The organism is Allosphingosinicella sp., assembly GCF_059502505.1.
This window is the reverse complement of the sequence record NZ_JCACEU010000014.1, coordinates 55,135-107,229: the sequence shown is the minus strand read 5'-3', so window position 1 is coordinate 107,229 and position 52,095 is coordinate 55,135. Positions and strand designations below refer to the sequence as shown.

General features: G+C 66.4%; 67 protein-coding genes (2 of these 67 cut by a window edge). 33 read left to right on the top strand and 34 right to left on the bottom strand.

The features are described 5' to 3' along the window. On the bottom strand, positions 1–433 hold the 5' portion of the coding sequence (locus AC5JBD_RS02695) for an NUDIX domain-containing protein (RefSeq protein WP_495720220.1). Its footprint begins 29 nt before the window's first position; the window shows 433 of its 462 coding nt (coding positions 1–433); it begins with the start codon at positions 431–433; its stop codon lies off the left edge, out of view. A gap of 59 nt (positions 434–492) precedes the next feature. Between AC5JBD_RS02695 and tldD the strand changes: the two genes are divergently transcribed. From tldD to AC5JBD_RS02680, 3 genes are read left to right on the top strand one after another with little or no spacing between them, the layout of a single operon-like run. Continuing rightward, positions 493–1,923 (top strand): metalloprotease TldD, encoded by a 1,431-nt coding sequence (gene tldD, locus AC5JBD_RS02690; RefSeq protein WP_495720219.1) that lies wholly within the window; start codon positions 493–495, stop codon positions 1,921–1,923. Further along, complete coding sequence (locus AC5JBD_RS02685) at positions 1,923–2,462, top strand: DUF924 family protein (RefSeq protein ID WP_495720218.1); 540 nt, start codon at positions 1,923–1,925, stop codon at positions 2,460–2,462. Before tldD ends, AC5JBD_RS02685 begins: the two co-directional genes overlap by 1 nt. Continuing rightward, entirely contained in the window at positions 2,462–2,668 is a 207-nt protein-coding gene (locus AC5JBD_RS02680; protein WP_495720217.1) for a putative signal transducing protein, read from the top strand. Before AC5JBD_RS02685 ends, AC5JBD_RS02680 begins: the two co-directional genes overlap by 1 nt. On the opposite strand, the gene AC5JBD_RS02675 is transcribed toward AC5JBD_RS02680, so the two are convergent. Both AC5JBD_RS02675 and recQ read right to left on the bottom strand, forming a co-directional pair. Further along, positions 2,659–3,066 (bottom strand): protein tyrosine phosphatase family protein, encoded by a 408-nt coding sequence (locus AC5JBD_RS02675; protein WP_495720216.1) that lies wholly within the window; start codon positions 3,064–3,066, stop codon positions 2,659–2,661. The genes AC5JBD_RS02680 and AC5JBD_RS02675 overlap by 10 nt on opposite strands. Then, the gene (gene recQ / locus AC5JBD_RS02670) at positions 3,063–4,826 is read right to left on the bottom strand and encodes a DNA helicase RecQ (protein WP_495720215.1); all 1,764 of its coding nucleotides are present in this window, start codon (positions 4,824–4,826) and stop codon (positions 3,063–3,065) included. The genes AC5JBD_RS02675 and recQ overlap by 4 nt, the downstream gene beginning before the upstream one ends. Positions 4,827–4,972: 146 nt before the next feature. Between recQ and AC5JBD_RS02665 the strand changes: the two genes are divergently transcribed. Then, positions 4,973–5,899, top strand: a complete 927-nt coding sequence (locus AC5JBD_RS02665) for a hypothetical protein (protein WP_495720214.1) — start codon at positions 4,973–4,975, stop codon at positions 5,897–5,899. A gap of 4 nt (positions 5,900–5,903) precedes the next feature. Here the strand turns inward: AC5JBD_RS02665 and AC5JBD_RS02660 are convergent, their stop codons facing one another. Further along, positions 5,904–7,721 carry an ABCB family ABC transporter ATP-binding protein/permease gene (locus AC5JBD_RS02660; RefSeq protein WP_495720213.1) on the bottom strand — a complete coding sequence of 606 codons (1,818 nt, stop codon included), beginning with the start codon at positions 7,719–7,721 and terminating at the stop codon, positions 5,904–5,906. 106 nt (positions 7,722–7,827) lie between these two features. Here AC5JBD_RS02660 and AC5JBD_RS02655 point away from each other — a divergent pair, with 106 nt between their 5' ends. The 6 genes from AC5JBD_RS02655 to AC5JBD_RS02630 all read left to right on the top strand — a co-directional run bounded on the left by AC5JBD_RS02655 (position 7,828) and on the right by AC5JBD_RS02630 (position 10,996). Further along, on the top strand, positions 7,828–8,136 hold the full coding sequence (locus AC5JBD_RS02655) for a hypothetical protein (protein ID WP_495720212.1): 309 nt from the start codon (positions 7,828–7,830) through the stop codon (positions 8,134–8,136). Between the two features lie 186 nt (positions 8,137–8,322). Continuing rightward, complete coding sequence (locus AC5JBD_RS02650) at positions 8,323–8,544, top strand: hypothetical protein (protein ID WP_495720211.1); 222 nt, start codon at positions 8,323–8,325, stop codon at positions 8,542–8,544. A 5-nt stretch (positions 8,545–8,549) separates the two neighbouring features. Beyond that, complete coding sequence (locus tag AC5JBD_RS02645) at positions 8,550–9,407, top strand: SDR family oxidoreductase (RefSeq protein WP_495720210.1); 858 nt, start codon at positions 8,550–8,552, stop codon at positions 9,405–9,407. A 57-nt stretch (positions 9,408–9,464) separates the two neighbouring features. Then, positions 9,465–9,902: a hypothetical protein gene (locus AC5JBD_RS02640; protein ID WP_495720209.1), complete on the top strand. Its 438-nt coding sequence runs from the start codon at positions 9,465–9,467 to the stop codon at positions 9,900–9,902. Continuing rightward, complete coding sequence (locus AC5JBD_RS02635; protein WP_495720208.1) at positions 9,889–10,248, top strand: Mpo1-like protein; 360 nt, start codon at positions 9,889–9,891, stop codon at positions 10,246–10,248. Before AC5JBD_RS02640 ends, AC5JBD_RS02635 begins: the two co-directional genes overlap by 14 nt. Then, the gene (locus AC5JBD_RS02630; RefSeq protein ID WP_495720207.1) at positions 10,238–10,996 is read left to right on the top strand and encodes a Crp/Fnr family transcriptional regulator; all 759 of its coding nucleotides are present in this window, start codon (positions 10,238–10,240) and stop codon (positions 10,994–10,996) included. Before AC5JBD_RS02635 ends, AC5JBD_RS02630 begins: the two co-directional genes overlap by 11 nt. Here AC5JBD_RS02630 and AC5JBD_RS02625 read toward each other — a convergent pair. From AC5JBD_RS02625 to AC5JBD_RS02615, 3 genes are read right to left on the bottom strand one after another with little or no spacing between them, the layout of a single operon-like run. Beyond that, positions 10,993–11,430: a DUF488 domain-containing protein gene (locus tag AC5JBD_RS02625; RefSeq protein WP_495720206.1), complete on the bottom strand. Its 438-nt coding sequence runs from the start codon at positions 11,428–11,430 to the stop codon at positions 10,993–10,995. The two genes, AC5JBD_RS02630 and AC5JBD_RS02625, sit on opposite strands and share 4 nt — an antisense overlap. Continuing rightward, on the bottom strand, positions 11,399–11,647 hold the full coding sequence (locus AC5JBD_RS02620; RefSeq protein ID WP_495720205.1) for a hypothetical protein: 249 nt from the start codon (positions 11,645–11,647) through the stop codon (positions 11,399–11,401). The genes AC5JBD_RS02625 and AC5JBD_RS02620 overlap by 32 nt, the downstream gene beginning before the upstream one ends. A 51-nt stretch (positions 11,648–11,698) precedes the next feature. Further along, positions 11,699–11,986 (bottom strand): TFIIB-type zinc ribbon-containing protein, encoded by a 288-nt coding sequence (locus AC5JBD_RS02615; protein WP_495720204.1) that lies wholly within the window; start codon positions 11,984–11,986, stop codon positions 11,699–11,701. Positions 11,987–12,477: 491 nt separating this feature from the next. Here AC5JBD_RS02615 and AC5JBD_RS02610 point away from each other — a divergent pair, with 491 nt between their 5' ends. Next, positions 12,478–12,663: a PspC domain-containing protein gene (locus AC5JBD_RS02610; protein ID WP_495720203.1), complete on the top strand. Its 186-nt coding sequence runs from the start codon at positions 12,478–12,480 to the stop codon at positions 12,661–12,663. A 92-nt stretch (positions 12,664–12,755) separates the two neighbouring features. Here the strand turns inward: AC5JBD_RS02610 and AC5JBD_RS02605 are convergent, their stop codons facing one another. Further along, on the bottom strand, positions 12,756–13,220 hold the full coding sequence (locus AC5JBD_RS02605; RefSeq protein WP_495720202.1) for a cytidine deaminase: 465 nt from the start codon (positions 13,218–13,220) through the stop codon (positions 12,756–12,758). 160 nt (positions 13,221–13,380) lie between these two features. Continuing rightward, positions 13,381–14,019 (bottom strand): YbhB/YbcL family Raf kinase inhibitor-like protein, encoded by a 639-nt coding sequence (locus AC5JBD_RS02600; protein ID WP_495720201.1) that lies wholly within the window; start codon positions 14,017–14,019, stop codon positions 13,381–13,383. A gap of 117 nt (positions 14,020–14,136) precedes the next feature. On the opposite strand from AC5JBD_RS02600, the gene AC5JBD_RS02595 reads away from it, so the two are divergent. Continuing rightward, entirely contained in the window at positions 14,137–14,847 is a 711-nt protein-coding gene (locus AC5JBD_RS02595; RefSeq protein WP_495720200.1) for an SIMPL domain-containing protein, read from the top strand. Between the two features lie 6 nt (positions 14,848–14,853). On the opposite strand, the gene AC5JBD_RS02590 is transcribed toward AC5JBD_RS02595, so the two are convergent. The 4 genes from AC5JBD_RS02590 to AC5JBD_RS02575 form a co-directional block, all read right to left on the bottom strand. Further along, entirely contained in the window at positions 14,854–15,150 is a 297-nt protein-coding gene (locus AC5JBD_RS02590; RefSeq protein ID WP_495720199.1) for a hypothetical protein, read from the bottom strand. A gap of 148 nt (positions 15,151–15,298) precedes the next feature. Next, positions 15,299–15,664 (bottom strand): 50S ribosomal protein L20, encoded by a 366-nt coding sequence (gene rplT, locus AC5JBD_RS02585; protein WP_495720198.1) that lies wholly within the window; start codon positions 15,662–15,664, stop codon positions 15,299–15,301. A gap of 12 nt (positions 15,665–15,676) precedes the next feature. Further along, positions 15,677–15,880: a 50S ribosomal protein L35 gene (gene rpmI / locus AC5JBD_RS02580; protein ID WP_295372802.1), complete on the bottom strand. Its 204-nt coding sequence runs from the start codon at positions 15,878–15,880 to the stop codon at positions 15,677–15,679. A 127-nt stretch (positions 15,881–16,007) separates the two neighbouring features. Continuing rightward, the gene (locus AC5JBD_RS02575; RefSeq protein ID WP_495720197.1) at positions 16,008–16,943 is read right to left on the bottom strand and encodes a ribose-phosphate pyrophosphokinase; all 936 of its coding nucleotides are present in this window, start codon (positions 16,941–16,943) and stop codon (positions 16,008–16,010) included. 102 nt (positions 16,944–17,045) lie between these two features. On the opposite strand from AC5JBD_RS02575, the gene gltX reads away from it, so the two are divergent. From gltX to ribH, 7 genes are all read left to right on the top strand, one after another. Then, positions 17,046–18,380: a glutamate--tRNA ligase gene (gene gltX / locus AC5JBD_RS02570; RefSeq protein ID WP_495720196.1), complete on the top strand. Its 1,335-nt coding sequence runs from the start codon at positions 17,046–17,048 to the stop codon at positions 18,378–18,380. Positions 18,381–18,465: 85 nt separating this feature from the next. Next, on the top strand, positions 18,466–19,176 hold the full coding sequence (locus AC5JBD_RS02565) for an energy transducer TonB (protein ID WP_495720195.1): 711 nt from the start codon (positions 18,466–18,468) through the stop codon (positions 19,174–19,176). Positions 19,177–19,233: 57 nt separating this feature from the next. Beyond that, a complete protein-coding gene (locus AC5JBD_RS02560; protein WP_495720194.1) occupies positions 19,234–19,554 on the top strand; it encodes a hypothetical protein in 321 nt (106 codons plus the stop codon). A gap of 14 nt (positions 19,555–19,568) precedes the next feature. Beyond that, positions 19,569–20,540 carry a bifunctional diaminohydroxyphosphoribosylaminopyrimidine deaminase/5-amino-6-(5-phosphoribosylamino)uracil reductase RibD gene (gene ribD, locus AC5JBD_RS02555; protein ID WP_495721171.1) on the top strand — a complete coding sequence of 324 codons (972 nt, stop codon included), beginning with the start codon at positions 19,569–19,571 and terminating at the stop codon, positions 20,538–20,540. A gap of 88 nt (positions 20,541–20,628) precedes the next feature. Next, positions 20,629–21,231 carry a riboflavin synthase gene (locus AC5JBD_RS02550; RefSeq protein WP_495720193.1) on the top strand — a complete coding sequence of 201 codons (603 nt, stop codon included), beginning with the start codon at positions 20,629–20,631 and terminating at the stop codon, positions 21,229–21,231. Beyond that, the gene (ribB, locus tag AC5JBD_RS02545; RefSeq protein WP_495720192.1) at positions 21,231–22,361 is read left to right on the top strand and encodes a 3,4-dihydroxy-2-butanone-4-phosphate synthase; all 1,131 of its coding nucleotides are present in this window, start codon (positions 21,231–21,233) and stop codon (positions 22,359–22,361) included. The genes AC5JBD_RS02550 and ribB overlap by 1 nt, the downstream gene beginning before the upstream one ends. Continuing rightward, positions 22,361–22,783: a 6,7-dimethyl-8-ribityllumazine synthase gene (ribH, locus tag AC5JBD_RS02540; protein WP_495720191.1), complete on the top strand. Its 423-nt coding sequence runs from the start codon at positions 22,361–22,363 to the stop codon at positions 22,781–22,783. The genes ribB and ribH overlap by 1 nt, the downstream gene beginning before the upstream one ends. Here the strand turns inward: ribH and ygfZ are convergent. Further along, positions 22,761–23,534 (bottom strand): CAF17-like 4Fe-4S cluster assembly/insertion protein YgfZ, encoded by a 774-nt coding sequence (ygfZ, locus tag AC5JBD_RS02535; protein ID WP_495720190.1) that lies wholly within the window; start codon positions 23,532–23,534, stop codon positions 22,761–22,763. The genes ribH and ygfZ overlap by 23 nt on opposite strands. A 46-nt stretch (positions 23,535–23,580) precedes the next feature. On the opposite strand from ygfZ, the gene pyrC reads away from it, so the two are divergent. Next, positions 23,581–24,615 carry a dihydroorotase gene (pyrC, locus tag AC5JBD_RS02530; protein WP_495720189.1) on the top strand — a complete coding sequence of 345 codons (1,035 nt, stop codon included), beginning with the start codon at positions 23,581–23,583 and terminating at the stop codon, positions 24,613–24,615. 4 nt (positions 24,616–24,619) lie between these two features. On the opposite strand, the gene AC5JBD_RS02525 is transcribed toward pyrC, so the two are convergent. The 5 genes from AC5JBD_RS02525 to AC5JBD_RS02505 form a co-directional block, all read right to left on the bottom strand. After that, positions 24,620–25,348, bottom strand: coding sequence for a DUF1134 domain-containing protein (locus AC5JBD_RS02525; RefSeq protein ID WP_495720188.1), 729 nt, complete (start codon positions 25,346–25,348; stop codon positions 24,620–24,622). A 132-nt stretch (positions 25,349–25,480) separates the two neighbouring features. Continuing rightward, positions 25,481–25,654 carry a hypothetical protein gene (locus AC5JBD_RS02520; protein ID WP_495720187.1) on the bottom strand — a complete coding sequence of 58 codons (174 nt, stop codon included), beginning with the start codon at positions 25,652–25,654 and terminating at the stop codon, positions 25,481–25,483. 347 nt (positions 25,655–26,001) lie between these two features. Next, a complete protein-coding gene (locus AC5JBD_RS02515) occupies positions 26,002–26,208 on the bottom strand; it encodes a KTSC domain-containing protein (protein ID WP_495720186.1) in 207 nt (68 codons plus the stop codon). A gap of 61 nt (positions 26,209–26,269) precedes the next feature. Beyond that, a complete protein-coding gene (locus tag AC5JBD_RS02510) occupies positions 26,270–26,800 on the bottom strand; it encodes a glycine zipper 2TM domain-containing protein (protein ID WP_495720185.1) in 531 nt (176 codons plus the stop codon). Positions 26,801–26,883: 83 nt separating this feature from the next. After that, complete coding sequence (locus tag AC5JBD_RS02505; RefSeq protein WP_495720184.1) at positions 26,884–27,084, bottom strand: hypothetical protein; 201 nt, start codon at positions 27,082–27,084, stop codon at positions 26,884–26,886. A 128-nt stretch (positions 27,085–27,212) separates the two neighbouring features. Between AC5JBD_RS02505 and AC5JBD_RS02500 the strand changes: the two genes are divergently transcribed. The 4 genes from AC5JBD_RS02500 (at position 27,213) to AC5JBD_RS02485 (ending at position 29,846) form a co-directional block, all read left to right on the top strand. Further along, on the top strand, positions 27,213–28,307 hold the full coding sequence (locus AC5JBD_RS02500) for an extracellular catalytic domain type 1 short-chain-length polyhydroxyalkanoate depolymerase (RefSeq protein ID WP_495720183.1): 1,095 nt from the start codon (positions 27,213–27,215) through the stop codon (positions 28,305–28,307). Between the two features lie 126 nt (positions 28,308–28,433). Then, entirely contained in the window at positions 28,434–28,877 is a 444-nt protein-coding gene (locus AC5JBD_RS02495) for a DUF2059 domain-containing protein (protein WP_495720182.1), read from the top strand. A gap of 53 nt (positions 28,878–28,930) precedes the next feature. After that, positions 28,931–29,446: a vitamin K epoxide reductase family protein gene (locus AC5JBD_RS02490; protein WP_495720181.1), complete on the top strand. Its 516-nt coding sequence runs from the start codon at positions 28,931–28,933 to the stop codon at positions 29,444–29,446. A gap of 49 nt (positions 29,447–29,495) precedes the next feature. Then, entirely contained in the window at positions 29,496–29,846 is a 351-nt protein-coding gene (locus tag AC5JBD_RS02485; protein WP_495720180.1) for an HNH endonuclease, read from the top strand. On the opposite strand, the gene AC5JBD_RS02480 is transcribed toward AC5JBD_RS02485, so the two are convergent. Further along, positions 29,788–30,252, bottom strand: coding sequence for a hypothetical protein (locus tag AC5JBD_RS02480; protein WP_495720179.1), 465 nt, complete (start codon positions 30,250–30,252; stop codon positions 29,788–29,790). The genes AC5JBD_RS02485 and AC5JBD_RS02480 overlap by 59 nt on opposite strands. 98 nt (positions 30,253–30,350) lie before the next feature. Then, a complete protein-coding gene (locus tag AC5JBD_RS02475) occupies positions 30,351–30,980 on the bottom strand; it encodes a class I SAM-dependent methyltransferase (protein ID WP_495720178.1) in 630 nt (209 codons plus the stop codon). A gap of 306 nt (positions 30,981–31,286) precedes the next feature. Between AC5JBD_RS02475 and AC5JBD_RS02470 the strand changes: the two genes are divergently transcribed. Further along, on the top strand, positions 31,287–31,838 hold the full coding sequence (locus AC5JBD_RS02470) for a hypothetical protein (RefSeq protein ID WP_495720177.1): 552 nt from the start codon (positions 31,287–31,289) through the stop codon (positions 31,836–31,838). Between the two features lie 54 nt (positions 31,839–31,892). Here the strand turns inward: AC5JBD_RS02470 and AC5JBD_RS02465 are convergent, their stop codons facing one another. From AC5JBD_RS02465 to AC5JBD_RS02440, 6 genes are all read right to left on the bottom strand, one after another. Further along, complete coding sequence (locus tag AC5JBD_RS02465; protein WP_495720176.1) at positions 31,893–32,153, bottom strand: YjhX family toxin; 261 nt, start codon at positions 32,151–32,153, stop codon at positions 31,893–31,895. A gap of 678 nt (positions 32,154–32,831) precedes the next feature. Continuing rightward, positions 32,832–34,151, bottom strand: coding sequence for a hypothetical protein (locus AC5JBD_RS02460; RefSeq protein ID WP_495720175.1), 1,320 nt, complete (start codon positions 34,149–34,151; stop codon positions 32,832–32,834). Next, the gene (locus AC5JBD_RS02455) at positions 34,148–35,200 is read right to left on the bottom strand and encodes a ribonucleotide-diphosphate reductase subunit beta (protein WP_495720174.1); all 1,053 of its coding nucleotides are present in this window, start codon (positions 35,198–35,200) and stop codon (positions 34,148–34,150) included. Before AC5JBD_RS02455 ends, AC5JBD_RS02460 begins: the two co-directional genes overlap by 4 nt. 10 nt (positions 35,201–35,210) lie before the next feature. Continuing rightward, the gene (locus AC5JBD_RS02450) at positions 35,211–35,492 is read right to left on the bottom strand and encodes a hypothetical protein (RefSeq protein WP_495720173.1); all 282 of its coding nucleotides are present in this window, start codon (positions 35,490–35,492) and stop codon (positions 35,211–35,213) included. Further along, positions 35,489–35,791 (bottom strand): hypothetical protein, encoded by a 303-nt coding sequence (locus AC5JBD_RS02445; RefSeq protein ID WP_495720172.1) that lies wholly within the window; start codon positions 35,789–35,791, stop codon positions 35,489–35,491. The genes AC5JBD_RS02450 and AC5JBD_RS02445 overlap by 4 nt, the downstream gene beginning before the upstream one ends. Further along, complete coding sequence (locus tag AC5JBD_RS02440) at positions 35,788–37,608, bottom strand: ribonucleoside-diphosphate reductase subunit alpha (protein ID WP_495721170.1); 1,821 nt, start codon at positions 37,606–37,608, stop codon at positions 35,788–35,790. Before AC5JBD_RS02440 ends, AC5JBD_RS02445 begins: the two co-directional genes overlap by 4 nt. A gap of 422 nt (positions 37,609–38,030) precedes the next feature. Here AC5JBD_RS02440 and AC5JBD_RS02435 point away from each other — a divergent pair, with 422 nt between their 5' ends. From AC5JBD_RS02435 to AC5JBD_RS02420, 4 genes are read left to right on the top strand one after another with little or no spacing between them, the layout of a single operon-like run. Continuing rightward, positions 38,031–38,732: a hypothetical protein gene (locus AC5JBD_RS02435; protein ID WP_495720171.1), complete on the top strand. Its 702-nt coding sequence runs from the start codon at positions 38,031–38,033 to the stop codon at positions 38,730–38,732. Between the two features lie 31 nt (positions 38,733–38,763). Then, complete coding sequence (locus AC5JBD_RS02430) at positions 38,764–39,420, top strand: glutathione S-transferase family protein (protein WP_495720170.1); 657 nt, start codon at positions 38,764–38,766, stop codon at positions 39,418–39,420. A gap of 2 nt (positions 39,421–39,422) precedes the next feature. Then, positions 39,423–39,896 carry an SRPBCC domain-containing protein gene (locus tag AC5JBD_RS02425; protein WP_495720169.1) on the top strand — a complete coding sequence of 158 codons (474 nt, stop codon included), beginning with the start codon at positions 39,423–39,425 and terminating at the stop codon, positions 39,894–39,896. Between the two features lies 1 nt (position 39,897). After that, positions 39,898–40,554 carry a glutathione S-transferase family protein gene (locus AC5JBD_RS02420; RefSeq protein ID WP_495720168.1) on the top strand — a complete coding sequence of 219 codons (657 nt, stop codon included), beginning with the start codon at positions 39,898–39,900 and terminating at the stop codon, positions 40,552–40,554. Here the strand turns inward: AC5JBD_RS02420 and AC5JBD_RS02415 are convergent. Further along, the gene (locus AC5JBD_RS02415) at positions 40,551–40,715 is read right to left on the bottom strand and encodes a hypothetical protein (RefSeq protein ID WP_495720167.1); all 165 of its coding nucleotides are present in this window, start codon (positions 40,713–40,715) and stop codon (positions 40,551–40,553) included. The two genes, AC5JBD_RS02420 and AC5JBD_RS02415, sit on opposite strands and share 4 nt — an antisense overlap. Before the next feature lie 150 nt (positions 40,716–40,865). Next, positions 40,866–41,078, bottom strand: coding sequence for a hypothetical protein (locus tag AC5JBD_RS02410; protein WP_495720166.1), 213 nt, complete (start codon positions 41,076–41,078; stop codon positions 40,866–40,868). A 169-nt stretch (positions 41,079–41,247) separates the two neighbouring features. On the opposite strand from AC5JBD_RS02410, the gene AC5JBD_RS02405 reads away from it, so the two are divergent. Next, on the top strand, positions 41,248–42,774 hold the full coding sequence (locus AC5JBD_RS02405) for a fumarate hydratase (protein ID WP_495720165.1): 1,527 nt from the start codon (positions 41,248–41,250) through the stop codon (positions 42,772–42,774). Positions 42,775–42,867: 93 nt separating this feature from the next. On the opposite strand, the gene AC5JBD_RS02400 is transcribed toward AC5JBD_RS02405, so the two are convergent. The 3 genes from AC5JBD_RS02400 to AC5JBD_RS02390 all read right to left on the bottom strand — a co-directional run bounded on the left by AC5JBD_RS02400 (position 42,868) and on the right by AC5JBD_RS02390 (position 47,307). Further along, positions 42,868–43,155 carry a GIY-YIG nuclease family protein gene (locus tag AC5JBD_RS02400; protein WP_495721169.1) on the bottom strand — a complete coding sequence of 96 codons (288 nt, stop codon included), beginning with the start codon at positions 43,153–43,155 and terminating at the stop codon, positions 42,868–42,870. 84 nt (positions 43,156–43,239) lie between these two features. Then, a complete protein-coding gene (locus tag AC5JBD_RS02395; protein ID WP_495720164.1) occupies positions 43,240–45,522 on the bottom strand; it encodes a putative bifunctional diguanylate cyclase/phosphodiesterase in 2,283 nt (760 codons plus the stop codon). Between the two features lie 159 nt (positions 45,523–45,681). After that, on the bottom strand, positions 45,682–47,307 hold the full coding sequence (locus AC5JBD_RS02390; RefSeq protein ID WP_495720163.1) for a hypothetical protein: 1,626 nt from the start codon (positions 47,305–47,307) through the stop codon (positions 45,682–45,684). A gap of 135 nt (positions 47,308–47,442) precedes the next feature. On the opposite strand from AC5JBD_RS02390, the gene AC5JBD_RS02385 reads away from it, so the two are divergent. Together AC5JBD_RS02385 and AC5JBD_RS02380 are read left to right on the top strand one after the other, a co-directional pair. Beyond that, the gene (locus AC5JBD_RS02385; protein ID WP_495720162.1) at positions 47,443–48,102 is read left to right on the top strand and encodes a peptidylprolyl isomerase; all 660 of its coding nucleotides are present in this window, start codon (positions 47,443–47,445) and stop codon (positions 48,100–48,102) included. An 80-nt stretch (positions 48,103–48,182) separates the two neighbouring features. After that, a complete protein-coding gene (locus tag AC5JBD_RS02380) occupies positions 48,183–48,578 on the top strand; it encodes an addiction module antidote protein (protein ID WP_495720161.1) in 396 nt (131 codons plus the stop codon). A 111-nt stretch (positions 48,579–48,689) separates the two neighbouring features. Here the strand turns inward: AC5JBD_RS02380 and AC5JBD_RS02375 are convergent, their stop codons facing one another. Then, positions 48,690–49,013 carry a hypothetical protein gene (locus AC5JBD_RS02375; protein ID WP_495720160.1) on the bottom strand — a complete coding sequence of 108 codons (324 nt, stop codon included), beginning with the start codon at positions 49,011–49,013 and terminating at the stop codon, positions 48,690–48,692. 178 nt (positions 49,014–49,191) lie between these two features. Here AC5JBD_RS02375 and AC5JBD_RS02370 point away from each other — a divergent pair, with 178 nt between their 5' ends. Next, on the top strand, positions 49,192–49,626 hold the full coding sequence (locus AC5JBD_RS02370; RefSeq protein ID WP_495720159.1) for a thermonuclease family protein: 435 nt from the start codon (positions 49,192–49,194) through the stop codon (positions 49,624–49,626). On the opposite strand, the gene metH is transcribed toward AC5JBD_RS02370, so the two are convergent. After that, positions 49,627–52,095 carry the 3' portion of a methionine synthase gene (metH, locus tag AC5JBD_RS02365; protein WP_495721168.1) on the bottom strand. Its footprint extends 180 nt past the window's final position, so 2,469 of the gene's 2,649 nt are visible here — the last part of the coding sequence; its start codon lies beyond the right edge, outside the window; its stop codon occupies positions 49,627–49,629.

Sequence of the window (52,095 nt, the reverse complement as noted above, 5' to 3'; positions counted from 1 at the left end):
CGAGATGCTCGGCGATCCGGCGGAGCGTCGCCGGCGAGACCGTTTCCGGAAGGCGCTCGAGCGGGAAGAAGCGGGCCTCCACGACTTCCACACCGTCCGCGACCGGAATGCCGTCCGCCTTGGCCCTGAAGAGGTGAACGGTGTCGCGTTTCCCCTCGGCGGCGTTGCGGTGGACGGACACCAGCGCCAGCTCGCGGACGCCGACACCCACTTCCTCCCTGATCTCGCGTTTCGCGGCCGCCTCCGGCGTTTCCCGCCAGCCGACGCCGCCGCCGGGCAACAGGAACAATCGCTGATTGCCGTAGCTGTGGCGGATCAGCAGCAATTCCTCGCTATCGTTGAACAGCATCACCTTCACGCCGCGCGTGCGGATGCGGAGCCAGCCCAGGAGAAGGCGGCGGAGGCGGAATCCGAGCTGGATCAGGGCGCGCATGTGCCAGCCGATAGGGGGTCGGGGCTGGTGCGGACAATCCATGTGCCTATATCGGCACTATGAACATGCTCTCCGATCCCCGCCGCTTCCTCTATCGCCCCGACGGGCTCGATCCCGATGCGGCGCTACGCCTCACCGCCGAGGCGCTGAAGAGCTGCGACGATGGCGAGCTGTTCCTTCAATATACCGCGTCCGAGGCGTTCGGCTTCGACGACGGGCGGCTGAAGACGGCGGATTTCAACACCCAGGCAGGGTTCGGCCTGCGCGGCGTCTCGGGCGAGACCACCGCCTTCGCCCATGCCAACGAGCTCAGCGAAGCCGCCATCCGCCGCGCGGCCGAGACGATGACCGTGCTCGACCCGGCCAAGGACGCGAAGCCGGCGCCGCCGCGCCGCACGAACGCGACCCTCTACACCGACTCCGATCCGCTGAGCGCTATCCCCTTCGCCAGGAAGGTCGCGCTCTGCCAGCAGATCGACGCCGCCGCCCGGGCGCGCGATCCGCGCGTCGTGCAGGTTTCGGTGTCGCTTGCCGGCAGCTGGAGCGTGGTCGAGATCGTGCGCCCCGACGGCTTCGTCGCCCATGACGTCAGGCCGCTGGTCCGCCTCAACGTCCAGATCGTGGTCGAGCAGAACGGCCGCCGCGAGACCGGCTATCACGGCCTCGGCGGCCGCCGCCTCTACGACAGCCTGTTCGAGCCGGAGAGCTGGAACCGCGCGATCGACATGGCGCTCGCCCAGGCCTTGGTGAACCTGGATGCGGTCGCCGCGCCCGCTGGCGAGATGACAGTCGTGTGCGGCCCCGGCTGGCCAGGCGTGCTGCTCCACGAGGCGATCGGCCACGGCCTCGAGGGCGACTTCAACCGCAAGGGCACCTCGGCCTTCTCCGGCCGCATCGGCGAGCGCGTCGCCGCGCCCGGTGTCACCGTGGTCGACGACGGCTCGATCGGCGAGCGGCGCGGCTCGCTATCGATCGATGACGAGGGGACGCCGACCGGCTGCACGACCCTGATCGAGGACGGCATCCTCAAGGGCTACATACACGACCGCCTCAACGCCCGGCTGATGGGCGTCGCCCCGACTGGCAACGGCCGCCGCGAGAGCTTCGCCCACGCGCCGATGCCGCGCATGACCAACACCTTCATGCTCGGCGGCAAGGATGATCCAGGCGAGATCCTGGCCCGCGCAAAGAACGGCATCTACGCCAAGAGCTTCGGCGGGGGGCAGGTGGACATCACCAGCGGCAAGTTCGTCTTCTCCTGCACCGAAGCCTACAAGATCGAGAACGGCCGCCTCGGCGCCCCGATCAAGGGCGCGACCCTGATCGGCGACGGCCCCACCGTCCTCACCCGCGTCGCCGCGATCGGCAACGACATGGCGCTGGACGAAGGCATCGGCATCTGCGGCAAGGGCGGCCAGTCCGTCCCGGCGGGTGTCGGCCAGCCGACGCTGCTGATCGAAGGCCTCACCGTCGGCGGCACCGCCGCCTGATGGCGGAGCCCTGGGTCGGCGAGATCCTAGACTTCTGGTTCGGGCTGAAGCCGGAGCAATGGTGGAAGGCCGACCCGGAGCTGGACGAAGGCTGCCGCGAGCGCTTCGTCGAGCTCTGGGAGGCACAGAGGCAAAGGCAGGTCGCCGACTTCCTCGGCTCGCCCGAGGAGACCCTGGCGGCAATCATCCTGTTCGACCAGCTCCCCCGCAACATGTTCCGCGGTCATGCCGACCAGTTCGCGACCGATCACATGGCGCTGGCGATCGCCAAGTCCGCGATCGATCGCGGCTATGACGACGCCTTCGAGCAGCCGCGGCGCGGCTTCCTCTACATGCCATTCCAGCACAGCGAGGATCTCGACGACCAGCAGCGCTCGGTCGCGCTCTTCACCGCGCTCGGGGACGATTATCAGCTCGGCTTCGCGAAGAAGCACCATGACGTCATCGAGCGCTTCGCCCGCTTCCCGCACCGCAATGCGATCCTCGGCCGCACGCCCCGCCCCGACGAAGTCGCGGCCGGCGATGTGGTCCCCTGGTGATGGCGCTGGTCGAGCTCCGGCGCTGCTACACCAGCATCGAAGCGGACGTGATGCGCTCGGTCCTCGCGGCCGAGGGGATCGACAGCTACGTCTTCGACACCCAGATGAACTTTGGCGGCCTGGACGGCGCCATTCCTGTCCGTCTGATGGTCGACGAGGACGAGCTCGACAAGGCCCGGATCATCCTGGCCGAGGATCAGCGCTGAAGGTAGGCGGCGATCGGCCTCAGGTCGTAGCCGGCCGAAGCGGCCTTGCGCATCAGCTCCTCCGCCGCATCGCCCTCCTGCGATCTGGCCAGCGCCCATAGGAAAGTCGAGCGCGTTCCGGAGCGGCAGAAGGCGAGCATCGGCCCGTCGGCGGCGTGGATCGCTTCACCCATTGCCCGGATCTGATCGGCCGAGAAGCCCGAGGAGACAGGCACGAAGCGATAATTCAGCCCCGCCGCACGGGCCGCCGCCTCGATTTCGGCGGCGTCCGGTTGCCCGGGCTCCTCGCCGTCGGGCCGGTTGTTGACGATCATCGTCACGCCAGCGGCCTTGATCGCCGGCAGATCGTCGGGATCGATCTGCCCTGCCACCCATGTCTGCTCGTCGAGCCGTCTCACGCTGCGAACCCTTGCAGCACTTCGATGAAGGCATCGCCGTATCGCTCCAGCTTGGCTTCGCCGACGCCGGAGATGCGGCTGAGCGCCGCGCGGCTGGTGGGCTTCAGCTCCGCCATCTCGCGCAGGGTGCTGTCGTGGAAGATGACATAGGGCGGCACGCCCGCCTCCTTGGAAAGATCGCGGCGGCGGGCGCGCAGCGCCTCGAATAAGGGATCTTCGGGACTGGTGAAGCGCTCCTTGCGCGCCCGGCGCTGGCGCTTCGGCGGCAGGACCAGCTCGAGCCGGTCCTCGCCCTTCAGCAGTGCGCGGGCCGCAGGCCCGAAGGAGAGGCCGCCAAATTCGTCCGCACGCAGCGCATCGCGCGCGAGCAGCGCGCGGGCGACCGGCTTCACCAGCGCCATGTCCTCATCGGTTGCGATGCCGAACACCGACAGGCGATGATGGCCGAAATTGTGGATCTTGTCGGTCTCCTTGCCCGCCAGGACATCGGACAAATGGCCGATCCCGAACCGCATCTCGGTGCGGAACGCGGCCGAGAGCAGCTTCCTCGCCACCTCGGTCGCGTCGACCGCGCTCGGCGGCGCCAGGCAATTGTCGCAATTGCCGCAACGCTCGGGCGGCTGCTCCCCGAAATGGCTGAGCAGAATCGCGCGGCGGCAGCCCGCCGTCTCCACGAGCGAGGCCAGCGCGTTGAGACGCTGCCGCTCGCCGGCACGGCGGTCGTCGGGCACTTCCGTCTCGATCCGGCGTCGGGCACGCGAGAAATCCTCGGCGCCCCAGAGGAGATGCGCCTCGGCGGGGTCGCCGTCGCGTCCGGCGCGGCCGGTCTCCTGATAATAAGCTTCGATCGATTTGGGCAGACCGGCATGGGCGACGAAGCGCACGTCCGGCTTGTCAATGCCCATGCCGAAGGCGATGGTCGCGACCATCACCATGTCTTCCGAGGCAACGAACGCCGCCTGGTTGCGCGCTCGCACCCGTGGCTCCAGCCCGGCATGATAAGGCAGCACTTGACGTCCGGCGCCGCCGAGTTGCTCAGCGAGGCGTTCGGTCGCGTCGCGGCTGGTGGCATAGACGATGCCCGGGCCGGGCTGCTCGGCCAGCAGCGCCTTGAGTTGCGCTGAAATCCCGTCGCGCGGGCGAATATGGTATCGGATGTTCGGCCGGTCGAAGCCGGCGAGGATGAGGCCGTCCTCGGGGATGCCGAGCTGGACGAGGATGTCGGCCCGAGTCTGGTGATCCGCAGTGGCAGTTAGCGCCAGGCGAGGCACGTTCGGGAAGCGATCGAGCAAGGGCCGCAGCAGCCGGTAGTCGGGGCGGAAATCGTGTCCCCATTCGCTGACGCAATGGGCTTCGTCGATCGCGATCAGGGAAAGCGGCAGGCGCGCGAGCAGGTTCTGGAAGCCTTCGCCAGACGCGCGCTCCGGCGCGACGTAGAGCAGATCGAGGTCACCGCGCCGCAGCCGCGCCACCGTCTCCTCGCGATTGTCGTCCGCGGAGGTGAGCGCCGCCGCACGGATGCCGAAGCCCTCGGCCGAGCGGATCTGATCATGCATCAGCGCGATCAGCGGCGAGATGACGAGGGCTGTGCCTTCCCGTGCCAGCGCCGGCACCTGATAACAAAGCGACTTGCCCGCGCCCGTCGGCATCACCGCAAGCGTGTGCTCACCGGCCATCACGCGATAGACGACCTCTCGCTGCACGCCGCGAAAGTCATGGAAGCCGAACGTCTCACGGAGAATCAGGAGCGGGTCAGTCACCGCGCTTCCGTAATCATGCCGGAGAGCCGCCGCGAGTCGCATCCTCACCGGTTAACGTGAACATAAGAAGAACACAATCCTCTCCTCCTGGTGCCACTGTGCCGCCGCAATCTTCGGTAATTTCGGCGATAAAGGAGCGGGCGACGATGTTCGAGCGGAGACCGGTGCGAGCTGCCGTCCTGGTCTTGCTGTTTGCCTCGGGAGCCGCGGCGGTGGCCCAGCTCAGTCGCGGCGCGGCCGAATATGTGGTGAGCGGCAACGGCATCGTTCCCGTCAATGTCGGCGGCGTTCCGGGCCGCGCCCGGATCGATCCGGCGGCCTTCGCCATGCCGCTACTCAACACGGGTTACGCCAATCGTGCTCGTCTCAAGCCTGGGCCGTTCGCGTTCGTCAATCTCGTCGGGCCACAGGAGGTGCGCGGGGTCACTGCGGTGGCGCGGATCGGCGTCGATAATGCGCCGCCGTTGAAACGGCGGGTTGGGTGGACCGAGCGTCCCTTCTTCGAGGGCGCCGACGCGACTCTTGGCCCGGGCGCCCTGCGCCAACCGGTGATCCGATTCGTGCTGCGGCCGTCGCTGCCGGGAGAGCGGACGGTGGCGTTGCCTTTGGTCGACGAGGGCGGAATGCTCGGCGGCTGGGGAGGTCTTTATGCGATGATCCAGGTCGGCGGCCAGCCGCTGCGCGTCCGCTTCAATCCCTATCATCCGCACACGCTCGCCACGGCGGGCGCGGGCGTGCGGATCGCGGCTTCCCATGACGGCCGGATCGGCGGCGAGACGCGCTCCCTGCCGATCGCCTACGGCATTCGCCGCCCGGTCCGCGCCTTGCAGCTCGAAAGGCCGCTTCAGGTCGGGCCGCTTTCGATCACGGCACTCGACGTCCGCACCGCCGACTTCGGCAATGCCGGCACGATCCGAGAGCAGGGCGGCGATCCCGACGAAATCGTCGTCACCGGCCGGCGGAAGCGCAACATCAGCCGCGACCGGCTCTGGCTGGGAGCGGATCAGCTCCAGCGTTGCTCTTCGATCGTGTTCGACAAGAAGGCGCGTCGGATCAGGCTGACCTGCGCCTGAGACTTTACTCAGCCGCTTCGGCCGCTTCCTCACGCTCGGTCTGCTGGCGCGTCCACATTTCGGCGTAGAGACCCCCCTTGCGCAGCAGCTGGGCGTGGGTGCCGCGTTCGGCGACGCGTCCCTGGTCGAGCACGACGATCTGGTCTGCATCCACGACCGTCGAGAGGCGGTGGGCGATGACGATGCTGGTCCGCCCCCGCTCCGCCGATTTCAGCGTCTCCTGGATTGCCGCCTCGGTGCGGCTGTCGAGGGCGCTGGTCGCCTCGTCGAGGATCAGGATCGGCGGATCCTTCAAGAGAGTGCGGGCGATGGCGACGCGCTGCTTCTCACCACCCGAAAGCTTGAGGCCGCGTTCGCCGACCTCGGCGTCATAGCCATTGGGTAGGCTCATGATGAAGTCGTGGATGGCGGCGCCCCTGGCGGCGCCTTCGATCTCGCCCTGGCTCGCGCCTTCGCGGCCGTAGCCGATATTGTAGCCGATCGTGTCGTTGAACAGGACGGTGTCCTGCGGGACGATGCCGAGCGCGGCCCTCAGGCTATGTTGGGTGACCGCGCAAATGTCTTGCCCGTCGATGGTGATGCGGCCGGAGGTCGGCTCGTAGAAGCGGAAGAGGAGGCGCGAGAGGGTCGACTTGCCGGCGCCGGAGGGGCCGACGATCGCCGTCATCGTCCCCGACCGCACTTCGAGGTCGATGCCCTTCAGGATCTCCCGCTCGGCCTCGTAGCCGAAATGCACGTCCTCCAGCCGGACATGGCCTGCCGTCACGCGCAGGTCCGGAGCGCCGGGGCGGTCCCGCACCTCGGCGGGCGTGTCGATCACGCCGAACATCTGCTCCATGTCGATCAGGCCCTGGCGGATGTTGCGGTAGACGAAGCCGAGCATGTCGAGCGGCCGGAAGAGCTGGGCGAGTAATGTGTTGACCAGCACCACGTCGCCGGCGGTGAAATCGCCGCGGCTCCAGCCCCAGACGGTGTAGGCCATGGCCCCCGCCATCATCAAATTGGTGATCAGCGACTGGCCGATGTTGAGCCAGGCCAGCGACGTCTCGTTCTTGATCGCGCTTTCCTGGTAGCGGTGCAGCGCCTCGCCGTAGCGGCGCGCCTCGCGCTCCTCGGCGGTGAAATATTTGACGGTCTCGTAGTTGAGCAGCGAGTCTACGGCCCGCGCGATGGTCTGGTTGTCGACCTCGTTCATCTCGCGCCGGAGCTTGGCGCGCCAGTCCGTGATGGTGCGGGTGAACCAGATGTAGACGACCACCATCACCAGCGTCGCGACCACCAGCCCCGGTCCGAACTTGACGCCGAAGATGATGCAGATCGCGGCCAGTTCGATGATCGTCGGCGCGATGTTGAACAGCAGGAAATAGAGCATCGTATCGATGCTCTTGGTGCCGCGCTCGACGATCTTGGTGAGGGAGCCGGTGCGCCGCTCGAGGTGGAAGCGGAGCGACAGCGCATGGACGTGGCGGAAGACATTCTCCGCCAGCCGCCGCGTCGCATCCTGTCCGACCCGCTCGAAGATCGCGTTGCGCAGATTGTCGAACAGCACGCCGGCAAAGCGCGCGGCCGCATAAGCGACGACCAGCGCGATGGCGAGCGCGACGGCAGCCTCCAGCCCTGCCGCCATGCGGTCGATCACCGCCTTGTAGGCGAACGGCATGACCAAAGTCGCGCCCTTGGCGACGAGCACCAGCAGCAAGGCGATGACGACTCGCGCCTTCAGCGCCTTTTCGCCGGCTGGCCACAGATAGGGCAGGAAGCGGCGCATCGCCGCCCAGCCCGGCTCAGGCTGGTCTGTCGTGTCCGTCGCAGGGGAAACCATCTTGGTCTAGATAATGATGCGACAGGCCTGAACCAAGTTAAGGCGACTCAGCGGGGAACGCGTTAACCTTTCAGGGGTTTAGCCTTCCAGTAGTGGAGTAGGGCGAATGGGGCCGGCATTTTACGTTCTTGCGATCCTGGGCTGCGGCGAAGGCGAGACCGCGTGCCAGCAGATCACCACCGCCGGCTCCTCCTATGAAAGCGTCGATGCCTGCAACCAAGCCAGCGAAGGCGCGCTGATGAACCATGTCGACGCCGCTTTCCCGGTGGTCGTCGCCCAGTGCCAGCGTGCCGACACCCAGGCTGCCGGCAAGGTCTGGGCCGACGAAGTCGAGCGGCCCGGCCCGGAAGACGTGCAGGGCAAGCCGCGCATCCAGCGCGCCCGCTACCTCGATCCGCGCCGCCTGCGCAGCTAGGCAATTTCAAAAATATTGGTGCAACTGCGCCTTGCCGGCGCGCCCCGCCGCGTGCGCGCGTGGGGCTCGATGCATCGGCTCTTATATCGACCAACCGCTGGTCTCGGATTGCCGGAACCGCCGTGGCGCAAGGCTGTTCTCTCTCGTGAGCCCCTTGGCGGGCAAGCGAAATTCCGGAGACCCCTGATGAGCAAGAACCAGCACAATATGGACCGCAGCGAGCGCTCGGAGAACCAGAACAACCAGATGTCCGACGATCCCCGCGACGGCAGCCGCAACTCCGACACGATCGGCCAGGCGAGCGCGCCTAACGCGATGGAGCTGAAGAAGCCGAGTCAGGACGCGCAGAACAAGGCGACGATCGAGGAATTCGGCCGCGAAGGCGCCGGCATCGCGGCCAAGGAGTGAATGAGATGAGCGACACCGAAACCCTCGAAATGGTTCACGAGGACCAGCTCCCCGGCCACGAAAGCGAACTCGAGCCGAAGCCGGAATGGCAGCCGCGCTATCCCGGCTCGGATCGGCTGAAAGGAAGGGTCGCCCTGATCACCGGCGCCGACAGCGGTATCGGCCGCGCGGTGGCGGCGCTTTATGCACGCGAGGGTGCCGACGTCGCGATCCTATACCTGTGCGAGCATGACGATGCCGCCAAGACCAAGGAGATCGTCGAGAAGGAGGGCCGCAAGGCGATCACCATCGCCGGCGACGTCGGCGACAAGGATTTCTGCGAGCGTGCCGTTGCGGAGACGGTGGAGAAGCTCGGAAAGCTCGACATCCTCGTCAACAATGCCGCCGAGCAGCATCCCGACAAGGATATCCGGGACATCACCGAGGAGCAGCTGAAGCGGACCTTCCAGACCAACATCTTCGGCTATTTCTTCATGGTTCAGGCCGCGCGCCAGCACCTCAAGAAAGGGGCGGCGATCATCAACTGCACATCGGTGACGATGTACAAGGGTGCGCCGATCCTGCTCGATTATGCCGCGACCAAGGGGGCGATCACGGCCTTCACCCGTTCGCTTTCGGAGAGCCTGGTCGAGGAGGGCATCCGCGTGAATGCGGTGGCGCCGGGTCCGATCTGGACGCCGCTCAACCCGTTCGGCGGCCAACCGCCGGAAAAGTTGAAGGACTTCGGCAAAGATGTGCCGATGGGGCGGCCCGGTCAGCCTAATGAGGTGGCGCCGAGCTTCCTCTTCCTCGCCTGCGAGGATTCGAGCTACATGTCGGGCCAGGTGCTGCATCCCAATGGTGGGACGATCGTCAACGGCTAGACTCGCTGCACGCGCGGAAGCTGCTATGCTGCGCCCTCCGATGATCAGGGGGCGCAGATGATCCGCAGCATTTTGGGCATTGTTGCCGGCATCGTCGTCGCGGTCCTGACGGTCATGGCCGTGCAGGCGCTGGGCCACGCGCTCTACCCGTATCCGGCCGACATCGACCTCAATGATCCGGAGCAGATCGCCCGCGTCTTCCCTACCATTCCCCTTGCGGCCAAGCTGTTCGTCGTCGCCGCCTGGTTTGGCGGCGGGCTCGCTGGGGCTGCGGTCGCCAAAGCCATCGCGGGACGTGACTGGGCCGCCTGGACCATCGCCGTGCTGATCGCGATAGGCGCGCTGACCAACATCTTCGTCATCCCGCACCCGGTCTGGATGCAGGTCTCCGCCATCGTAGCGCCCCTTCTCGGCGGCCTGGTTGCGAACCACCTCGTTCGCCGCCGGGACCGCGCCGCGCCAGACGCACCGGAGGCGCGCGATGCAGCGCTATAGGGATTTCGCGGAGTTCTGGCCCTTCTACCTGCGCGAGCATTCGCGACCGCGCACCCGCGCCTTCCACTATGCCGGCACGAGCCTAGTCGTGGTCATCGCCCTGGCGGCGCTCGTCACCGGCAATTGGTGGCTGCTGCTGGCGATGCCGATAGCAGGCTATGCCTTCGCCTGGGCGAGTCACGCGATGATCGAACGCAATCGTCCGGCAACCTTCACTTACCCTCTCTGGTCGCTCGGCGCCGATTTCAGGATGTGGTGGCTGTGGCTGACCGGCGGGATCGACAAAGAGCTCGCCGCTGCGGGCGTCCGCTTCGAGAAGAACGCTGAACGCTCCCATGGCGACTGAGCCGCTCGCCTTCGCCGGCGATGAGACGGGCATGGACCGGCTGCTCATGAAGCTGCGCGCCCGCGATCTCGTCGGCCCCGACGAGGAGCGGGTGCTGCGATCCTCGGTCAGCGAGGTGAAGACGATCCCCGCGGCCAAGACGATCGTGAGGGCCGGCGTCACGCTGAGCAACTCCACCTTACTGATCGAGGGCGTCATCGCTCGCTATAAGGATCTCGCCGACGGGCAGCGCCAGATCATGGAGCTGCACGTCCCCGGCGATTTCCTCGACCTGCACGGGTTCCTGCTGAAGCGGCTCGAGCATAATGTCGGTTCGCTAACCGCGGTCAGGGTGGCGCTCGTGCCGCACGAAGCGCTGCGAAAGATCACGGAAGATTATCCGCATCTCGCCCGCATGCTGTGGTTCTCCACCTTGCTCGATGCCGCCATTCACCGCGAGCACATCCTGTCGGTAGGCCGGCGCACGGCTGTGGCGCGCATCGCCCACCTCATCTGCGAGCTGCACGTGCGGCTCGAGCTGGTCGGCCTCTCGAAGGACAGGCGGTTCGCCCTCCCGCTCACCCAGGTCGACCTCGCCGACGCGACCGGTCTCACCTCAGTCCACGTCAACCGCATGCTGAAGCGCCTTCGGGACGAGGAGCTGGTCACCTTCCGCGGCGGCGAGGTCCTTATCCAGGATTGGGAGCGGCTTCAGCGCATCGCCGAATTCACCCCGGAATATCTCTACCTCGAGCGGCGGCCGCGCTAGAGATCTTTGATCTCAAACCCTTCGGCCGCGGCCATGCGCTCGGCGACGACTGCACGGTGGCAGTGGCCCACATCCGCCTCGAAGCAGAGCAGGGCGCTCGGCCGCTCCAGTGCCGCCAACTTGGCCTTCTCCATGGCAAGCTCCGCCTCCGGCGTCCCCAACTGATCCTCGAAGATGGCGTGCATCTCCGCGATCCGACCCTTACGAGCAGCCTCGCGACCCGCCTTGGGCGTGCCGAGCGGCCGCAGGTGCAGATAGTCGATGCCGCGCTCCCTGAGTGCGCCTGCCAAGGCGGTTTTAGAGAAACCGGGGCGGCGCGAGGCGGCGACGGCCCGAACGTCGATCAGCAGCTTCACACCGGACGCATCAAGCTGGTCGAGCAGCTCCTCGACCGTCTTGCCTTCATAGCCGATTGTGAACAGCGTCCGCTTCATCGTCGGCGGCCGTATCATCTTCGGCCGGCCGATGCATCGGCAGCGACCAGCGGATCTGCTGGCGCAGGCGCTCTTCCAGATCCTCTAGGCCGGCCTGCCGCGCTTCGGCGCGCTTCACCAGCAGGCGCGCGAGCACCTGTTCCCGATTGATCGGGCGCCAGCGCAGCTTGCGGCTGTCGGTGAGAGCTTTGGCGAGGCGGAAGGACAGGCTCGACATCAGGCATGGCGTTAAGCCCGCTGCGGTTGCCGAACCGTTAAGCCTTTCGGCTCAATCGAAGATTTCCTCCAGGAACGACTTCTTCCGCTTACGGTAGGGCTGATCGTAGCCCGAACCGTAGCCGCCGCCGAAGCCAGGACGCGGTGCGTGGCCGCCATGGGGCGGGTCGGAGGCGCGGGGCGGCGCACCGGCCCCGGCACTGCGCTCGATGATCTTGTCGAGCTCGCCCCGGTCCAGCCACACGCCCCTGCAGGTCGGGCAATAATCGATCTCGATATTCTGCCGCTCGCTCATCACCAGCGGCGTCTTGTCGACGGGGCACAGCATCTGTTCGGCCATTCGGGGCTCCTTCGGACTCGGGGGACCCTTCTCAGTTAGGGTCCAATGGTCGGAGGCGAAAGGGGACATGCCGGCGACTGGCAATTGGGGGTGCACGATCCCCGGCAACTAGATCAAGCTTCGGAAGGGGTAATTTCGTCCGGAAACGGACGCAGCGGACAATCTGGCGAATTTTACCACCAACTGTTGGTAGAAAATCCCGGGAATTCTGTGTCCTTGTTCAGCCGTAGCTCAGCTCTCGCCACGAGAACGGCAGTTTTGTGCGCTTTTCACCACTTGGCACGCTCTCTGCAAAACCTCTGGCATGCCGCGAAATGGTTCGACGGCAAGTTCAGGGAAGACCAAAATGACCTTCAATCTCGCCAATGCCCAGCAGCTCCTCGCCTCGATCGTCGGTGCGGTCCTCGCCTCCACGATCTTCGTTTCCGCCGCCGTCGGCCCGGTCTCTCAGTTCATCTGAGGGGCCGGCCCTCTCTTCAGGAGTTAAAGGGATGAACGACCGTTTCCTTCTCGACAAGAGCAACGCCAGGCTGATGGGCGTCTGCTCGGGCTTCGCCAACTGGAGCGGCATCGATCCGCTGATCGTCCGCCTCGGCGTCGTGGCGACCAGCCTCTTTCTCGCCCCGGTGATGATCCTGCTCTATCTCGTTACCGGCTTCATCGCTCCCCAGCGCTGAGAGAAGGCGATGCGCCGGAGCCTCTATCGCATCTGCATGATGCGGCTGCAGATGCTGCTCGCTGCGCCCCCGGGCAAGCCGCCCTCCAGGCGCTAGGCGGGACCGCCGCGCTCCGCATCGACAAGGTTTGCCGGTCCGAAGCCGAGCGGGATCAGCTCGGAAATCTTCAGCACCCTCACCTCCGTGCCGTCGCCATTGGCAGCGATCACTTCGACATCGACGCCGGCAAGATGCGCCGCCTCCAGGATGGATTGGCGGCAGCCGCCGCACGGCGTGACCAATCCGGCGCCCGCCAGCGCGCCATCGCCGACATGCCCTCCTGCGACTGCAATCCGTGCGACCTTGTCCAGGCCGAATGCCTGGCGGGCTGCGGTGAGCGCAGAAATCTCCGCGCAGATGCCGAGCCGGTAGCAGGCATTCTCCATGTTTGCGCCGACGACGATCTCGCCGTCGGCGGATTCGACCGCACAGCCCACGCTGTAGCCTGAATACGGCGCGTATGCCTTGAGCGCGGCCTCGCGCGCTCGCTCGACGAGGGGATGGGACTGGCTGGTCATCGCGGCGGCGCTAAACCGCCTGCCCGGTGGCGGCAAGCCGCCGTGTCAGATCGGGAGGAACAGTCCGAGGATCGCCACCGCGAGCGCGATACAGGCGATGATCAGCGCAGCCCGTGCGACCATGTCGGATCGTCCGTTGCCGGGAGCCTCCGTCATGACGTCACCCGGCTCCGCGCACTGAGGATGCACGGATCGCGCCGGCGCGACCCACTTCGGCGGGCTCGCCGCGCGAATAGGTGCCGGTGAGCAAGCCTGCCGCAAGGACGTGCCCCGCCATGGCGCGGACCAGCGCCGAGCGCCGCGGATTGGCTCCCGGGTTGGGCGCGCCGGCGAGCGCGAAGAGCTGGAAGGCATAATGATGGTCGCCATGGCCCGTCGGCGGGTCGGGCGGCAACCAGCCTTCGAGAAAATAGCTGTTCCGGCCGACGTCGGAGCCGTTCAGTTCGACCTCGCCGTCAGCGCGAATGGCGCCCTCCGCAAGGCGTTGCTCATCCGCGCCGATCCCCCAGACGATCGCGTGGACCAGTGGAGCGGGCGTCGGCGCATCGGGATCCTCCACGATCAGCGCGAGGCTCTCGGTGCCGTCCGGGAGCTTGCCCCAGACGAGCGGCGGCGAGACGCCCTCGCCGTCGGCGGTGAAGCGCGGCGGCAGGCGCGCGCCGTCCGCAAAGGCCGGGCTAGACAGCTCGATGGACGTGAAGCCCGCCCCCAGCTCGATCTGCGCGATGCACAATTTGTCCGCGCCGGCGCGCAGTCCGCGCATCGCCTGCCCGAGCCATTGGGGGACATGTTCCAGCATCGGCGCCGCTCCTCAGGCCCAGAACGCGCCGACCTTGCTCCCGTTGCGGAGCCGAAGCAATTCCGCTCTTGCGAGTGACAGTATAACATTGCATTCTACGTGGGAGAGGAGAAGTCCATGCGTATCATGATGTTGGCTGCACCTTTGTCGCTCGCTCTCTTCGGGTGCGGGGAAAGGACGCCCGATCCACGCGGCGTCGGCCCGGACGAGGTGCTGTTGCAGGTGGCGGCGAGCGGGCGAGCCGATACGCGGCCGGACGAGGCGCGCTTCACCGCCGGCGTGCAGACGATCGCCGCCAGCGCTGCCGCGGCGAGCAACTCCAACAACCAGAAGATGAACCAGGTGACGGCCGCGCTCGAGCAACTCGGCATCAAGCCGGACGACCTCCAGACCCGGCAGATCGGCATGTCCCGGATCGACTACGGACCGGAGCGGGGCCGCTTCCAGGCAAACAACATGATCGAGGTGCGGGTCCGCGACATGGCCAAGGCGGGCGAGGCGATTGCCGCGGCGACTGGAGCGGGCGCGAACGTCCTGTCAGGACCCAACCTCGCCATTTCCGATCCGGAGGCGGCGAACCGATCGGCCTATCCGCAGGCCTACAAGGCCGCCCGGGCGCGGGCGGAGACCTATGCCGAGGCGGCGGGACTGAAGGTCGCCCGGGTGCTGGTCATCCGTGACTCCGGCGATGGACCGCCGGGCTATTACGAGCCGCCGCCGATCGTGCGCGTCGAGGCGGCGGCGCAGACGGTTGCGCCCCCGGTGCGGGCTGGAATGACGACGAGCGAGGTGCGGGTGCGGGCCGACTTCGCGCTGGCGCCGAAATAGCTCAGCTCAGTCGCACTTGCGCACTTCGCGATATTCGCCCGACTTGGTCAGCTCCTTGACGGTCGAGCAGGGGCCGTCGCTGATATCCTCGCGCCACGAACCGTCGGCGGCGGTTATGCGCTTGCCGCGGGGCACGCGCTTGCCGTTGACGATCTCGTAGGGGAAATTGTCGGGTGTCTTCGCAGCAGCCTGCTTGGCGCCCTGCGGCTGGGCTTCGGCCGGCGTAAAGGCACCGAACGCGCCGAAAGCGAGCGCCACACCCAGCGCGGCACCCGCCACTATGGTCAGATGGAGCGGTCTCATCGCCTTGTTCCTCACACGCGGAATATAGGGATTCAACGCCCGAACCGCCAGTGTGGGCTCGGAACGGCTCAGGAGCCGTTCTCGAAGGCAAAAGAAAAGGCGCGGAAGAGAGGTCCCTTCCGCGCCTTTGTCTTCGATCCGCTGAGCGTCAGGCCTGGGCCGGAAGCGCTCCGCGAGCCTGCGCGACGATGCCCTTGAAGGCATCGCCCTCGTGCATCGCAATGTCGGCAAGGACCTTCCGGTCGAGATCGACGCCGGCGAGCTTCAGGCCGTGCATGAACTGGCCGTAGGTCAGCCCCTCGGCGCGAACCGCGGCGTTGATGCGCTGGATCCACAGGGCGCGGAAGCTCCGCTTCTTCACCTTGCGGTCGCGATAGGCGTATTGCCCGGCCTTTTCGACGGCCTGACGGGCGATACGGATCGTATTCTTGCGACGGCCGTAATAGCCCTTCGCCTGATCCAGCAATCTCTTATGACGGGTCTTGGTGGTCGTCCCGCGTTTCACACGTGCCATGTCAGTATCTCCTTACTTCAGGCCGTAGGGCGCCCACAGCTTCACGCGGGCCGTGTCGGCCTCGGCGAGCACGGTGGTGCCGCGGTTCTGGCGGATATACTTGGCATTGTGGCTGATCAGGCGGTGCCGCTTGCCGGCGACGCCGTGCTTGATCTTGCCGGTCGCGGTGAGCTTGAAGCGCTTCTTCACACCGCTCTTGGTCTTGAGCTTGGGCATTTTCGTCTCCTTGCCGCTTCGAGCGGACGTTTAGGAACAGCCACGGCAGCCCTCGTGAGCCGGGCGGTTCAGTTCTTCCAAAGCTGGAAAGCGGGTGCCTATACGGACGGAAGCTGTCGAAGGCAAGTCAGTCGAACAGGCTGGAGACGGAGCTTTCGTCGGCGATGCGGCGGATCGCTTCGGCGAGCAGGGGCGCGATCGTGAGGATGCGGATCTTGTCGGTTGCGGCGGCGGCTTCGTAGGCGGCGATCGAGTCCGTGATGACCAGTTCGCGCAGCACCGAATTGTCGACGCGCGTTACGGCGCCGCCCGAGAGGATGCCGTGGGTGCAATAAGCGACGACATCCTCGGCACCGCCTTCCTTGAGCGCGGCGGCGGCGTTGCAGAGCGTGCCGGCGGAATCGACCATGTCGTCGGCCAGGATGCAGAAGCGGCCGGAGACATCGCCGATGATGTTCATCACCTCGGATTCGCCGGGCCGCTCCCGCCTCTTGTCGACGATCGCAAGCGGTGCGTTGTTGAGCCGCTTGGCAAGTGCGCGGGCGCGGGCGACGCCGCCGACGTCCGGCGAGACGACGGTGATGTTGCGGCCGGTGAAGCGGGCCTGGATGTCCGCCGCCATCACCGGGGCGCCGTAGAGATTGTCGGTGGGGATGTCGAAGAAGCCCTGGATCTGCCCGGCATGCAGATCGACCGAAAGCACCCGGTTGGCGCCGGCGACGGTGATGAGGTTCGCGACCAGCTTCGCCGAGATCGGCGTGCGCGGCCCGGGCTTCCGGTCCTGCCGCGCATAGCCGAAATAGGGCAGCACCGCGGTGATCCGCTTGGCCGATGCGCGCTTCAGCGCGTCGATGCAGATCAGCAGCTCCATCAGATTGTCGTTGGCCGGATAGGAGGTCGACTGGACCACGAACACGTCCTCGCCGCGGACATTTTCGTGGATCTCGACGAAGATCTCCTCGTCGGCGAAGCGGCGGACGCTGACTTCGGTCACCGGCATCTCGAGATAGCCGGCGATCGCCTTCACCAGCGGCAGGTTCGAATTGCCCGACATCAGCTTCATGGGAAACTATCCTGGATCAGCGCGCTCGTGCCGCCTCTGAAGCCCGGGCGGCGCGAAGGCAAGGGCGTTGCCCGAGCCTGCGGCCTTGCCTAGACGCGCGGCATGAATGTCGTCACCCGCTTCGCGCCCTCCCCGACCGGGCGGATCCATGTCGGCAACATCCGCACGGCGCTCCACAATTGGCTGTGGGCGCGGCGGCACGAAGGGCGGTTTATCCTTCGCCTCGACGACACCGATCGGGAACGCTCGACCGAGGCGTTTGCCGAGGCGATCCGGCACGATCTGGACTGGCTCGGGCTGACGCCGGACGAGGAGCATCGCCAGTCGGAGCGCTTCGGCCGCTACCAGGCTGCATTGGAGCGCCTGCGGGAGATGGGCCGCGTCTATCCCGCCTATGAGACGGCGCAGGAGCTCGACCTCAAGCGCAAGGTGCTGCTCGGCCGCGGCAAGCCGCCGGTCTACGACCGCGCGGCGCTGCAACTGAGCGAGGCGGACCGGGCGCGGCTGGAGGCCGAGGGGCGGCGGCCGCACTGGCGCTTCAAGCTCGATCATGCGGCTGGGATCGAGTGGAACGACCTCATCCGCGGGCCTCAGCATATCGACCCGGCCTTGCTGTCGGATCCGGTGGTGCGGCGCGAGGACGGCAGCTGGCTCTACATGCTGCCAAGCGCGGTAGACGACATCGACATGGCCGTGACCCACGTCGTGCGCGGCGAGGATCATGTCACCAATACGACGCTGCAGATCCAGATGTTCGAGGCCCTGGGGGCAGCGCCGCCCGCCTTTGCGCATGAAGCCTTGCTGGTGGGATCGGAGGGCAAGCTGTCGAAGCGGCTTGGCTCCCTGGGCGTGGAGGCGATGAAGGACGCCGGCATCGAGGCGATTGCGTTGCTCGCCAAGCTGGCCCGCATCGGCACCAGTCTGCCGGTCGAGCCGGTGACCAGCGTCAAGCCGCTGGTCGAGACGTTTGACTTCTCGTCTTTTGGCCGTGCGCCGGCGCGGTTCGACATGGACGAATTGACCGGCCTCAATGCGCGTGTCGTCCACCAGCTTCCGTTCGACACTGTCGCGAAGCGGCTGCCGGCGGGGATGAATGCGGAGGCTTGGGAGGCGATCCGGCCGAACCTCAAGAGCGTCGCCGAAGCGGCCGACTGGTGGCACATCCTCGAAGGTCCGGTCGCTGCGGAGGCGGCGGAGGAAGACCGCGCCTTCCTGCGCCAGGCGGCGGACGAGGCCGAGCGGATCGACTGGAGCACCGGGCCATGGGCGGCGCTCACGGCGGCGCTCAAGGCCAGCACCGGCCGCGGAGGCAAGTCGCTCTTCCTGCCGCTTCGCCGTGCGCTGACCGGCCGTGACAGCGGCCCCGAAATGGCGGCGCTCCTCCCGCTGATCGGACGGGAAGGAAGCGTTACTCGTTTGCGCAACGCGGCGGGCTGATCAGTAAGCGTCTCAACTCGCAGAAATCTTCAGCAGAAGCCAAAAAGGATATTTTATAACATTACATTATATTGTATCTTTGTCTTTGCAGCTGAAGGACTCAGCGCGTGAGAAGGAGAGTGCCATGCCTGAAGGAGGTTTTCTCGAGCAGAAACCGCGCAGCCCGACCGGCCTCGCGATCGTCATCGTGGTCCATGCGGCCATCCTTTCCGCCCTCGCTTTGTCGAAGATGGAAATGCCAGGGCCGGAATTGTTCAAGCGCCTTGAGGTGCGTAATATTCCCGTGCCGAAGGATCCCCCGCCCATTCCGGCGAAGCCGCGGGTGGAGCCGGAAGTCGAGCCGCAGCAGCCGACGGTGATCACGCGACCGGACCCGATTGTCACCACCGATAAGGTGCCGGTGTTTGAGCTACCCCCGCGGCCGACAGATTTCACCATGGTGGACATGAGGCCGCCGGGTCCCAGGGATATCGCTATCCAGCCACCCGAGCCTCCCAGGCCGCTGCCGGACCCGGTGCGGATGGAGGCGCGGCTTGATCCGCGCAGCGAACTGCTGCCGCCCTACCCGCCGGAAGAGCAAAGGGCGGAGCGCGAGGGCAATGTCACCATCAAGGTCTATATCGGGACCGACGGGCGCGTGAAGCGCGCGGAGAAGGTGTCGGCGGCGAGCGAGGCCTTCTGGCGCGAGACGCAGCGCCACGCCCTGCGCAACTGGCGTTTCAAACCGGCCACAATTGACGGCAGGCCGGTCGAGAGCACCAAACAGATGACGGTCCGGTTCGTGCTCGACAGCTGACGGCCGCGGCACCTGGAGGGGCTGGCGCGTGACGCGCGCCGGCCCTATCTTCATCACATGCCGCTTCCCCGCCCCTCCTCGCCCCGCGTCCTCTGGCAGGACCTTCGCGCCTTTGCCCGCGAGCGGCCGAAGCATCAGTGGATCGCCGCGACCGCCGCGGTCGTGATGCCGCTGATCATCCTGTTCGGCTTCTATAAGGACGCGCAGACCAACATCGCGCCCGGCGAGCAGATCGTCTTCGCCGAGAGCTGGACCGGCACCCGCAGCGATGCGGAAATCAAGGCTGCCCAGGCCGAGCGCGAGAAGCGGCGCGAGGCGGCCCAGGCCGAACGGCAGCGCCAGTTCAAGGAACTCGAGAAGAAGTTCGGCATGAAGTGAGTGACGGGCGCTGGATGGCGGCGGCGATCGCGCTCGGCGAGCGCGGGCGCGGCCGGACTTCGCCCAACCCCAATGTCGGCTGCGTGATCGTCAAGGGCGAGGCTGTGGTCGGCCGCGGTTGGACCCAGCCTAGCGGGCGACCTCATGCGGAGGCAATGGCGCTCGCCGAAGCGGGCGACGAGGCGCGCGGCGCCACGGCCTATGTCACGCTCGAACCCTGCGCACATGTGAGCGAGCGCGGTCCTGCCTGCGCCGATCTGCTCGTCGAAGCCGGCGTCGCCAAGGTGATGGTCGCTGTCCGCGATCCGGACCCCCGGACTGACGGCGCCGGCATCGACCGGCTTAGCGCGGCCGGGGTTGCGGTCGAGCTCGGAACCTGCGCCCAGGAGGCGTCGAGATCGATCGCGGGATTCCTCACCCGCGTGCGATTGGGAAGGCCGTGCATCACCCTGAAGCTCGCCATGTCGATCGACGGCAAGATCGCCCTGCCGTCGGGCGAGAGCAAATGGATCACCGGCGAGGATGCCCGCGCCCACGTCCACCTCGAACGCGCTCGCGCAGACATGATCCTGGTCGGCCGCGGTACATACGAAGCCGACAAGCCGCGCCTCGACGTGCGACTGCCGGGGCTGGAGGACCGCTCCTCCCGCCGCGCGCTGCTCACCAGGCGTGAGGCGGTGGAAGGCTGGACGCGGCTTTCGAGCCCCCAGGAGGTGCACAGCCTTCATGACGTCAACGACCTGCTCGTCGAGGGCGGGTCGGGCGCCGCCTCGGCCTTCCTGCAGGCCGATCTCGTCGATCGCCTGCTCATCTACCGGGCGCCGCTGCTCATCGGCGACGGCAAGTCATCCGTCGGCTATATCGGCCTCGCCAACCTCGCCGACGCGCACCGGCGCTGGCGGCTGGCGGATACGCGCCCGCTTGGCATGGACCGGCTCGAAGTCTACGAGCGCGTGCGGAATGACACACAGCACCGTTCGCCCTGAGCCTGTCGAAGGGCTGTCCTTACTTTCCTGCCGAAGAGAAGGGCAGGGCTTCGACAAGCTCAGCCCGAACGGGTGAGGTGCGGGAATAGTGTTTACTGGCATCATCACCGACATCGGCCGGGTCGAGGCAGTGGAGCAGCGCGGCGACGCGCGGCTCAGGATCGCGTGCGGCTATGACATGGCCACCGTAGATCTCGGCGCCTCAATTTCCTGCTCCGGCGTCTGCCTCACCGTCGTCGACAAGGGCGAAGGCTGGTTTGCCATCGATGCTTCGGCCGAGACGCTGAGCCGCACTGTTCCCGGCATGTGGGCGGAGGGGCGCCGCCTGAACCTCGAGCGGGCGCTCAAGGTAGGCGACGAGCTGGGCGGCCACATCGTGACCGGCCATATCGACGGCATCGGCGAAGTGGAGGCGACGCTCGAAGTCGGCGGCTCGACGCGCATCACCATCATCGCGGGCGACGACGTGGCGCCCTACATCGCCGCCAAGGGCTCGGTGGCGGTCGACGGCGTGTCGCTCACCGTCAACGAGGTCGAGAATCTGTCGGAAGGTGCCCGTTTCGCCGTCAACATCATCCCGCACACGGCCGAGCAGACGACCTTGTCTGCCCTTCAGGCGGGCGATCGGGTCAATATCGAGATCGATATCCTCGCCCGCTATCTCGGCCGGATGATGGAGCTGAGACGCTGATGGCTACCCAGCCCCTGGAACGCGGCTTCCTCTCCAGCCCCGAAGAGCTGATCGACGAAGCGCGCAACGGGCGCATGTTCATTCTCGTCGACGACGAGGACCGAGAGAATGAGGGGGACCTCGTCATTCCGGCGCAGATGGCGACGCCCGACGCGATCAACTTCATGGCCAAGCATGGCCGCGGCCTGATCTGCCTGGCGCTCGCCAAGAGCAGGGTGGAGCAGCTCGGCCTGCAGCTGATGAGCCGCCACAACGGCACCCGCCACGAGACCGCCTTCACCACCTCCATTGAGGCGAAGGAAGGCGTCACCACCGGCATCTCCGCCGGCGACCGCGCGCGCACCATCTCGGTGGCGATCGACGCCTCGAAGGGGCCGGAGCATATCGTCACGCCCGGCCACGTCTTCCCGCTCGTCGCCAAGGACGGCGGCGTGCTGATCCGCGCCGGCCATACCGAGGCGGCGGTGGACGTCGCGCGCCTCGCCGGCCTCAACCCGTCCGGCGTGATCTGCGAGATCATGAAGGAAGACGGGACGATGGCGCGGATGGACGACCTCGTCGCCTTCGCCCAGCTCCACGGCCTCAAGATCGGCACGATCCGCGACCTCATCGCCTATCGCCTCAAGAAGGACCATCTCGTCGAGCAGACCGCGGAGGCGAGCTTCGAGAGCCGCTGGGGCGGCACCTGGACGGCCCGGACCTTCCTCAACAAGGCGCTCGGCAACGAGCAGATCGCGCTCGTGAAGGGGACGGTTGATCCGTCGAAGCCGACCCTCGTCCGGATGCACGCGCTCAGCTTCTTCTCCGATGCCTTCGGAGAGGCGGGCGCTCGTTCCGGGCTCCTGCAGGGTGCGATGAAGATCATCGGCGAGGAGGGCGCGGGGGTGATCGTGGTGATCAACCGGCCCATGCCGGACGCCCTGAGCCGTGCCCTCAACATCCGTTCGGGAAAAACGGAGGCCAAGGATATGGAGGAGCTGCGCGATTATGGCGTTGGCGCGCAGATCCTGTCGGCGCTGGGGGTGCACGACATGATCCTGCTCACCAACACCCACCACAGCCCGGTCGCGCTCGGCGGCTACGGTCTCAAGATCGTCGGCGAGCGGCCGATCCCGCTGAAGGAGGTCTGATGGCGCGGCTGCTCATCGTCGAGGCGCGTTTCTACGACCACCTCAACGACCTGCTCATCGAAGGCGCGACCGAGGCGGCCGTCGCCGAGGGGCACAATGTCGACGTGGTGACGGTTCCCGGCGCGCTAGAGATTCCCGCCGCGATCGCGCTGGCGGCGGAGACGGGCCGCTACGATGCTTATGTGGCACTGGGCGTGGTGATCCGCGGCGAGACTTACCATTTCGAGATCGTCTCCAACGAGAGCGCGCGCGGCATCATGGCGCTGACGCTCGACGGCCTCGCCATCGGCAACGGCATCCTGACGGTGGAGAACGAGGCGCAGGCACTCGCCCGCGCACGCCCGGACGAAAAGAACAAGGGCGGCGAGGCGGCCAAGGCGGCGCTCGCGATGATGAAGCTCAGGGAGCGGTTTGCGGGCTGAGCGCCGGCGCCAGCCAGCTGGGGATGATCGCGTTGCCGAGATCCTCGACACGGCGATGCTCCACCGCCAAGCCCAGCTCGGGATAGTGGATGCGGGTGCGCTCGCCTGGAGCCTCGGCCGGCACCACCACAAGCCGCCGGTTGACCTTGGAGCGGTAGTTCATCCGCGCCGTATTCTCCTGACCGACATAGCAGCCCTTGGTGAAGCTGACGCCGTTCAGCTCAGCGGCATTGCATTCCAGCCAGAGCGTCTTGTCCGATCCAAGCTCGGCCCGCCCTTCCGTCACGCCGCGCGAGAGGCGGTGTTCGAGCCAGCCCTGGGCAGGTTCTTCCGCCGCCGCGAGCCACCTATGGCCGAGTTCCGGAAGGCGCGGATCCAGGCTGCTCCCCGGCGAACGCCAGGGCCCAGTTGCGGCCGCGTCCTGGACCCCGGCCTTCGCCGGGGAACACCAATGGACCGCAAGCGTCTCCTCCAGCTCAATCACGATCGGCCTGCGTAGGCGGTAGAGCTTGAGCCGCTTGGCCAACTCCTCGAAAGCCTCACGCTCGCAGTCGATCAGCACGTCATCGCCGTCCGCCCAGAGGATGAAGTCGAACAGGGCCTTGCCCTGAGCGGTCAGCAGCCCGGCCCAGAGCGGCCGCTCCTCGGCGAGGAGCGAGACGTCGTTGGTGACGAGCCCCTGGAGAAAGCCGCGCACGTCCTCGCCGGACAGGCGGATCAGGGCACGATCGATGAGGGTGGTCGCGGCCATGGTGGCTAGTTAGGGTCGCGCCCGCCGAATCCCAAGCCGAGAAGCGATGACCGACCGTCTCACGATCCGCCGCCCCGACGACTGGCACGTTCACCTCCGCGACGGGCCCATGCTGGCGGCGGTGGCCGGCTACACGGCGCGACAGTTCGCCCGCGCGATCGTGATGCCGAACCTGACCCCGCCTGTCACGACCGCCGCCGCGGCCGCCGCCTATCGCGAGCGCATCCTAGACGCTCTTCCGGCAGGTGCCGACTTCACGCCGCTGATGACCTGCTATCTCACCGACGATGCCGATCCGGACGAACTCGCCCGCGGCTTCTCGGAGGGGGTGTTCGCCGCCGCCAAGCTCTACCCGGCGCATGCCACCACGAACTCCGCTCACGGCGTCACGAATATCGCCAATATCTATCCCGCGCTGGAGGCGATGCAGCGGATCGGGATGCCGCTGCTCGTCCACGGCGAAGTGACCGATCCCGAAGTCGACATCTTCGATCGCGAGGCGGTGTTCATCGACCGCGTCCTGATCCCGCTCGTGCCCGGGTTCCCGGAGCTCAGGATCGTGTTCGAGCATGCGACCACGGCCGACGCCGTTGATTTCGTCGCGGCGAGCGGGCCGAACATCGGTGCCACGATCACGCCCCAGCACCTCCACATCAATCGCAACGCCTTATTCACGGGCGGCATCCGGCCGCACATGTATTGCCTGCCGGTTGCCAAGCGGGAGCGGCATCGCCTGGCGCTCAGGAAGGCGGCGACGTCCGGTTCGCCGAAATTTTTCCTCGGCACCGACAGCGCGCCACATGCCGTCTCAGCCAAGGAGAGCGCTTGCGGCTGCGCGGGCATCTTCAACGCGCCCTACGCGCTGGAGAGCTATGCCGCCGTCTTCGAGGAGGAGGGGGCGCTGGACAAACTGGAGGCGTTCGCGTCGGAGAATGGCCCCCGCTTCTACGGCCTGCCGCTGAACCAGGGCACGGTTACGCTGGAGCGCTCAAGCGTGACAGTGCCCGATCGGCTGGAGCTCGGCTTCACCGACATCGTCCCCTTCCATGCGGGCGAGCGCCTCGGCTGGCGCCTCGCCTGACGCGTCAGAACGGCAGCCAGCGGTTCTTCTCGCTGAACTTCATGTAGCCGGCATTGAGGCCGAGCCGCAGGCCGACGCCGAGCCGGACCGGAATCAGCACCACGTCGCCGCGCCGCAGGTAGCTCGCAGTGAAGCCCCCGACTGCGTAGGCGCGGCCTTCCGCAGCGGGGTAACGGCGGAACAGCTTCTGGCCGTCGTGGAGATTGTAGACGAGCACGAACACCTTGTTGGCGTCGGCGCCGAAGTCGAAACCGACCGAGGGGCCCGTCCAGAACACCGCCCGGTCGCCCTCGACGCGGTGGCGCATGGTGCCCGATCCGTAGCGCACGCCGGCGACGAACGCGCCGCCCGCTTCGCGACCGGCAATGTAGGCGACCGGCTGGCCCTGGTCGGCGAGGATGTTCTCGAGCAGGCCCGCCAGTCCTTCTGCGCCCTTGCCGAACACGCCCTCGGCCGCGCTGAACACGTCGTCGCGCTCGAGCGTGTCCTGGACCGGCGTCATCTGCGGATCGATGGCGGCAGCGGCAGTATCGCCGGTGCCCGTGCTCTCGGCCTGCATCGGCTCATCCACCGGCTGATATTCCGGCTCCTGGACCGGAGCGGATTCCCCAGGCGCGGCCTCGTAGGCGTCGACCTGGTTAGGATCGATGGTGGTGACTTGCGCTGCAGCCGGCGCACCGGCGAGCGCGAGGCCGGCCGCTGCGGCCAGCTTCAGGAACCCGAGCTTGAACATGACGCTACTCCCCCGAACAAGTGGTTCAGAGAGATACCGAATGTGATGCTGTCCCCGCAATGAACGGGCGATCAAGTGAGTCCGATCGTCGCCGAGGCGAGTCTTTTCGGCCACAGGCGGGCCGTCAGCTGCTCAGAAGGCGCTGTCCTTCGCCTCGTAGACCGGTTTGGAGGCAGCCCAGCGCCCGTTCGCCCTTTTCTCCAGCGGACGCGCGCATCGCTCGCAGATCGCGACATAGCCGCCCTGGCGGCGCGCGATCGAGCTCAAGGACGGCCGGTGACGTCCGAATAGGCAGCCGAGACTCATCGGCGGGATATAGTAAATGCCGCAGGTCCGTTCCAGACGCACCCCACTGACCTGGATTAGGCGAGCGCCGGTTCCTGGGCTATTGCATCGGCCGCTTCGCCCCGGGCGAGCCGGCCGAACTTGTCAGCCAACTCCTTGTGCCAGAGCTGCGCCGAAGGGCTGCACGCCCGGTTCGCCCGAGCCGCTTCTTCAAGCGCCCGACGCGCGAAATAACGCTGATTGGAAACCACGCTGTACCCCCACTGCGACCCGCCTGCAGTGGACGAATCTTCGCGCAGGCGAATCGGAAAGGCAAGGCACTCACGGCATATTTTGGTCGCGACTTTCCAACCTTTCGCCCGACGAATTCAATCGTCCGGCTCGCGCTCCTCGAACGGGTAGCGGCCGCGGATGCGGGCGTTGAAGTGGCGGCCCTTGGCGAAGGCGGAGCGGAAAGCCTCGGCGGCCTCAGGTGGGACGTCGTGATAGACGTAGCGGCGGCCGGTGGTGAGCTGGACGTCGAGCTCCCGGCCGTCTGCGCGGTATTCGAACGACCTGATGATCGTCGAGGGCATGTTGCCGGCGGGCGGCGGATGTGGGCGGCGCGAGGGGGAGGCGCGCCGCCCGTCCCAGGCCTTAGCGGCAGCGGACGTTGCCGCGGGCGACTTCGCGGCCCAGTGCCGCGCCGGCGCCGCCACCAATCAGGGTGCCGAGAATGCTCGAGCGACCGCCGTCGATGGCATTGCCGAGCAGGGCACCGACCGCGCCGCCGATGATCAGGCCGGTCGTGCCGTCCGAGCGGCGGCAATAATATTGACCGTTGCGGCCGCGATAGATGCGGTCGCGGGAGCTCAGGCGGCGTTCGCTATAGTAGCGGCCGTCGCGATAATAATCGTCGGCATAATAAGCGTTCCGTCCGGGCTCGTAGCGGTTGTAGTCATAGTTGCGATACTGGCGGTAGTCGCGGCGGACCTCACGGACCTCCTGCCGGCAATCGCGCTGAATGCGGTTGTATTCCGCGCGGGTGCGGGCATTGCGCAGGTCGCGATTGCAGTCGCGGCGGACTTCATTGACTGCCTGGCGCTGGGTCTGCGCGAAAGCGGGGACGGCAGGCAGGGTGGGAAGGGCGACAGCGCTCACCGCCGCGGCGAGGATCAACTTACGCATCACTGGAACTCCTGAAACCGGACCTGGGGGCGGGTCCGGGAAGGAGAACGAAAAGCGGCGGGCGGGGTTGCATGGAGGGCGCTTTAGCCCGCGTCGACAGGCTCCGAGGCGCGTGCCGCCTCGCAAAGTGCGCGGAGTTGCCGCTTGATCGAGTGGCCGGCGAGATGCGCGTCGATCTGGTCGAAACGCTCGCGCTTCAGCGTGAGGCGGATCTCGTCGATGCTGGCACAGGTGCCGGAGCGGGCAAGGGCGAAGGCGCGTTCTAGCGTCGTAACATCGTTCATTTCGCCCATATGGCCCAATACGCCCTGGAAACCAAATTTCGATTTGCTATGTTGCAGTGCAACAAAGTCTCGCCGCCGCTGGTTGAGCGGGGAGCGGCCCCCTTCCGGGGCGCCACGGAGGGACCCGAATGCCCGTTATCACACCACGCCTCCGCCTCCGCCGCAGCGCCAAGGGGCGGAGCGCCTTCGCCCCGGCCGCCGCGACAACCGACCGCCTCTCCGACCTGGAGGGCGTGCGAGACAATCCCGGCAATCTGCGCGGCCGCTGCTACGTCCCGAAGGGGCTGAAGGGGCCGGCGCCGCTCGTCGTCGTGCTCCACGGCTGCACCCAGGATGCGGCGGTCTACGATCACGGCTCGGGCTGGTCGACGCTCGCCGACCGCCACGGCTTCATCCTCCTCTTTCCGGAGCAGCAGCGGGCGAACAACCCCCTGCTCTGCTTCAACTGGTTCTCCGGCAACGACACCCAGCGCGGCATGGGCGAGGCGGCGTCGATCCGGGCGATGATCGAGGCGGTGAAGAAGCAGCATGCGATCGACCCCGCGCGCATCTTCGTCACCGGCCTCAGCGCCGGCGGCGCGATGACGTCGGTGATGCTCGCCACCTACCCGGAAGTGTTCGCGGCCGGGGCGATCCTGGCCGGCGTCGCTTATGGCTGCGCGGACAGCGTCGGCGAGGCGTTCGACTGCATGGGCGGCCGATCCCGTGCCGATGCCGCCGAGCTCGCTGCCCATGTCCGCCGCGCCAGCCCGCACAAGGGGCCGTGGCCGCGCGTGCAGGTGTGGCAGGGCAGCGCCGACAGCACGGTGGTGGCGAGCAATGCCGACGCGATCGTGCTGCAATGGGCCGCGCTCCACGGGCTGGCGCCGCAGCCGGGCCGGACAGACGAGGTGGCGGGCTACCCCCGCCGCGCCTGGCTCGGCGCCGACGGCCGGCCGCTGATCGAGCATTATTCGATCACCGGCATGGCCCACGGCGTGCCGCTCGCCGGCGGTGTCGAGGACGCGCTGGGCGTGGCGGGCGCGCACATGCTCGACGTCGGGCTGAGCTCGACCGCGCGGATCGCCGCCTTCTTCGGCATCGCGCCGGAGGAGAAGGCGCGGCCTGCCAAGGCGGCGCCAGGCAAGCCGCGGGCCCCGCGCAAGGCGGCCGCGCCGGAGGCCGCGAGCGGACCCCAGCAGGTGATCGAGAAGGCGCTGCGGGCGGCGGGCCTGCTCCGCTAGCGCCCCGGAAGTTCACAAGAGTCCAAGAGGATGGTCGCCCCAGCCGCCGCGATCCCGCGACTGCTTGCGCGGCGTGCTCGATCAGCCCAGCATGGCATCCTGAGCAGGGAGGATGCGATGTTGGGAATGACCGTCTTGATCGCCTTGGCCGCCGCGCAAGCGCCGGCCGCGCCGGAGGCGCAGGCGCTGGGGCGACGCCTGGCGGAGGCGGGAACGCTCGCCTCCCTGCTGCCGATGATAGCAGCCAAGGAGACGGAGGAGATGGTCGCCGCCCATCCGGAGCTCAGCGACGCCGACAAGGCGAAGTTGCGGAGCGTCGCGGCGGCGACGGCCAAGGCCGGATCGGACCGGCTGATGAAGGCGGAGGGCGACGCTTATGCGGGGCGGCTCAGCGTCGAGGAGCTGAAAGCCCTGGTCGCCTTTCATGAAAGTCCGGCGGCGCGGCGGCAGCGCGAGGTGATGCCGGCGGTGATCATGGCGACCATGCAGGCGGCGGGGCCGATCGACTTCAAGGGCGAGACGCTTGCCGCCTTCTGCAAGGAGACGGGCAAGGCCTGCCCAAAGAAATAGCCACGGGAACGCGGCTGCCGGCGCGCCGTTCTCCTCCACGAAGGAGATCGAGCATGGTCGAGACGGTGCCGCCGCGGGAGCTCAGCCGGGAGCTGCGCGAGGAGACGAGCGGGGATTTGGCCCGGCGACGCTGGACGATCGGGCTGAGCTTCGCCGGCAGCGCGATCGGCATGGTTGTCGGCGCCTACCAGACCGGCATCCTGAAGCGGCTGCCGGACATATTGCCGGGGCGCATCTTCGACGCCGAGAAAGTCGACGCCTCCGATTACGCCTATGAGCGGATGCAGATGCCGGACGGGCCGCTGATGGCGATCACCTACGGCATCACCGCGGCGCTGGCGGCGGCGGGCGGCAAGGATCGGGCGCGGCAGAATCCGGCGCTGCCGATCGCGGCCTCGGCCAAGGCGGGCTATGACCTCGTCACCTGCGTGCGCCTGGCGCGGGAGGAGTGGCGGGAGAACAAGGCTTTGTGCAGCTGGTGTCAGATCGCGACCCTGGTCTCGGCCGCGACGCTGGCGCTGACTTTGCCGGAGGCGGTGCGGGCCGGGCGGGAGCTTCGATCCGCCTGATCGATCGGGATTAATCGAACGGAAAGGCCGGCGTGCGAGCTTTGCCCGCATGAGTGCCCGCAAGAATGCCCGATGGTTCTGGCCGGGGTGGATGCACAGAAAACATCGCCGCAAGGCGAAGATCGCGCAGGTCCGGCAACGGGATGGGGACAAGTGCTGGCGCTGCAATCATCCGATGCGCTTCGAGGGCCCGCCCAATTGCGGCAAAGCAGCGACGATCGAGCATCTGACGCCGCTCTGTCACGGAGGCACCTGGGCGCTCGACAATCTCGTTCTGTGCCACCCTGGCTGCAATAAGCATCTCGGCACCTTCCCGCGCGAGCGGAAGGAGCGGATGCGGATCAATCGGCCGGCGAGCCCGGGGGCCGGAGCTCGGGATGCTCGTCCAGGATGTCCCTGACGAACTCCTCCGCCTGCTCCCTTTCCTCTTCTTCGTCCATCGAGAGCTCGGCGGAGATGTCGTCCTTGATGGCCCCGATCGAATCGACGTCGCCGCGCGGCCCGAAATTGGTCGGGCAACCGGCCTCGCCCAGCGCGCGCTCCATGTCGGCGACGGCGCCCATTGCGGAGAGCATGCCGCCGGCGCCGGTCGTGTCCTTCTTGGCCGCCACCTCTTCGCCGAGCTTCTCGGAGACGCCTGCCCGGATCTCCTGGCAGACCTCGGAGAATTCGTCGTGGACGATCTTATATTCGTGATAGGGGATGGGTTCCGCGCTGCCGAACCCGCTGAAATCGCCGAGCCCGCCCGCGGCCCACACGCCGCCGACCGCGATCGGCGTCATCAATGCGAATGACCTCAGGAACATAGTCCCTCTCCCCCGTTCGGCGGGAAGACTATTCGAGCATGGTTAAATCCACGTTGCCGGGGGGTGAAGGCCGGGCCCCCCCGCGGCTCATCGATCGGTCAGGCGGGAGCGCGGGCGACGACCCAGAGGAAGCTGCCGTCCTCGTCGTCCTGCGGCACCACTTCCGCCCGTTCGACCGCGAGGCCCGCCTGCCGGATCAGGGCGAGGTTCGTCTCGGCGTCGAAGTGGCTGAAATACATCGGGGCACCGAGCCAGTCGCCGCTCCATTCCGGCGTTGCGGTGGCGCCGAGGCTGGCGAGGAAGACGCCGCCGGGCCTGAGCCACTCGGCGAGGCGGCGGAACAGCCCGGCATGCTCGGCGCGGGGCAGATGGGTGATCGAGTAGAAGGCGGCGACGGCATCGAAGCTGCCGCGCTCGAATGCGGCTGCGGCCATGTCCGCCTGGACGAATTCGGCGCCGGGCACGTTGGCGCGGGCGAGCGCGACCTGGCGGGCCGATCCGTCGAGGCCGAGCACGTCATGGCCCGCTTCGGCCAGCCGTCGGCAGACGGGCACGCCGGCGCCGCAGCCGAGATCGAGCACCCGCGCCTTCGCAGGCAGGAGGGAGAGCAGGGTCTCGAGCCAGCGCTCCCGAACCACGGACGAGCCGCATTCCGCCAGATACGCATCGGCGATGCGGTCATAGCCGTCCGTGACGACGGCCTTGGGATCGATGCTGTTTGGCGCCATCTGTTGCATCGCTCCTTACCCCGCCCGCGCGTGATACGCAGCCGGAGATTGGGCGAGGCCGGAGGCCCGCTCCCCCGGTCACCGGTTGTCGAGCTGCGCCCGCACCGCGGCGAGGACGCGGCGAGAGCCGATGAGCCGCCTTTGTTTGGCCGGGGCTCGCACAGTCGGCCACCAAGGGGTTGATCGAGCTTCAGAATTGAATAATTTTGGAATCGCCGGGCTCCTTCGCGGCCCGGCGCGAGGCGGAGGGGCTCTCTCCGGCGCCCTCCTGCCCATCCGATCAGTAGCTTCGAATGGAGGAGACATATGCAATTCAACCGAAAGGCCGTTCTTGCCGGCATTGCCTCGCTCGCGCTTGCGGGAGGCGCCGCAACCGCCGCCCCCGGCGACGAGGCCGTCAAGGTGATGAACCTCAGCCTGCCGGACGGGTCGGTGGCCCGGATCCACTATCAAGGCGACACCCCGCCGCGCGTGGTGATCGCCGAGGCGCCTGCGCCGCGTTGGTTCATGCCCGTGGCCGCATACCGCTTTGAAGCGGCGCCGTTCGCCACCTTCCACCAGATTGCCGCCGAGATGAACCAGCGCATGGCCGAGATGATGCGGCTGATGGAGCTCGCCACTCCGGTCGCGCTGGATGGTGCGCCAGGCCTCAGGCTCGCCAGCAACGGCACGCTGCCGGAGGGCGGCTACAGCTTCGTCTCGCGCAGCGTGACGCAGGGCGGCTGCACCCGCACCGTGCACATGACTCGCACTGAAGCGGACGCCGAGCCCAACGTCGTCACACGCACGTCGGGCGACTGCGACGGCGGCCGGGAGAAGACTCCGGCCGAGCCGGCGGAGAGCCGCGTCACGATCTGACCGGCGCCTGGGGTGGAGGTGCGGAAGCTCCCAGGCTTCCGCGCCTCTTGCCTGTCAGCGGTTGTCGAGCTGCGCCCGCACCGCGGCGAGGCCGCGGCGGCTGATTCGGTAGGGGGCGCCGCCCTCGGATCCGATCAGCTGCCGGCGCTTGAGGCGCTGGAAGACGCCCAGGCGGCAGTCGGCGAGCCGCCAGCCCTCGCGGGTGAAGCAGTCCACTTGCGTGATCTTGCCGGTCGCCGGATCGCGCCGATGGACGATGCGCCCGCCCTGCGCCAGCGCGTGCAGCACGCGCTGTTCGTGTTTCGAGATGTTCACTGGAAAACACCGTTCTTCGTAACGTGAAGACGGCGTGGGAGATGACGGCGGGCTGGGATGGCCGGGCCGCATTCCACGCGCGAACGGAAAGCACTGACGCGTCGGCGTTAGGTCCGTCTCAGCGGGCGGCAATCTCCGGCATATTCCACTCCAGAATGGGTGGCGGCGCATTTATGTAGAGGCACGGGTGAGGTCAAGTGTGAGGCGGGCGGAACTTCTTTCAAGGTCCACTGTGGGCAATCACCCGCCGACAAAGCGCCAAAAAGTCCGCATGGCACAAGTCGTTCTTGGCGTCATTCGTTCGCCAAGCACAAACGACAAAGTCATATCGACCGTCGGGCAACAGAACGTGATCGACTGTAGGAAGAAGCGCCAGGCTAGCCTTGTAAGCCGATCGCTGGGCCTTTGACTCCTCATTGTCGTACGTGCTGATCTTTTCCCAGTCCAACGGCTCCCCTGTGTAAAAGTCATCACCTTGGGACGCGCAGACAGCCGCATGAATTAGTCGGCGATAGCCAGCGCCTCTGATGTCATGGAAAGATCTTTTGCGGTCGCGGCGAACGTGGGCGTCGGCCTTCCGCTCCAGCCAGCGACTATAAGCAGCCTGTGTGACCCGCCCCTCTAGGAAACGGGGAAGTGCATAAATCTTGCTAATGATGGGTACCCCGTTCTCCCTACTCAGATCAAGTTAGGCTGAGCAGCCTCGGCACGTCGACCGAGATTCTTCATCAACTCGCTCGATCTTAGGAAGAACAGGAAATATGGGTCTATGATCGCGAACGTCCCCGAGGCCGCTTCAGCATCCCATTCTACAATTCTCTGAGTGGGATGCATCTGCTCCGCAAAGCCGGCAATTTGCTTGAGCGACTCGGTGATACTGCTGCCAACCGGTTTATCGTCGACACATACCGCATTGATGCGGTTCTGCAGATCCGCGTAATTAAACTCCATTGAGGGCGGGTCTTGCGATAGTGCTAGTAGTGACGCCCGGTAAGCGTCGCCCAACGAACCATCCGTGAAGCGAAATTCCTTACGCTCCGTACCTCTAACCCGTGGACCGGCATGCATTTGCTTCACCAAGGAGGTGTAGTCAGCCCGAGTAGACGCTTGTTCGAGAGCCTCTCGGATTTCTACCTCGCTGACCTCGAGATTCCTTCTAAACTCGAAAGTTTCTCGTAGCCTGAGATTGAAGCACAGCTGGAGACAGAGCGCCTGCATGATCTGCGGCGACGTACAGCTCTCCTGGGCAAATCTCAGAATAACATCATCTGGAGCATCTAAATTCAGAGCTCGGAAGCCTTGGATTCCAATCTTAACCAAATCATCAATGGACCAGAACGACGTGTCTATATTGATTGTCCGCCCTCTGAGTTCATGATTTGAGCGAACGACATCGTCTGAACGATGAGGCACGGAAGCGATGCAGAAGCGAATTCCGGCCTCTGAGCCAGTTTTGATCTGCCTGCCTACGGCTTCTTGAAGCTCACGGGCGATATAGTGGAAGTCGTCGAGGAACACGATGAAATCGCTGTTTGCGATTTCTCGGGCGACCGCTGCCATCCCACGGTTTTGCTGAACTGACGAGGTCGTCGTGTTAGCGGCGGTGCTTGTGGCAATCCCGCCGCCCACCGTAACAGAGGCAACACCGGGAATACCCACGGTCCCGCTCGTCGTGGCGTTCGGCGTCAGGGTTTCAGTGGCACTCGTGCCGGCTGTGACTGAAGAAGGAGTGGCCATCCAATTAAGTATGGACTCCCATAAGTCAGAGGCGGTCTCAATCTGCGAACCAAAAATGTGAATCAAGTTATCGTCGCCAACAATATTCCGGACGAGCGCCGTTTTTCCTGTCTTTGATGGCCCGGAAATCGATATCGGAGAACGGGGGGTGTCGATAGCATCGCGCACCCGCTTCTCAAGCTTCTCTTCCTCCCGCTCAACGTAAGTGACTGTAGGGAAGTCACTCGGAACAAATACCTCCGTAGCCTTGTAGAAGTTCACTCCGCCGCCACTCCGGCCCGCGCAAACATATCCGCATCGCCCTCGGCCGCCGGGACGTCGTTCGCCGCCTTGGCCGCCTTGCGCCGATCGAAATTGTCCCAGACCTCGCCCCAATTGCCGCGCGTGGCCGCCTTGGAATATTCGGTGGCGCGGGTTTCGAAGAAGTTGGCGTGCTCGACGCCGTTCAGCAAAGGCGCCAGCCAGGGGAGCGGGTGCTCGTCGATCATGTAGATCGGCTTGAGGCCGAGCTGGCCGAGGCGCCAGTCGGCGATGTAGCGGATATACTTCTTGATCTCCTTGGGCGTCATGCCGGGGACCGGGCCCTGCTCGAAAGCGAGGTCGATGAACGCGTCCTCGAGGCGGACGGTCGTCTGGCAGACGTCCATGATGTCCTCCTTCACCGCCCGCGTCAGGCAGTCGCGCTCCTTGGTGAAGGCGTGGAACAGGCGGACGATGCCCTCGCAATGCAGGCTCTCGTCGCGGACCGACCAGGAGACGATCTGGCCCATGCCCTTCATCTTGTTGAAGCGCGGGAAGTTCATCAGCATCGCGAAGCTGGCGAAGAGCTGCAGCCCTTCCGTGAAGCCGCCGAACATGGCAAGCGTCTTGGCGATGTCCTCGTCCGTGTCGACGCCGAACTTCTGCAGGTAATCGTGCTTGTCCTTCATCTCCGCATATTGGAGGAAGGCCGAATATTCGCTCTCGGGCATGCCGATCGTGTCGAGCAGGTGCGAATAAGCGGCGATGTGGACCGTCTCCATGTTGGAGAAGGCGGTCAGCATCATCTTCACTTCGGTCGGCTTGAACACGCGGCCGTATTTGTCGTGGTAGCAATCCTGCACCTCGACGTCGGCCTGGGTGAAGAAGCGGAAGATCTGGGTGAGCAGGTTGCGCTCGTGGGCGGTGAGCTTCTGCGCCCAGTCGCGGCAATCCTCGCCGAGCGGCACTTCCTCCGGCATCCAGTGGATCTGCTGCTGGCGCTTCCAGAATTCGAACGCCCAGGGATATTCGAAGGGCTTATACTGCTTGGAGGCTTCGAGAAGGGGCATGTCCGGCTCCTTAGGAGTCAAAAATATTGAGAAGGAAGATCAAGGCGGCGCAGGCGATCAGCAGGAACCCGAGAAAGCGGGCGCCCTTGCGCTGTTCGGGCGGCGCCGGGAGTGCGATCGAACGCGCGCCGAGCAGCGCGAAGAAGAGCGGCGTCGCCAGTTCGGTCCAGAAGGGGTCGGTGTCGGTCGTGACCCGGACGTAGAAGCTCACCACCATGAAGATGGCGACGCCCACGAGGGGGACGAAGAACATGCGCTCGATGCGGGCAGCTTCGGTCTTTTCGCCCGTCATGATTGCACCCGCACGACACGGTCGCGATAGACGACATGGGATTTGCGGGCGCCGACGCCGAACACGACGATGCCGAGGAAATAGCCGAAATCGTACCAGCCGCCGTTATTCGGCACGGCGTAGATCGCGACGTCATCCATGAACAGGGAGACGACCCAGGCGACCGGGAAGATGAAGCCGTGCCACAGGCCGAGCAGAAAGCCCGGCGCCGCCGGCGCGACCGCCCCTGCGCCTTGCGTCGCTGCGCAGGCGGAGAGGGAGGCGGCGCCGGCCGCGGCAAGGAGCCCCCGCCGGATCATTGGCAGGCCAGGCACTCGTCGTAGTCGGTGGTCGCGGCGAGCTGGATTTCCTTGAGGTCGGGCGTGTTGTCGGCCTCGACGCCGCCCGCGAAGCCGGCGCGCTGAACGCTCTTCGACCGGAGATAATATAGGGATTTGATGCCCAATTCCCAGGCGCGGTAGTGGAGCATCAGCAGGTCCCACTTGTCGACGTCGGCGGGGATGAAGAGGTTCAGCGAGGTCGCCTGGTCGATATAGGGCGTGCGGTCGGCGGCGAGCTCGATCAGCCAGCGCTGGTCGATCTCGAACGACGTCTTGAAGGTGTCCTTCTCTTCCGCCGTGAGGAAGTCGAGGTGCTGGACCGAGCCGCCGCGCTCTAGGATGGAGTTCCAGACCGCGTCCGAATCCTTCGACTTCTCCTTGAGGAGCTTCTCCAGATACGGGTTCTTGATCGAGAAGGAGCCGCTCAGCGTCTTGTGGGTGTAGATGTTGGCCGGGATCGGCTCGATGCAGGCGCTGGTGCCGCCGCAGATGATGCTGATCGACGCGGTCGGCGCGATCGCCATCTTGCAGCTGAAGCGCTCCATCACGCCCATGTCGGCGGCGTCCGGGCACGGGCCGCGCTCGTTGGCGAGCATCATCGAGGCCTCCGAGACCTGCGCGGCGATGTGCTTGAAGATCTTGAGGTTCCAGCTCTTGGCCAGCGCGCCCTCGAAGGGCAGGCCGCGGGCCTGGAGGAAGGAGTGGAAGCCCATCACGCCGAGGCCGACCGAACGCTCGCGCTCGGCGGAGTATTTGGCGCGGGCCATCTCGTCGGGCGCGCGGTCGATATAGTCGGTGAGGACGTTGTCGAGGAAGCGCATCACGTCCTCGATGAAGACCTTGTCCTTGTTCCACTCGTCCCAGGTCTCGAGGTTGAGGCTGGAGAGGCAGCAGACCGCGGTGCGGTCGTTGCCGAGATGATCGCGGCCGGTGGGGAGCGTGATCTCCGAGCAGAGGTTGGAGGTCGAGACCTTGAGGCCGAGATCGCGGTGATGCTTCGGCATCGACCGGTTCACCTGGTCGATGAAGATGATGTAGGGCTCGCCGGTCGCGAGACGGGTCTCGACCAGCTTCTGGAACAGGCTGCGGGCGTCGACCTTGGCCCGTTCGGAGCCGTCCTTGGGCGAGCGCAGGACCCACTCGTCGCCGGCCCGAACCGCCTCCATGAACGCGTCGGTGACGAGCACGCCGTGATGAAGGTTGAGCGCCTTGCGGTTGAAGTCGCCGGAGGGCTTCCGGATCTCGAGGAATTCCTCGATCTCCGGGTGATTGATGTCGAGATAGCAGGCGGCCGAGCCGCGGCGCAGCGAGCCCTGGCTGATCGCCAGCGTCAGGCTGTCCATGACGCGGACGAAGGGGATGATGCCGCTGGTCTTGCCGTTGAGGCCGACCGGCTCGCCGATGCCGCGGACGCTGCCCCAATAGGTGCCGATGCCGCCGCCGCGCGCGGCCAGCCAGACATTCTCGTTCCAGGTGTTGACGATGCCGTTGAGGCTGTCGTCGACGCTGTTGAGATAGCAGGAGATGGGCAACCCGCGCCCGGTGCCGCCGTTGGAGAGGACGGGCGTCGCCGGCATGAACCAGAGCTTCGAGATGTAATCGTAGACGCGCTGGGCGTGATCGGCATCGTCGGCATAGGCCGAGGCGACGCGGGCGAACAGGTCCTGATAGGATTCGCCGGGCAGCAGATAGCGGTCCTCAAGCGTCTCCTTGCCGAAGTCGGTGAGGAGCGCGTCGCGGGACGCGTCGGTCTTCACCGGGAAGCGCTTCGGCGCGACCGCCTTGCTGTCGCTCATGTCCGTGTCGGCCGCCGCGGCGGCGTCGATCTGCGCATGCTCGCTCAAAGAAAAATCCACAGCTTTCTCCCCCGTTCTATACACAACATGTAGGCACTCGTCAGCTGCGTTACATCTACGTGTTGTGATTCACGGGGTAATATGATGCCCCGGAATTTGACAAGCGGGAGGCTCGGGGGCGCGGCCCTGCTGTTGCGGCTCCGTTACGCGCGACGCGCCGGAAAAGAGTCGTTTTCGATGCTGTCAACGCGGTAAAAAATTTTTTCATCAAGGCTCTCAAGTCGCTCGCTCCGACCGAATCGGCAGCACATGTTCTTGTCTTGTTCTCACTACTCCTGGTGCATCGGGGCAGCAAGGCACCGGTTCCAAAAAGCATTCGGTTGAACTAGCCTCCGTACCGGGGATGGATTGGGGGGCGACGCGTGCGGAAACCGAAACTTTCATCCCTTTTCAAACGGAAGCCCAAGTCGCGGCTGAGGCGGATCGCCGACCGTGCGACGCTGGTGCTGGTCGGGATCTTCGGGAGCATCAGCTTCGCGCCGGAGCTGCTGGCATGGCCGTACCGGGCCGAGCGCGGGCCCATCACCATCTATTCGGAAGCGCCGATCACGGCCGACATGGACCGCGTGCTCGCGCGGTCGGAGCGGCTCTTGAGCGAGAGCCCGATCCACCGTCCGAAGATGCGGCGGCGGCTGTTCCTGAGCCAGGGCGGATGGCGCTGGTCCCTGCTCGCGCTCCAGACGCGCGGCGCCTTCGCCTTTCGGCGGCCGTTCAACAACGCGCTCATCTTCAACCGCAGCGACATGGCCACAGATCGCATCATGAACGGGCGCATTGTGGGCGGAGTGCGCTCGCTGTCGGGCGTGATCGCGCACGAGACCACGCATGTGCTGGTGTCGAGGAGGGGGGGCGAACTCCAGGCGATGATGCTGCCGACGTGGAAGCAGGAAGGCTATGCCGACCATGTGGCGAGGGAGAGCAGCCTCACGCGCGAGCAATATCGCATGATCAGCCGCGGCGGGAACGGCCACCCCGCGGCGGACTATTATGAGGGGCGGCTCCGGGTCGAGGAGGCGCTGGCCACGAATGGGGGCGACGTGGACGCGCTGCTCACCGGTCCATGAGCAGCCGGCGCGTCACTGAGGGAGACAAGGAATGACGTTCGAACTCTTCGCTCACCCATTCTCCTCCTACTGCCAGAAGGCGATCACCGCCCTCTACGAGAACAACATCCCGTTCGAGTTCAGGCTGCTGGAGCCGGGCGGCGGGCCCAACATCGACGAGATGAAGCGGCTCTGGCCGATCGGGAAGTTCCCGGTGCTGCGCGACGGCGAGCGCGTGGTGCCGGAGGCGACGAGCATCATCGAATATCTGCACGTCCACCATCCGGGACCGGTGCGGCTCATCCCGGACGATCCGGAAGCGGCGCTCGAGGTGCGGATGATGGACCGCTTCTTCGACAATTATGTCTCGACGCCGCAGCAGAAGCTAGTCTTCGACCAGATCCGCCAGGAGGGTGAGCGCGATCCGGCCGGCGTTGCCGATGCGCGGGTGATGCTCGACAAGGCCTATGGCTGGCTGGAAACGCGCATGGCGGGCCGCGAATGGGCGGCGGGCGCATTCAGCCTCGCCGACTGTGCGGCCGGCCCCTTCCTCTTCTATGCGGATTGGAGCCATCCGATGGATGGCCGCTTCCCCAATGTCGCCGCCTACCGCCAGCGGCTGATGGCGCGGCCCGCCTTCAAGCGGGCGATCGACGAGGCACGCCCCTATCGCCCCTATTTCCCCGGCGGCGCGCCGGACCGGGACTGACGATGGCAAAGCGGACCGACACCGCTTCTCGGATCATCAAGGCGGCGCCGGACACCATCTATCGCGCTCTCCTCGACCCGGCGGCGCTCGCCGCATGGCGGCCGCCGGAGGGCATGACCGGCCGCTTCGAAGCATTCGAGCCGCGCGCCGGCGGGCGCTTCCGGATGGTGCTCACCTATGCCGATGCGGAGACGGCGCCGGGAAAGACGAGCGCGAGCGAGGACGTGGTGGAGGGGCGGTTCGCGGAGCTGATCCCGAATGAGCGCATCGTCGAGGTGGTGAGGTTCGAGTCCGACGATCCCGCCTTCGCTGGCGAGATGAGGATCGTCACGGCGCTGGAAGCCGTCGCCGGCGGCACGGAAGTGACGATCCGCTGCGAAGATGTGCCGAGTGGGATTTCCGCCGAGGATCATGAGGCGGGGCTGAGCTCGACCCTCGCGAACCTCGCCGCGTTCATGGAACCGAGGAAGGATTAAGATGATCACCGTCTGGGGCGAGGGAAGAGGGTTCCGGGTCGTCTGGCTGCTGGAGGAGATGGGGCTCGCCTACCGGCTGAGGCCGGTCGACATGCTTGCGGGCGTCGAGAAGGACACCGAGTTTCTCGCCATCAACCCCGCCGGGTTCATCCCCGCGATCCAGGATGCCGACGTGACCATGGTCGAATCGATCGCCATCATGGAGTATCTGATGGCGCGCCACGGGCCAACACCGCTCGCGCCGGCTCCGGACGATCCCGCTTTCGCCGCCTACCAGCAGTTCCTTCACCTTGGTGAGGCCGGCCTCTCCGTCTTCGTCTTCATCGCCATTGTCAGCCGCATGCTGGCGCCCGAAGCCGAGCGCAACAATTGGGGCGCCCGCAAGGCCCTGGAACTGTTCGAGAGCCGGCTGGGGCTGGTGACCCGGCAGCTCGCGCGCTCGCCTTTTCTCGCCGGCGACAGCTTCACGGCGGCCGACATCTCGGTGACCTATGCTCTGCAGCTTGCCCAGAGGACCGGCTGCTTCACGCTTGGCGAGGCGGAGCGCGCCTATGTGACCCGCACCAGCGCACGCGACGCGTACAAGCGGGCCATGGACACATGTCAGGCGACGAAGGCATGGGCGGCCGAGGTGGCCAGGAGCGAACCCGCTCTTTAGTGGACCGTGACGCGCCGCTGCGGCGCCGCATCTTCAGCGCGGAGGCGGTAGAGCCGGGCCATCCTCAAATGCTCGGCACGCTCGATGGCGCAGCTGGTCTTCGCGGCCAGATATTCCGCGCCGATCGCGAGCTCGGAATAATAAGTTGCGTCGGTCTTCACCGGCGCGGCCTCTTCCGAGCCGGAAGCATGGCGAAAGCGGCCTGCAGCCCGAGCGGAGCGGAGGGCAGGATAAGCGCAGTTTCGGCGCTGGTCGGCTGACGCGCCATCAGGCCTGCGACGCTGGGGCGGACGCTATGCTGTTGCTGCATCTCAGAGCCTCGTGAAGGAACGGTCGAGATAGCGCGGAGCGCGGCGGCGGCGGCGGGCCTCCATGGCCCGGTGTCCGCCCTTGGCGAGCAGGGAGGCGCTCTTCTTGAAGACGAACGGGGCGAGCAGCCCGGCCGCGGCCCCGGCAGCGCCGCTGAGGCCATGCTTCCTGGCCATCGAACGGCCGACGAGCGCGCGGATCAGCTTGCCAATCATCGACGAGACCCCTCCGGACAGAGAAACAGGCGGCGGAACAGCCGCGAAGGAGTCAAACCACCGAGAGCGCGTCCTGTTCCGTTGCGTTACCGATTCATTTCCAAGGACATATTCACGGCCGGGCGCGGAAGGCGTAAGGAGGCAGGCCTAGGGCCTGGGGAGGCGATCCATGACCATCATCATCCGCGAGGCGGACCTCATCGAGAGCGTCGCCGATGCGCTGCAATATATCAGCTACTATCACCCGATGGACTATATCCGGGCACTGGGCGCGGCGTACGAGAAGGAGCAGTCGCCGGCGGCGCGGGACGCGATCGCGCAGATCCTGACCAACAGCCGGATGTGCGCCGAGGGGCACCGGCCGATCTGCCAGGATACGGGCATCGTCACCGTCTTCGTCGAATGGGGCCAGCAATGCGTGCTCGACAGCGACCGGAGCCTGCAGGAGGTGGTCGATGAGGGAGTGCGGCGGGCTTATCTGCACCCGGACAACCGGCTGCGGGCGTCGATCGTCGCCGACCCGGCGTTCAGCCGCAAGAACACCAAGGACAATACGCCGAGCGTGATGCATGTCGAGATGGGGCCGGGTCACCATGTCCATGTGACGGTCGCGGCCAAGGGCGGCGGCTCCGAGAACAAGACCAAGTTCGCGATGCTCAATCCGTCGGATTCGATCACCGACTGGGTGCTGGAGATGGTGCCGAAGATGGGCGCGGGCTGGTGCCCGCCGGGCATGCTCGGCATCGGCGTCGGCGGCACGGCGGAGCAGGCGATGAAGCTCGCCAAGAAGTCGCTGATGGACCCGATCGACATGGCTGAGCTCAGAGCGCGCGGGCCGCAGAACGCGACCGAAGAGCTGCGGATCGAGCTGCACGATAAGGTCAATGCGCTCGGCATTGGCGCGCAGGGGTTGGGCGGGCTCACCACCGTCCTCGACGTTAAGATCGAAAGCTGGCCGACCCATGCCGCGTCCAAACCGATCGCGATGATTCCGAACTGCGCGGCGACGCGCCACGCGCATTTCGTGCTGGACGGGTCGGGCCCGGCCTATCTCGAGACACCGAAGCTCAGCGAATGGCCGGAGGTTCACTGGACCCCGGACAAGGCGGCCAAGCGGGTCAATCTCGATACGCTGACCAAGGAGGAGATCGCCGCCTGGCAGCCCGGCGACCGACTGCTGCTCAACGGCAAGATGCTGACGGGGCGCGATGCGGCGCACAAGCGGATCAAGGACATGCTGGAGCGGGGCGAGGAGCTGCCGGTCAGCTTTGCGGGCCGCGTCATCTATTATGTCGGACCGGTCGATCCGGTGCGCGACGAGGCGGTGGGGCCGGCTGGTCCCACCACGGCGACGCGGATGGACAAGTTCACCGACATGATGCTGAGCGCGACGGGGCTAATCGCCATGGTCGGCAAGGCCGAGCGCGGCCCGATCGCGATCGAAAGCATCAAGCGCCACGGCGCGGCCTATCTGATGGCGGTCGGCGGCGCGGCCTATCTGGTCGCGCGGGCGATCAAGAAGGCGGAAGTCGTGGGCTTCCACGATCTCGGCATGGAGGCGATCTACGAGTTCGAGGTCGAGGACATGCCGGTGACGGTGGCGGTCGACGCGCAGGGCGCCAGCGTCCACCACATGGCGCCGCTGGTGTGGCGGGAGAAGATCGCCGCCATGGCCCGGGAGAAGGAGCTGGCGTAAGAGGAGAACATGTCATCCCGGCGAAGGCCGGGATCTCGTGGAGACACGCTGTGACCTCTGGTCCTGAGATCCCGGCTTTCGCCGGGATGACGGTTATAGGATGGTCTCCCAAAGATCATTCCAATCCGGGTTCCTCTCCTCGATCAGCCTGATCTTCCAGTCGCGCTTCCATTCCTTCAGCGCCTTCTCGCGAGCGATCGCTTCATCGATGGTCGGGTAAGGTTCGGCGAGGACCCGTCGCGTCAGATTGTAGCGGCGGCAGAAGGAGGAGCCTTCGCCGGTGCGGTGCTGATGGACGCGCGCGGCGAGATCGGCAGTGACTCCAATATAGGGCACACCACGCGGCTTGTTCGTCATGATGTAGACCCAGCCGCCCCTCATACGCTGAGATTGGCCCTGACGTCGATCGGACACCAGTGCATTGTGTCCTGAGATCCCGGCTTTCGCCGGGATGACGATGTCGGTTCAGGCGATCTTGCGGTTGGCGCCGTGGACGAGTTCGCTGGCGCGTTCGTAGGTCATGGGGCGGCCGAAGAGGTAGCCCTGGATCTGGTGGCAGCCGAGGTCGCGCATGCGGGTGAAGTCGTCGGCGGTCTCGACGCCTTCGGCCGTCACGGTCATGCGGAAGCTCTTGGCGAGCTGGACGATCGACTGGATGATCGCCACCGTCTCCTTGTTCTGCGCAGCCTCGCGGACGAACGAGCCGTCGATCTTCAGCTTGTGGAAGACCGCCTTGTTCAAATAGCCGAGCGAGGAATAGCCGGTGCCGAAATCGTCGAGCGCGATGCCGACGCCGAGGGCGCGGAGGCGCTTCAGCACGTCGAGCGAGCCGGCCGTGTCCTCGAGGAACACGGTCTCGGTTACTTCGAGCTCGAGGCGGTTGGCCTGGACGCGGTAGCGCGACAAGGCGGCGTTGACGGTCGCCGGGAGCGCCGGGAGCACGAGCTGGCGTGCGGAGATGTTGATCGCGACCGTGATATTCTCGGGCCAGGTCGAGGCGGCGCGGCAGGCCTCCTCGATCACCCAGTCGCCGAGATGCATGATGAGGCCGGTCTCTTCGGCGAGCGGGATGAACTCGACCGGCGAGACGACGCCGCGGGTCGGGTGGTGCCAGCGGATCAGGGCCTCGAAGCCGACCAGTTGCTGGTCCGCTGCGCCGATCAGCGGCTGGTAGAGCAGGCGAAGCTCGCCGTTGGTGATCGCGTTCGCCAGGTCCTGCTCGAGTCGCATGCGGTGCTCGGCGACCGAGCGCATGTCGTCGTTGAAATAGCAGCAGGTGCCGCGACCTTCATTTTTGGCCTGGTAGAGGGCCATGTCGGCCTTCTGGATGAGGTCGTCGACGGTCTGGCCATCGATCGGGCCGAAGGCGCAGCCGATCGAGGTGCCGATGCGGATCTCGACCTTGTCGATATGATAGGGCTTGGCGACCGACTCGATCAGGCGGTTGGCGAGATTCTCGACCGTCTTGCGGCCCTGCGCGTCCTTGATGACGATCGCGAACTCGTCGCCGCCCATGCGGCCGACATGGCCGGCATCGCCCACTTCCTTGACCAGACGCTGCGCCACCGACTTGAGGACGGCGTCGCCCTTGGGGTGGCCGAACGTGTCGTTGACCGGCTTGAAGCCGTCGAGATCCAGGAACATGATCGCGCAGGGCACATTGGTGGCCTGCGCGGTCGACAGCGCCTCGCCGAGCAGTTGCCGGACGCGGCCTCGGTTCGGAAGACCGGACAGCACGTCCATGTTGGCGAGATTGGTCAGGCGCTCCTGGGTCTTGCGGACTTCGGTGATGTCGGAGCCGACACCCCGGAAACCCTGGAAGGAGCCGGCCATGTCGATGATAGGGTCGCCGGCGAGGCTGATCCAGCGGGTGCCGCGGCGGGTGCGCAGCTCCATCTCGAGATTGGCGAAGGGCTGGCGGGCGAGCAGAGTGCGGCCGAGCGCACTGTTGCCGCCGAGTGAGGCCGGCAGCGAGTGGCCGATCAGCTGGCTGGTCGAGCGGCCGAGCAGGGCGGTCATGCGGGAGGAGATGTAGACGACGCGATTCTCGCTATCGACCTGCCACAGCCAGCCGACGCCGCGATGCTCATATTCCCTGAGCAGCAGGCGGACACTCTCGCTCTGGGTGCGGATCTTGGCGACGGCGAGGAGCTGGGCGTAGGTCCAGCCGGTGAGGCGGGCGACGCCGAAAATGGTGATCGCGCCAACGCCGACGATGGTCGCGGCGAGCTTCAGATCCACGGTCGGGCTGCCGAAGAAGCAGGCGACGCAGAGCGCGGCGGTGTGGGTGCCGATCCAGGCGAGCGCGGCGCGCGGGAAGGCGGCCATGGCGATGGCGGCGACGATCATCGCGCCCATCGCGCCGCCGACCACGACCTGCGCCTCGGGCGGAGTGGTCGCGAACGCATAAGCGGGCAGCGCGGACCAGATCGACGCGAGCCCCACCGCCTCGATGATCGGCAGCCATTCGGGGCGCTTGCGGGCGGAGCGGCTGCCGGCGGCGGAACCCGCCTCGATCGCCCTGCGATAGGTGACCCAGTGAGCGAAGCCGACCACGGCCAGCCAGCCGATGATGAATTCGACGCGGGTATGGCCGTACATCGCCCAGGCGGCGAGCAGGGCCGTCCCGATGCCCGAAACGGCGAGATAGGGCGCGAAGAGGGCCGTGACTTCCGCCTGACCGTTCTGGAGATGGGCCTCGCGAAGGCGGTGATTGCCGTCCTCGTAGGAGATGTCCTCCTCAGCCATTTCGGCCAGCGGAGCCTCCTGGGATGACGCATCTGGGGAAACGGGTGCGTGGTACATCAGCATCCAATGCCTGCTGGTCGAGACGGATCGTCACTAATGAGAGAGGCTTGATGCTTAGTTAAGAGGCCGAAAGAATTGACCTTCTCGAAGGGGGCGAGCTTAGCCCCGAGCGCAGCCCGGACCGGCCTCATCCCGCCGCTGATGTAGCTCATAGGAGCCGCCGGCGGGGAGTGGAACGGGCTCGTAGGACCGGACGAGGAGCATCCGGATCTGCTCGTCGAAGCTGGCGGCGGCGGGGGAGAAGCTTTGCGGCGCTGTCGGCATCACGATGAACGTGGCGGGACAGCGGCGCAGGTGATCGAGAATGGCCGGCGCCTTGGTTCTCGCGGCATAGTCGGAATCGGCGCCGTTCAGCAGCGCGAGGTGCGGCGTCGCGTTACGCAGCCCGCTTTGCAGGTACAAGGCGTGCATATTGTCCCAGACGGCAAGGGTGTCGCCCGGCCCCGCACGGGCACGCAAGGCCGCGAGGATCGGCCGCTGGATCTCCGGCACGGCCGCTTCGGCACCGGGCGGCCGCAGCTGAATGGTCCAGCGCGCCGTCCGCGCGGCGTTGAAGGCAGGCAGGCAGAGGCTGGCGCCGAACAGAGCGAGCAGCAGGAGCGCCGCGCGCGGCGCCTTCAGGCGCGCCCAGCTGAGCAAGGCGGCCGAAGCGGCGGCGTCGCTGGCGGCAAGCGGCAGGAAATAGTGGCCGTAATTGCGGCCGGTGCCGAGCGCGCCGGCGAGATCGGCGAAGGCCCAGAGGGCGAAGAGGCCGCAATATTGCTGCAGGCGGAGTCGCGGGATCACGAGGTCTCCACCGAGTTGGGAGCGGGCGGCTCCGGCGAAGGCAATAGCGGCTACCATTGCCGCCAGAAGTGTGGACAGCAGGGGCATGGCGAGCGCGGACAAAACGAGCGCCTGATCGGCCAGGTTGTGGCCGGACCCGGCGACCGGCTGCCGGGCATAATTGATCGGGTGGAGCAGGCTGCCGTCGATCAGCAGCCGCAGGTCCGTGAACAGCGCTCCGAGCGCTAAAATGGCGGCAAGGCAGGCGAGGAAGCCGGCCAAGCACCAGGCGATCGCGGCGGCAGCAGCGGTGCGGCGCCCCGGCACGAGCAGCATCGCGGCCAGGAAGGCGAGCTCCGCCAGCAGGGGCGAGAGGCCGGGCAGCTTGGCGGAGGCTGCGAGGCAAGCCGCGGCGCCGGCGCCGGCGAAACGGAGGCCGCTTCGGCCTTGCCGCTCGAGCGCCTGGACGAACAGCAGGACCGACAGAGTCGCGAACGGGATCACGTAGATCTCGGTGTAATTCGCTCCTTCCGCGACCGAGTTGAAGCTCACGAGCAGCGCGTAGAAGATCAGCGCGGCAGCGATCGACGGGTGCCACGCGCCGATGGAATAGAGTGCCCTTGCCAGGAGGGCAGCGCCTGCCAGCAGAGTGATTGTCTCCACGAAGGCGATCGCCATGAACGGGTCGCCGAACCGTGCGGCGACGGCGTTGACCAGGAATATGACCGGCGGCTTCAGGTCCCAGATGTCGACGTAGAGAGTGGCTCCCTCGTTCATCCGCCGGCCGAAATAGAAGAAGAGCGCGGCATCGCCGAGGCTAGGCCGGAGCGCCACGAGCAGGCGGTAACCGGCAATGACGGCTGCGCAGCCCAGCGCCAGCAGCGCCGGCCACCGCAGTTGGCGCGTCCGCTCGGCTACGGCGCCCGCACCGGCGGTCTTATGCGTGCTGATGTCGTCCAACGCGGCTCTCGAATGGCTGGCGCGGCACCTAACCATCCCGGGTTAAGGGTCGGCAAGCGCCATTCCCATGGCCCGGCATGCGGGTTCCAGCATGGGACGGCTACGCCGCAAGGTCTTTTCCGGTTAATGGGAGGCGTGACCCGCTTCGTCCCGCTATCGCTTCTTTGCCTGCTTGCCGGCTGCGGCGAGCAGACGTCACGGCAACAGCCGTCCGGCGACACGAAGCTCGAGGCGACTGCCAAAGCGCCGGCCCCTGCACCGACGCCGCTTCCCGATACGGTGCGGGTGCGGCTGGAGACGGGGGCGGGGCCGATCGTGGTGGAGCTCGACGCCAAGCGGGCGCCGATCACGGCGGCCAACTTCCTCGCTTATGTGGACGAGGGGCGGTTTGACGGCACCACCTTCTACCGCGTGGCGCCGACGAAGGGCGCACCGGAACGCGGTTTCATCCAGGGCGGGATCCGGCGCAACTACCGGCTGATGCTGCCGCCGATCGCACATGAGCCGACCTCCACCACAGGGCTGAGGCACGAGGCGGGCACGATCTCGATGGCGCGAGCCGACGAGGGTGCCGGGGCGATGGGAGACTTCTTCATCCTCACGGCGGCCATGCCCGCGATGGACGCGAAGGAGGGCAAGCCGGGCTACGCCGCCTTCGGCCGGGTGGTGGAGGGGATGGACGTGGTTCGCCGGATCCTGGCGGCGCCGACCGTGCAGAATGCCGGACGCGGCGCGATGCGGGGTCAGATGCTGGAGGAGCCGATTCCGATCCCTCAGGCGAAGCGGGTGGATTAGGAGCCATCCCCTGTAGGCACAGAAACTCTGTTGCTAATGCGAATTGCTCTCAATAAGATCGCTCCACAAGGAGAGACCGAATGCTTGCCGAACGAATTGCCGCCTTGCCCCGGCTCTCAAGCCTTGCGCCGCCGCAGGCACGGCTGGTGGGCGCCGTTCGAAACTGGGTGGTGGCGCATCGGCTGGGACGCGAGCCCTCGCAGGCGCTGAAGAGCCGACTCGGCTCCGCGCGGGCGGCCGCTCATGTCGAGATGCTGCTGGCCGAGATCGCCTGCGCCTGGCCTGATCCGTTCGCAGTGGCACCGCCCTGCTGCGCCTGCCTCAGCCATGACGAGGCCCTGGTCGCGGAGATGCTCGGACTTGCGGCTGAGCAGGACCAGCCCGCTTTCGACCGATTGCTCGCGGATCTTCTGCCGGCGGACGAGCGCGAGCGCTTGTTCCTGTCGATGCGGGTGCTGAGCGCGGTGCTCGACTGAGAAGGCCGCGACTGACCGTAACCAGCCCTTCGTGCGGGCGGTCTCATCGAGGAGCCTGCGGCGGGCGGCGACCAGCGCGATGCCAGTCGCCGTCCTGCCCTGGAAGCGGCCTCAGTAGCGGTAGCGCCAGCGATAACCGTCCCAATAGCGGCGGTTGTCGTTATAGCCGCGACCATAGCCATAGCGGTTGTCGCGCAGATCGCGGCGATATTCGCGGCGGGCCTCGCGCAGGTCCTGGCGGCAGTCGCGGCGCTCACGACGATATTCGCGGCGGCTGTCGGCGCGGCGAAGGTCACGGCGGCACTCGCGTTGTGCCTGGCGGACGTCGCGCTGATATTCGCGATAGTCGCTGCGGCCGCCATAATATTGGGCGGAGGCCATTGAGGCCGGGAGCGCCGTCGCTGCAATCGTGGCGGCGAGAACGAGAATACGCATCACACACTCTCCTGGTCATCACGCCCGCGCTGGGCGCTGGGGCCTCAACGAGCGGAGACTGATCCCCGTTGCATGAACCGCAGATTACCTGCGGTTCATCGCCGGTTTATCCTGAGTTTCCGTCCGAAACGGACCTGATCTTTGCAAAGCGTTAGCGGCGACTCGCTAGCTTTCCCGGATGTTCTCAAGATCCATTTCCGCTGGCGAGATGCGGCTGATGCTGCTTGGCGGCATCCTGTCGGGGCTCGCTTATGCCGGCATGTCCGGCGGTGTCTCCGCGCAGGTGCCGAGTGCCGGGCTGGCCAGCGTCAGCATCATCGACGGCGACACCTTCCGCTATAATGGGGAGACCATTCGCATCGCCGACATCGACACGCCGGAAGTGCGTGGCCGCTGCCCGTCGGAGACCGCGCTCGCCGCTCGGGCGACGCAGCGGATGCAGGCGCTGCTGCTGGCGGGCCCGTTCGAGCTCGAGCGGATCAGCCGGGACGAGGACCAATATGGACGCAAGCTCCGCGTCGTGACGCGGGCCGGCCGCTCGCTGGGTGACCGACTCGTCGCCGAAGGGCTGGCACGCACCTGGACCGGCAGGCGCGAGCCCTGGTGCGCCTGATCAATCCAGGTTCGGCCTGAGCCAGCGCTCGGCCTGCTCGAGGCTGACGCCGCGGCGGGACGCATAATCTTCGAGCTGGTCGCGGTCGATCCGGGCGACGCCGAAATACTGACTGTCGCGGTGGCCGAAATAGAAGCCTGAGACGGCCGAGGTCGGCAGCATCGCGAAATTGTCGGTGAGGGTGACGCCGGCCGGACTTCCGCCAAGCATGTCGAACAGGACCGGCTTCAGGCTGTGGTCAGGACAGGCGGGATAGCCGGGCGCGGGGCGGATGCCGGTGTAGCTTTCGCGGATCAAATCCTGGTTGGTGAGGTGCTCGGTGCCGGCATAGCCCCAGACATTCTCGCGGACATGGGCGTGCAGGCGCTCGGCAAATGCCTCGGCGAGGCGATCGGACAGCGCTTTCAGGAGGATGTCGGAATAATCGTCATTCTCGGCCTTGAAGCGCGCGAGGTGCGGCTCGAGGCCGTGGATGCCGACCGCGAAGCCGCCGATCCAGTCCTCGCCGTCGGGATCGATGAAGTCGGCAAGGCACATGTTCGCCCGGCCTTCGCGCTTCTTGACCTGCTGGCGGAGCATCGGGAGGCGGGTCCAGTCGTTGCCGGCGAGCACCAGCACATCGTCCCCCTCGCGCTTGCAGCGCCAGAGGCCGACCGTGCCGCGCGGCGTCAGCCAATGCTCGGCGATGATGCGGTCGAGCATTGCCTGAGCATCGTTGAAGAGGGCGGTCGCACTTTCGCCGACCACTTCATCATCCAGAATGGCGGGATAATTGCCGGCCAGCTCCCAGGCGCGGAAGAAGGGGGTCCAGTCGATCTGAGCGCGGAGATCGCGGAGCTCCCATTCGCCGTAGCTGTGAACGCCGGGGCGGAGCGGGGCGGGCGCCTTGCCCGCGGGATCGTAGGGGAAGGCGTTGGCACGTGCCTCCTCGATCGTGGCGAGGTCGTTCTGGCCCTTGTTGGCGCGGGCGACGCGGATCTTCTCGTAATCGGAGAGGGTGGTCTGAACGAGCGGGTCGCGCTGCGTGTCCGAGACGAGCGACGAGGCGACGCCGACGGCGCGGCTGGCGTCGAGGACGTGGATCACCGGCCCTTCATAGGCCGGGTCGATGCGAAGCGCGGTGTGGACCTTGCTGGTGGTGGCGCCGCCGATCAGCAGCGGCAGGCTGAGGCCCTCGCGCTGCATCTCGGACGCGACGGTCACCATCTCGTCGAGGGAGGGTGTGATCAGGCCGGAGAGGCCGATCATGTGGGCGCCATTCTCGTTGGCGGCCTTCAGGATCTCCTGCCACGGGACCATCACGCCGAGGTCGATCACCTCGAAGCCGTTGCACTGCAGGACCACGCCGACGATGTTCTTGCCGATATCGTGGACGTCGCCTTTGACGGTCGCCATGACGATCCGGCCCTTGCCCGCGGTGGCGCCGAGCTTCTCCTTCTCCGCCTCAATGAAGGGGATGAGGTGGGCGACGGCCTTCTTCATCACGCGGGCGGACTTCACCACCTGCGGCAGGAACATCTTGCCGGAGCCGAACAGGTCGCCGACGACGTTCATGCCGTCCATCAGCGGGCCTTCGATGACGTGGATCGGGCGCTCTGCCGACTGGCGCGCTTCCTCGGCATCCTCGACGACATAGGCGTCGATGCCTTTCACGAGAGCGTGCTCGAGGCGCTTCGCCACCGGCCAGCCGCGCCATTCGGCCTCGGCTTTCTCCCGCACCGGATCGGACCCGCGGTAGCGCTCGGCCAGCGTCACCAGCCGCTCGGTCGCGTCATCGCGGCGGTCGAGGATCACGTCCTCGCAGGCCTCGCGCAGCTCCGGATCGATCTGGTCGTAGACGTCGAGCTGGCCGGCATTGACGATCGCCATGTCGAGGCCCGCCGGAATGGCGTGGTAGAGGAAGACCGAGTGCATGGCGCGGCGCACCGGCTCGTTGCCGCGGAACGAGAAGGACAAATTCGAGAGGCCGCCGGAGATATGCGCGTGGGGGCAGCGCGCCCGGATCTCGCGGGCCGCCTCGATGAAGTCGAGGGCGTAGCGGCGGTGCTCGTCGATGCCGGTTGCGACGGCGAAGATATTGGGATCGAAGATGATGTCCTCGGGCGGGAAGCCGTCCTCGACGAGGAGATTATAGGCGCGCTCGCAGATCTCGACCTTGCGCTCCTTGGTGTCGGCCTGGCCGACTTCGTCGAACGCCATCACGACGACAGCGGCGCCATAGTCGCGCACCTTGCGGCCGTAGGCGAGGAACTCCTCCTCGCCTTCCTTCATGCTGATCGAATTGACGATCGGCTTGCCCGATACGCATTTGAGGCCGGCCTCGATCACGCTCCACTTGGAGCTGTCGATCATGAAGGGGACGCGGGCGATATCCGGCTCGGCCGCGATCAGCTTCAGGAAGGTGGTCATGGCGAACTCGGCGTCGAGCAGGCCTTCGTCCATGTTGATGTCGATGATCTGCGCGCCGTT

Coding starts and splice junctions, on each gene's coding strand:
- AC5JBD_RS02615 (WP_495720204.1), bottom strand. CDS start 11,986: ATGGCCGAACAGATGCTGTGCCCCGTCGACAAGACGCCGCTGGTGATG.
- AC5JBD_RS02510 (WP_495720185.1), bottom strand. CDS start 26,800: ATGCGTAAGTTGATCCTCGCCGCGGCGGTGAGCGCTGTCGCCCTTCCC.
- AC5JBD_RS02480 (WP_495720179.1), bottom strand. CDS start 30,252: ATGTTCCTGAGGTCATTCGCATTGATGACGCCGATCGCGGTCGGCGGC.
- AC5JBD_RS02600 (WP_495720201.1), bottom strand. CDS start 14,019: ATGCTGGAACATGTCCCCCAATGGCTCGGGCAGGCGATGCGCGGACTG.
- AC5JBD_RS02575 (WP_495720197.1), bottom strand. CDS start 16,943: ATGAAGCTGATGTCGGGCAATTCGAACCTGCCGCTGGTGAAGGCGATC.
- AC5JBD_RS02650 (WP_495720211.1), top strand. CDS start 8,323: ATGAGCAAGAACCAGCACAATATGGACCGCAGCGAGCGCTCGGAGAAC.
- AC5JBD_RS02590 (WP_495720199.1), bottom strand. CDS start 15,150: ATGAGACCGCTCCATCTGACCATAGTGGCGGGTGCCGCGCTGGGTGTG.
- AC5JBD_RS02430 (WP_495720170.1), top strand. CDS start 38,764: ATGACGTTCGAACTCTTCGCTCACCCATTCTCCTCCTACTGCCAGAAG.
- AC5JBD_RS02410 (WP_495720166.1), bottom strand. CDS start 41,078: ATGATTGGCAAGCTGATCCGCGCGCTCGTCGGCCGTTCGATGGCCAGG.
- AC5JBD_RS02380 (WP_495720161.1), top strand. CDS start 48,183: ATGCTTGCCGAACGAATTGCCGCCTTGCCCCGGCTCTCAAGCCTTGCG.
- AC5JBD_RS02420 (WP_495720168.1), top strand. CDS start 39,898: ATGATCACCGTCTGGGGCGAGGGAAGAGGGTTCCGGGTCGTCTGGCTG.
- AC5JBD_RS02680 (WP_495720217.1), top strand. CDS start 2,462: ATGGCGCTGGTCGAGCTCCGGCGCTGCTACACCAGCATCGAAGCGGAC.
- AC5JBD_RS02500 (WP_495720183.1), top strand. CDS start 27,213: ATGCCCGTTATCACACCACGCCTCCGCCTCCGCCGCAGCGCCAAGGGG.
- AC5JBD_RS02455 (WP_495720174.1), bottom strand. CDS start 35,200: ATGCCCCTTCTCGAAGCCTCCAAGCAGTATAAGCCCTTCGAATATCCC.
- AC5JBD_RS02665 (WP_495720214.1), top strand. CDS start 4,973: ATGTTCGAGCGGAGACCGGTGCGAGCTGCCGTCCTGGTCTTGCTGTTT.
- AC5JBD_RS02370 (WP_495720159.1), top strand. CDS start 49,192: ATGTTCTCAAGATCCATTTCCGCTGGCGAGATGCGGCTGATGCTGCTT.
- ribB (WP_495720192.1), top strand. CDS start 21,231: ATGGCTACCCAGCCCCTGGAACGCGGCTTCCTCTCCAGCCCCGAAGAG.
- AC5JBD_RS02405 (WP_495720165.1), top strand. CDS start 41,248: ATGACCATCATCATCCGCGAGGCGGACCTCATCGAGAGCGTCGCCGAT.
- tldD (WP_495720219.1), top strand. CDS start 493: ATGAACATGCTCTCCGATCCCCGCCGCTTCCTCTATCGCCCCGACGGG.
- AC5JBD_RS02495 (WP_495720182.1), top strand. CDS start 28,434: ATGACCGTCTTGATCGCCTTGGCCGCCGCGCAAGCGCCGGCCGCGCCG.
- AC5JBD_RS02685 (WP_495720218.1), top strand. CDS start 1,923: ATGGCGGAGCCCTGGGTCGGCGAGATCCTAGACTTCTGGTTCGGGCTG.
- AC5JBD_RS02630 (WP_495720207.1), top strand. CDS start 10,238: ATGGCGACTGAGCCGCTCGCCTTCGCCGGCGATGAGACGGGCATGGAC.
- AC5JBD_RS02515 (WP_495720186.1), bottom strand. CDS start 26,208: ATGCCCTCGACGATCATCAGGTCGTTCGAATACCGCGCAGACGGCCGG.
- AC5JBD_RS02625 (WP_495720206.1), bottom strand. CDS start 11,430: ATGAAGCGGACGCTGTTCACAATCGGCTATGAAGGCAAGACGGTCGAG.
- AC5JBD_RS02375 (WP_495720160.1), bottom strand. CDS start 49,013: ATGCGTATTCTCGTTCTCGCCGCCACGATTGCAGCGACGGCGCTCCCG.
- AC5JBD_RS02485 (WP_495720180.1), top strand. CDS start 29,496: ATGAGTGCCCGCAAGAATGCCCGATGGTTCTGGCCGGGGTGGATGCAC.
- AC5JBD_RS02645 (WP_495720210.1), top strand. CDS start 8,550: ATGAGCGACACCGAAACCCTCGAAATGGTTCACGAGGACCAGCTCCCC.
- rpmI (WP_295372802.1), bottom strand. CDS start 15,880: ATGCCCAAGCTCAAGACCAAGAGCGGTGTGAAGAAGCGCTTCAAGCTC.
- AC5JBD_RS02445 (WP_495720172.1), bottom strand. CDS start 35,791: ATGATCCGGCGGGGGCTCCTTGCCGCGGCCGGCGCCGCCTCCCTCTCC.
- gltX (WP_495720196.1), top strand. CDS start 17,046: ATGAATGTCGTCACCCGCTTCGCGCCCTCCCCGACCGGGCGGATCCAT.
- ribH (WP_495720191.1), top strand. CDS start 22,361: ATGGCGCGGCTGCTCATCGTCGAGGCGCGTTTCTACGACCACCTCAAC.
- AC5JBD_RS02425 (WP_495720169.1), top strand. CDS start 39,423: ATGGCAAAGCGGACCGACACCGCTTCTCGGATCATCAAGGCGGCGCCG.
- AC5JBD_RS02505 (WP_495720184.1), bottom strand. CDS start 27,084: ATGAACGATGTTACGACGCTAGAACGCGCCTTCGCCCTTGCCCGCTCC.
- AC5JBD_RS02595 (WP_495720200.1), top strand. CDS start 14,137: ATGCGTATCATGATGTTGGCTGCACCTTTGTCGCTCGCTCTCTTCGGG.
- AC5JBD_RS02620 (WP_495720205.1), bottom strand. CDS start 11,647: ATGTCGAGCCTGTCCTTCCGCCTCGCCAAAGCTCTCACCGACAGCCGC.
- AC5JBD_RS02640 (WP_495720209.1), top strand. CDS start 9,465: ATGATCCGCAGCATTTTGGGCATTGTTGCCGGCATCGTCGTCGCGGTC.
- AC5JBD_RS02660 (WP_495720213.1), bottom strand. CDS start 7,721: ATGGTTTCCCCTGCGACGGACACGACAGACCAGCCTGAGCCGGGCTGG.
- AC5JBD_RS02475 (WP_495720178.1), bottom strand. CDS start 30,980: ATGGCGCCAAACAGCATCGATCCCAAGGCCGTCGTCACGGACGGCTAT.
- AC5JBD_RS02395 (WP_495720164.1), bottom strand. CDS start 45,522: ATGGCTGAGGAGGACATCTCCTACGAGGACGGCAATCACCGCCTTCGC.
- AC5JBD_RS02450 (WP_495720173.1), bottom strand. CDS start 35,492: ATGACGGGCGAAAAGACCGAAGCTGCCCGCATCGAGCGCATGTTCTTC.
- AC5JBD_RS02470 (WP_495720177.1), top strand. CDS start 31,287: ATGCAATTCAACCGAAAGGCCGTTCTTGCCGGCATTGCCTCGCTCGCG.
- AC5JBD_RS02440 (WP_495721170.1), bottom strand. CDS start 37,608: ATGAGCGACAGCAAGGCGGTCGCGCCGAAGCGCTTCCCGGTGAAGACC.
- AC5JBD_RS02655 (WP_495720212.1), top strand. CDS start 7,828: ATGGGGCCGGCATTTTACGTTCTTGCGATCCTGGGCTGCGGCGAAGGC.
- AC5JBD_RS02525 (WP_495720188.1), bottom strand. CDS start 25,348: ATGTTCAAGCTCGGGTTCCTGAAGCTGGCCGCAGCGGCCGGCCTCGCG.
- AC5JBD_RS02610 (WP_495720203.1), top strand. CDS start 12,478: ATGAACGACCGTTTCCTTCTCGACAAGAGCAACGCCAGGCTGATGGGC.
- pyrC (WP_495720189.1), top strand. CDS start 23,581: ATGACCGACCGTCTCACGATCCGCCGCCCCGACGACTGGCACGTTCAC.
- AC5JBD_RS02490 (WP_495720181.1), top strand. CDS start 28,931: ATGGTCGAGACGGTGCCGCCGCGGGAGCTCAGCCGGGAGCTGCGCGAG.
- rplT (WP_495720198.1), bottom strand. CDS start 15,664: ATGGCACGTGTGAAACGCGGGACGACCACCAAGACCCGTCATAAGAGA.
- ygfZ (WP_495720190.1), bottom strand. CDS start 23,534: ATGGCCGCGACCACCCTCATCGATCGTGCCCTGATCCGCCTGTCCGGC.
- AC5JBD_RS02520 (WP_495720187.1), bottom strand. CDS start 25,654: ATGAGTCTCGGCTGCCTATTCGGACGTCACCGGCCGTCCTTGAGCTCG.
- AC5JBD_RS02635 (WP_495720208.1), top strand. CDS start 9,889: ATGCAGCGCTATAGGGATTTCGCGGAGTTCTGGCCCTTCTACCTGCGC.
- AC5JBD_RS02400 (WP_495721169.1), bottom strand. CDS start 43,155: ATGAGGGGCGGCTGGGTCTACATCATGACGAACAAGCCGCGTGGTGTG.
- AC5JBD_RS02560 (WP_495720194.1), top strand. CDS start 19,234: ATGCCGCTTCCCCGCCCCTCCTCGCCCCGCGTCCTCTGGCAGGACCTT.
- ribD (WP_495721171.1), top strand. CDS start 19,569: ATGGCGGCGGCGATCGCGCTCGGCGAGCGCGGGCGCGGCCGGACTTCG.
- AC5JBD_RS02605 (WP_495720202.1), bottom strand. CDS start 13,220: ATGACCAGCCAGTCCCATCCCCTCGTCGAGCGAGCGCGCGAGGCCGCG.